40 protein-coding genes (2 of these 40 running past the window's edge) are annotated in these 57,671 nt (G+C 68.1%); 22 read left to right on the top strand and 18 right to left on the bottom strand.

The features are described 5' to 3' along the window. A protein-coding gene (locus tag ACEN8G_RS11575; protein ID WP_413417689.1) for a glycosyl hydrolase family 28-related protein crosses the window boundary here: on the top strand, positions 1-2,180 show its 3' portion. It extends 811 nt beyond the left edge of the window; only the last 2,180 of its 2,991 coding nucleotides appear in the window; the start codon falls outside the window, past its left edge; the stop codon is at positions 2,178-2,180. 17 nt (positions 2,181-2,197) lie between these two features. On the opposite strand, the gene ACEN8G_RS11570 is transcribed toward ACEN8G_RS11575, so the two are convergent. The 3 genes from ACEN8G_RS11570 to ACEN8G_RS11560 all read right to left on the bottom strand — a co-directional run bounded on the left by ACEN8G_RS11570 (position 2,198) and on the right by ACEN8G_RS11560 (position 6,461). Next, positions 2,198-2,980 (bottom strand): DeoR/GlpR family DNA-binding transcription regulator, encoded by a 783-nt coding sequence (locus ACEN8G_RS11570; RefSeq protein ID WP_307120660.1) that lies wholly within the window; start codon positions 2,978-2,980, stop codon positions 2,198-2,200. Positions 2,981-3,048: 68 nt separating this feature from the next. Continuing rightward, complete coding sequence (gene rhaI / locus ACEN8G_RS11565) at positions 3,049-4,344, bottom strand: L-rhamnose catabolism isomerase (RefSeq protein ID WP_413417691.1); 1,296 nt, start codon at positions 4,342-4,344, stop codon at positions 3,049-3,051. 20 nt (positions 4,345-4,364) lie between these two features. Further along, complete coding sequence (locus tag ACEN8G_RS11560) at positions 4,365-6,461, bottom strand: bifunctional rhamnulose-1-phosphate aldolase/short-chain dehydrogenase (RefSeq protein ID WP_413417693.1); 2,097 nt, start codon at positions 6,459-6,461, stop codon at positions 4,365-4,367. A 136-nt stretch (positions 6,462-6,597) separates the two neighbouring features. On the opposite strand from ACEN8G_RS11560, the gene ACEN8G_RS11555 reads away from it, so the two are divergent. From ACEN8G_RS11555 to ACEN8G_RS11540, 4 genes are read left to right on the top strand one after another with little or no spacing between them, the layout of a single operon-like run. Further along, positions 6,598-8,031 (top strand): FGGY-family carbohydrate kinase, encoded by a 1,434-nt coding sequence (locus ACEN8G_RS11555; RefSeq protein ID WP_413417695.1) that lies wholly within the window; start codon positions 6,598-6,600, stop codon positions 8,029-8,031. Further along, entirely contained in the window at positions 8,028-9,176 is a 1,149-nt protein-coding gene (gene lldD, locus ACEN8G_RS11550; protein WP_413740791.1) for an FMN-dependent L-lactate dehydrogenase LldD, read from the top strand. The genes ACEN8G_RS11555 and lldD overlap by 4 nt, the downstream gene beginning before the upstream one ends. Before the next feature lies 1 nt (position 9,177). Then, positions 9,178-10,233, top strand: coding sequence for an L-rhamnose/proton symporter RhaT (gene rhaT, locus ACEN8G_RS11545; protein ID WP_413740790.1), 1,056 nt, complete (start codon positions 9,178-9,180; stop codon positions 10,231-10,233). Further along, positions 10,230-10,931, top strand: a complete 702-nt coding sequence (locus tag ACEN8G_RS11540; protein WP_413419077.1) for a triose-phosphate isomerase — start codon at positions 10,230-10,232, stop codon at positions 10,929-10,931. The genes rhaT and ACEN8G_RS11540 overlap by 4 nt, the downstream gene beginning before the upstream one ends. Before the next feature lie 398 nt (positions 10,932-11,329). On the opposite strand, the gene ACEN8G_RS11535 is transcribed toward ACEN8G_RS11540, so the two are convergent. From ACEN8G_RS11535 to ACEN8G_RS11500, 8 genes are all read right to left on the bottom strand, one after another. Further along, positions 11,330-13,879, bottom strand: a complete 2,550-nt coding sequence (locus ACEN8G_RS11535; protein ID WP_413419075.1) for a beta-glucosidase H — start codon at positions 13,877-13,879, stop codon at positions 11,330-11,332. Beyond that, the gene (locus tag ACEN8G_RS11530) at positions 13,879-14,190 is read right to left on the bottom strand and encodes a hypothetical protein (protein ID WP_307120668.1); all 312 of its coding nucleotides are present in this window, start codon (positions 14,188-14,190) and stop codon (positions 13,879-13,881) included. The genes ACEN8G_RS11535 and ACEN8G_RS11530 overlap by 1 nt, the downstream gene beginning before the upstream one ends. 5 nt (positions 14,191-14,195) lie before the next feature. Then, positions 14,196-15,845 (bottom strand): AMP-binding protein, encoded by a 1,650-nt coding sequence (locus ACEN8G_RS11525; protein ID WP_413416750.1) that lies wholly within the window; start codon positions 15,843-15,845, stop codon positions 14,196-14,198. Then, positions 15,842-17,452, bottom strand: coding sequence for a tannase/feruloyl esterase family alpha/beta hydrolase (locus tag ACEN8G_RS11520; RefSeq protein WP_413416748.1), 1,611 nt, complete (start codon positions 17,450-17,452; stop codon positions 15,842-15,844). The genes ACEN8G_RS11525 and ACEN8G_RS11520 overlap by 4 nt, the downstream gene beginning before the upstream one ends. Then, positions 17,449-18,324, bottom strand: coding sequence for an alpha/beta hydrolase (locus ACEN8G_RS11515; RefSeq protein WP_413416746.1), 876 nt, complete (start codon positions 18,322-18,324; stop codon positions 17,449-17,451). Before ACEN8G_RS11515 ends, ACEN8G_RS11520 begins: the two co-directional genes overlap by 4 nt. Positions 18,325-18,332: 8 nt before the next feature. Further along, a complete protein-coding gene (locus tag ACEN8G_RS11510; RefSeq protein WP_413416744.1) occupies positions 18,333-19,811 on the bottom strand; it encodes a carboxylesterase/lipase family protein in 1,479 nt (492 codons plus the stop codon). Further along, positions 19,808-23,014 (bottom strand): family 78 glycoside hydrolase catalytic domain, encoded by a 3,207-nt coding sequence (locus ACEN8G_RS11505; RefSeq protein ID WP_413416742.1) that lies wholly within the window; start codon positions 23,012-23,014, stop codon positions 19,808-19,810. Before ACEN8G_RS11505 ends, ACEN8G_RS11510 begins: the two co-directional genes overlap by 4 nt. 101 nt (positions 23,015-23,115) lie before the next feature. Continuing rightward, positions 23,116-25,800, bottom strand: a complete 2,685-nt coding sequence (locus ACEN8G_RS11500; protein ID WP_413416740.1) for a TonB-dependent receptor domain-containing protein — start codon at positions 25,798-25,800, stop codon at positions 23,116-23,118. A 313-nt stretch (positions 25,801-26,113) separates the two neighbouring features. Here ACEN8G_RS11500 and ACEN8G_RS11495 point away from each other — a divergent pair, with 313 nt between their 5' ends. Further along, positions 26,114-28,225, top strand: coding sequence for a beta-glucosidase (locus tag ACEN8G_RS11495; protein WP_413416738.1), 2,112 nt, complete (start codon positions 26,114-26,116; stop codon positions 28,223-28,225). Here the strand turns inward: ACEN8G_RS11495 and ACEN8G_RS11490 are convergent. Together ACEN8G_RS11490 and ACEN8G_RS11485 are read right to left on the bottom strand one after the other, a co-directional pair. Next, entirely contained in the window at positions 28,215-29,237 is a 1,023-nt protein-coding gene (locus tag ACEN8G_RS11490) for a Gfo/Idh/MocA family protein (RefSeq protein ID WP_413416736.1), read from the bottom strand. The genes ACEN8G_RS11495 and ACEN8G_RS11490 overlap by 11 nt on opposite strands. Then, complete coding sequence (locus ACEN8G_RS11485) at positions 29,234-29,704, bottom strand: heme-degrading domain-containing protein (protein ID WP_413416734.1); 471 nt, start codon at positions 29,702-29,704, stop codon at positions 29,234-29,236. Before ACEN8G_RS11485 ends, ACEN8G_RS11490 begins: the two co-directional genes overlap by 4 nt. 84 nt (positions 29,705-29,788) lie before the next feature. Here ACEN8G_RS11485 and ACEN8G_RS11480 point away from each other — a divergent pair, with 84 nt between their 5' ends. Next, a complete protein-coding gene (locus ACEN8G_RS11480) occupies positions 29,789-30,697 on the top strand; it encodes a hypothetical protein (protein WP_413416732.1) in 909 nt (302 codons plus the stop codon). Here the strand turns inward: ACEN8G_RS11480 and ACEN8G_RS11475 are convergent. Genes ACEN8G_RS11475 through ACEN8G_RS11465 form a run of 3 tightly spaced genes read right to left on the bottom strand, consistent with a single transcriptional unit; the run spans position 30,694 to position 33,592 of the window. Beyond that, positions 30,694-31,440, bottom strand: coding sequence for a hypothetical protein (locus ACEN8G_RS11475; RefSeq protein ID WP_413416730.1), 747 nt, complete (start codon positions 31,438-31,440; stop codon positions 30,694-30,696). The two genes, ACEN8G_RS11480 and ACEN8G_RS11475, sit on opposite strands and share 4 nt — an antisense overlap. Next, a complete protein-coding gene (locus ACEN8G_RS11470; RefSeq protein ID WP_413740789.1) occupies positions 31,437-32,477 on the bottom strand; it encodes a Gfo/Idh/MocA family protein in 1,041 nt (346 codons plus the stop codon). Before ACEN8G_RS11470 ends, ACEN8G_RS11475 begins: the two co-directional genes overlap by 4 nt. Then, entirely contained in the window at positions 32,474-33,592 is a 1,119-nt protein-coding gene (locus ACEN8G_RS11465) for a Gfo/Idh/MocA family protein (protein WP_413418457.1), read from the bottom strand. Before ACEN8G_RS11465 ends, ACEN8G_RS11470 begins: the two co-directional genes overlap by 4 nt. A gap of 147 nt (positions 33,593-33,739) precedes the next feature. Here ACEN8G_RS11465 and ACEN8G_RS11460 point away from each other — a divergent pair, with 147 nt between their 5' ends. The 12 genes from ACEN8G_RS11460 (at position 33,740) to ACEN8G_RS11405 (ending at position 49,558) form a co-directional block, all read left to right on the top strand. Continuing rightward, complete coding sequence (locus ACEN8G_RS11460) at positions 33,740-34,786, top strand: LacI family DNA-binding transcriptional regulator (RefSeq protein WP_413418461.1); 1,047 nt, start codon at positions 33,740-33,742, stop codon at positions 34,784-34,786. 250 nt (positions 34,787-35,036) lie between these two features. Continuing rightward, positions 35,037-37,475: a TonB-dependent receptor gene (locus tag ACEN8G_RS11455; protein WP_413418463.1), complete on the top strand. Its 2,439-nt coding sequence runs from the start codon at positions 35,037-35,039 to the stop codon at positions 37,473-37,475. Between the two features lie 78 nt (positions 37,476-37,553). Continuing rightward, entirely contained in the window at positions 37,554-38,909 is a 1,356-nt protein-coding gene (locus tag ACEN8G_RS11450; protein WP_413418465.1) for a nucleoside hydrolase-like domain-containing protein, read from the top strand. Continuing rightward, on the top strand, positions 38,906-40,618 hold the full coding sequence (locus ACEN8G_RS11445) for an arylsulfatase (RefSeq protein WP_413740788.1): 1,713 nt from the start codon (positions 38,906-38,908) through the stop codon (positions 40,616-40,618). The genes ACEN8G_RS11450 and ACEN8G_RS11445 overlap by 4 nt, the downstream gene beginning before the upstream one ends. Before the next feature lie 5 nt (positions 40,619-40,623). Beyond that, positions 40,624-42,300 (top strand): sulfatase, encoded by a 1,677-nt coding sequence (locus ACEN8G_RS11440; protein ID WP_413416466.1) that lies wholly within the window; start codon positions 40,624-40,626, stop codon positions 42,298-42,300. Next, complete coding sequence (locus ACEN8G_RS11435; RefSeq protein ID WP_413416467.1) at positions 42,297-43,637, top strand: MFS transporter; 1,341 nt, start codon at positions 42,297-42,299, stop codon at positions 43,635-43,637. The genes ACEN8G_RS11440 and ACEN8G_RS11435 overlap by 4 nt, the downstream gene beginning before the upstream one ends. 18 nt (positions 43,638-43,655) lie before the next feature. Next, complete coding sequence (locus ACEN8G_RS11430; RefSeq protein WP_413416468.1) at positions 43,656-44,696, top strand: LacI family DNA-binding transcriptional regulator; 1,041 nt, start codon at positions 43,656-43,658, stop codon at positions 44,694-44,696. A 22-nt stretch (positions 44,697-44,718) separates the two neighbouring features. Beyond that, positions 44,719-45,495 carry an IclR family transcriptional regulator gene (locus ACEN8G_RS11425; RefSeq protein ID WP_413416469.1) on the top strand — a complete coding sequence of 259 codons (777 nt, stop codon included), beginning with the start codon at positions 44,719-44,721 and terminating at the stop codon, positions 45,493-45,495. A 90-nt stretch (positions 45,496-45,585) separates the two neighbouring features. After that, positions 45,586-46,632 (top strand): gentisate 1,2-dioxygenase, encoded by a 1,047-nt coding sequence (gene gtdA, locus ACEN8G_RS11420; RefSeq protein WP_413416470.1) that lies wholly within the window; start codon positions 45,586-45,588, stop codon positions 46,630-46,632. After that, the gene (locus tag ACEN8G_RS11415; RefSeq protein ID WP_413416471.1) at positions 46,629-47,327 is read left to right on the top strand and encodes a fumarylacetoacetate hydrolase family protein; all 699 of its coding nucleotides are present in this window, start codon (positions 46,629-46,631) and stop codon (positions 47,325-47,327) included. Before gtdA ends, ACEN8G_RS11415 begins: the two co-directional genes overlap by 4 nt. Then, entirely contained in the window at positions 47,320-47,961 is a 642-nt protein-coding gene (gene maiA, locus ACEN8G_RS11410; RefSeq protein WP_413416472.1) for a maleylacetoacetate isomerase, read from the top strand. The genes ACEN8G_RS11415 and maiA overlap by 8 nt, the downstream gene beginning before the upstream one ends. A gap of 19 nt (positions 47,962-47,980) precedes the next feature. After that, the gene (locus tag ACEN8G_RS11405) at positions 47,981-49,558 is read left to right on the top strand and encodes a sulfatase-like hydrolase/transferase (RefSeq protein WP_413416473.1); all 1,578 of its coding nucleotides are present in this window, start codon (positions 47,981-47,983) and stop codon (positions 49,556-49,558) included. Positions 49,559-49,561: 3 nt separating this feature from the next. Here ACEN8G_RS11405 and ACEN8G_RS11400 read toward each other — a convergent pair whose 3' ends face one another. Continuing rightward, on the bottom strand, positions 49,562-50,437 hold the full coding sequence (locus ACEN8G_RS11400) for a metallophosphoesterase (RefSeq protein ID WP_413416474.1): 876 nt from the start codon (positions 50,435-50,437) through the stop codon (positions 49,562-49,564). A 136-nt stretch (positions 50,438-50,573) separates the two neighbouring features. On the opposite strand from ACEN8G_RS11400, the gene ACEN8G_RS11395 reads away from it, so the two are divergent. The 3 genes from ACEN8G_RS11395 (at position 50,574) to ACEN8G_RS11385 (ending at position 55,165) form a co-directional block, all read left to right on the top strand. Continuing rightward, positions 50,574-51,110: an RNA polymerase sigma factor gene (locus ACEN8G_RS11395; protein ID WP_413416475.1), complete on the top strand. Its 537-nt coding sequence runs from the start codon at positions 50,574-50,576 to the stop codon at positions 51,108-51,110. Then, positions 51,107-52,063: a FecR family protein gene (locus tag ACEN8G_RS11390; protein ID WP_413740787.1), complete on the top strand. Its 957-nt coding sequence runs from the start codon at positions 51,107-51,109 to the stop codon at positions 52,061-52,063. Before ACEN8G_RS11395 ends, ACEN8G_RS11390 begins: the two co-directional genes overlap by 4 nt. Before the next feature lie 90 nt (positions 52,064-52,153). Further along, complete coding sequence (locus ACEN8G_RS11385; protein WP_413740786.1) at positions 52,154-55,165, top strand: TonB-dependent receptor; 3,012 nt, start codon at positions 52,154-52,156, stop codon at positions 55,163-55,165. A gap of 88 nt (positions 55,166-55,253) precedes the next feature. Here the strand turns inward: ACEN8G_RS11385 and ACEN8G_RS11380 are convergent, their stop codons facing one another. Continuing rightward, positions 55,254-57,671, bottom strand: partial view of a TonB-dependent receptor domain-containing protein gene (locus ACEN8G_RS11380; RefSeq protein WP_413416478.1) — the 3' portion only. 462 nt of this gene lie beyond the right edge of the window; 2,418 of the gene's 2,880 nt are visible here — the last part of the coding sequence; the start codon falls outside the window, past its right edge — the gene reads right to left on this strand; it ends in the stop codon at positions 55,254-55,256.

Raw genomic sequence — 57,671 nt, 5'->3', positions numbered from 1 at the left:
CGCTCTGGGGCAAGGATGTCCGCTTCGAGAATGTCTCGAACGCGGGCGTGCTGATCTCCAACGAGGACAGCGTCTTCACCCAGGTCGGCTTCATGAATGCGCTGGCGCAGAACACGCCGGTGTTCGCCCGCTTCCGCGACAGCGGCAAGACGGTGGCAGGGCAGGGGCGTCAGTATCGCGTCACCGACTTCTCGCACGGCCTCAAGCTCGGCGCGGTCGGAGAGATCGGCGCCTTCGCCACCGACGTCTCGATCGCGCCGCTGTCCAAGCTCCCGGCACGGCGCAAGCCTGCCATCGCGGCGCTGCCCCCGGTCAGCGAATGGGCCAATGTCCGCGATCTCGGGGTGAAGGGCGACGACGAGACCGACGATACCGCCGCGCTCCAGCGCGCGATCGATACGCACCGCGTCCTCTATCTGCCGCTCGGCCGCTACCGGGTGACCGACTCGCTCAGGCTGCGGCCGGACACGGTGATCATCTCGCTGCACCCGAGCCTAACCCACCTGTACCTGCCCGATTCGACGCCCGCCTATGCCGGCGTCGGCAGCGCCAAGGCGCTGATCGAGAGCGCGAAGGGCGGCAACGCGATCGTCTCGGGGCTCGGCCTGTGGACCGGCGGGGTGAACCCGCGCGCCACTGCGCTGCTGTGGCGGGCCGGTGAGGCCTCGATGGTCAATGACGTGAAGATTCAGGGCGGCGGCGGCACACTGCTTACAAAGGGAAGTCCCATCGGCTTCGGCGATCCGCGCGCCCGCTTCGACGGCCAGCATCCGAGCATCTGGGTCACCGATGGCGGCGGCGGCACCTTCGCGGCGGTCTGGTCGCCCAATACCCTGGCCTCGGCGGGCTTCTACGTCTCGGACACCAAGACGCCCGGCTATGTCTATGAGCTCTCGGCCGAGCATCACTATCGTACCGAGATCGTGCTCGACCGGGTCGAGAACTGGGAATTCCACGCGCCGCAGACCGAGCAGGAAGTGCGCGACGGCGTCAACGCGGTGTCGACCGAGTTCCGCAACTCGCGCAACATCCTGTTCGCCAATTATCACGGCTACCGCGTCACCCGCTCGGCCAAGCCGATGGACGTGGCGGTGCGGCTCTACAACTCCAGCGACATCCATTTCCGCAACGTCCATGTGAACGCCGAGAGCGCCTTTGCCAGCTGCGACGACAAGGGCTGCGGCACCTATGTCCGTGCCAGCAAATATCCGTTCGAAAATGCGATCAAGGACATGACCGGCGGGCTAGAGGTGCGCGAGCGCGAGTTCGCCCGGCTCGACGTCGGGGCGGTGGCCACGGCCAAGTCGGCGGTGCCGGTGACGCCGGGCGTCGAGAAGCTGGCCGATGGCTTCTACTCGATCGCCGGCGCGGCGGTGGACGCGAAGGGCAAGCTGTATTTCGTCGACCGCCAGTTCCAGCGCATCCATGGCTGGTCCGAGAAGGAAGGCCTGTCGGTGCTTGCCGATGCGCCGCTCGACCCGGTGAGTGTGGCGGTCGACCGTTCGGGCCGGCTGATGGTGCTGTCCTCGGCCGGGCATGACGCGAGCGTCTACAGCATCGATCCCGCCGCGCCTGCGGACGTGAAGCTGATCGCGCCCACGCCGGTGCAGGCTCGCGCCGGTGCGCTGACCGCGCTGCCCGGCAATATGTGGGCAAATGGCGAGTTCGCCGACCGGATCGATCCCAAGACCTATCAGTTCCCGCCGATCGCCGACTTCTTCACCGGCGCGATGGGCACGCCCAAGCCGCGCGAATATGTCTCGCCCGACGGGTCGCTCGTCCTCCCTGCCTTCCGCGTCTGGAACCAGGGGCCGGACGATCACCAGGGCTGGCGCTGGTCGGACACGCTCGACGCCTATGCGCTGGTCACTGCGAAGCCGGGCGAGCGGGTGTTCCTGACCAATGGCTCCGAGAACCGCACCTATAGCGGGCTGGTCGGCGCGGGCGGGGCAGTCACGGACCTCAGGATCGTCGCGGATCGTGGCGGTGAGAGCGTGGCGCGCGATGCCGCGGGCAACCTCTATGTCGCGAACGGCCAGGTGTTCGTCTACGATCCGGCGGGCAAGCCGCTCCGCCGCATCGACGTGCCCGAGCGTCCGCTGCAGCTGATCCTGGGCGGTGCGGACGGGCGGACGCTGTTCATCCTCACCCACCACACGCTGTACAGCATGAAGATCTAGGGAGCTGATCCCGTCGCTCAGGCGATGATCAGCTTCACCCCGGCGGCCTCGATCATCCGGACATGAGCATCGCTGATGTCCGGATCGGTCACGATCACGTCGAGCTCGTCGAGCCCGCAGACCACCGAGCCCGAGGGTGCGGCGAACTTCGAGCTGTCGACCAGCAACGCCACCCATTCGGCACGGTCGATCATCTGGCGCTCGGCGGCGGCGAGCACGACATCGGCCTGCATCACGCCCTGCGCGCCGACGAACGCCGCGCCCATGAACAGCCGCGGGGCGTGGACGCGCGGCATGCACTCCTCGCCGCCGATGCCCAGGATGATGTTCTGCTCGCGGAACACCGAACCGCCGGGCACGGCGATGCGGGTGCCCGGCTGGGGCAGCAGCGCGCTGACGACGTGCAGCGAGTTGGTCAGCACCTGCAGGTTGAGGCCGGCCAGATGGCGGCACATCTGCAACGTGGTCGATCCGCCGTCGATGATGATCGACTCGCCCGGCTGGCAGAGCGCGGCGGCGGCGCGGCCGATCGCTTCCTTCTGCTTGCGGTTGCGGTCGATATTCTCGTGGAAGGGCACGCCGGCCAGCGACTGGACGTCGCCGCGCTCGCCCGCCTCGTCGTCCACCAGTCGCGCGCCGCCGCGCACGCGCTGGATCACGCCCTTGCCCTCGAGCCGGTCGAGATCGCGGCGCAGCGTGGCGGGCGAGGCCGAGATGCTCGCCTCCAGGCTCTTGAACGACACGAAGCCCGTTTTCCCGATCAGATCGAGGATCAGGCTATCGCGCTCTTCGACATGCATTTGCGTTGAGGCCCCAATATTTCTGAGGCCTTGTGCCGGGCAAATCCGCCGAAATCAATCTTTTCCGCTCAAACGATGCCAGCGCCTAGCCCCACTATGGTGCGTTCCTGCGCCTTGCGCGCCCGCCAGCCGCTGTCCCTGTAAGCGATGATCGCATCGATCGCGCCGCCGGCCTCCATCCGCGCCATGGCGAGGATCGGCGACACGTCGGTGCGATAGGCCTTTCGCAGGGTGAGGAACGCCAGCATCGTGTCGTTCGCCGCCTGCGCCGCACCCAGCGCCTCGCGATCGACCAGGCTCGCCTTGGCAAAGGCGCCTGCGATCGCCTCCGCGGACGAGATCATGCTCTCGATCGGATCGGTGACGTTGTGCGACTGGTCGATCATGTAGGCCGGATCGAACCCGTCGCGCGGGTTCAGCTCGGCCTCGATCAGCTCGTTGAAGACGAGGAAGAGCTGGTGCGGATTGATCGATCCGCTATCGAGATCGTCGTCGCCATATTTGCTGTCGTTGAAGTGGAAGCCGCCCAGCTTGCCGAAGCGGTGGAGGCGGGCGACGATCTGTTCGATGTTCACATTGGGGGCGTGGTGGCCGAGATCGACCAGGCACTTCGCCTTCGGACCAAGCTCCTGCGCGGCGAGGATCGACGAGCCCCAGTCCGAAATCACGGTCGAATAGAAGGCCGGCTCGAACATCTTGTGCTCGAGCAGCATGCGCCAGTCGCCGGGCAGCGCGGCATAGACCTGCGCCGCCGCCTCCAGATAGCGGTCGAGCGAACGGGCAAGGTCCTGCTGGCCGGGGAAGTTCGTGCCGTCGCCCACCCAGACGGTGAGCGCGGTCGAGCCGAGCTGTCGCCCGATCTCGATGCACTCGATATTATGCTCCACCGCCTGGGCGCGGACCCCGGCATCGCCCGCCGAAAGGCTGCCGTCGCGGTAGCTCAGCTTCTGGCCGGGCTGGTCCTGGAAGGTGTTCGAATTGACTGCGTCGAAGCCGAGACCGAGCGCCGCCGCTTCCTCGCGCAGCGCCGCATAGTCGCTGACCTTGTCCCAGGGGAAATGCGGGCTGACGCGCGGCGTGACGGTGGAGAGCTGGTGGATCACCGCGCAATCCGCCAGCTTCTCGTGGATGCTGGTCGGCTCGCCGGGGATCGGGAACTTGGCGAAACGGGTGCCGCCGCGGCCGGCGCCCCAGCTGGGCACCGCGACCGAGAAGCCGGCGACGCGCGACTTCACCGCATCGATATCGATCCCGCGGCGGCCGAGCGCGCGGCCCAGGCTGTCATACTCGTCCTGCAGCGCTTCCACGCGCGCGGCATTGTGGCTTTCGATCTGGTCGACCGAAAGCGGCAGTTCCTTCGCCATTGCACCCCTCTTTTCTGTTCTTATCGCGTGAACGCCTGTGCGTTCCCGGCATCCACATTGACGATGTTGCCCGTCGATTTGGAAGAGGCTTCGGAGGCGAAGAAATGCACCGCCTCCGCGATATCCTCCGGCAGCACGTCGCGCTTGAGCAGCGATCGGTTGCGGTAATGCTCTTCCAGCGCCGATCCGGGATCGATCCCGTGCGCACCGGCGCGCTCCTTGCGCCAGTCGCCGTCCCAGATCCGCGAGCCCTTGATCACCGCATCGGGATTGACCGTGTTGACGCGGATGCCGTGCGGGGCGCCTTCCAGCGCCAGGCAGCGGGCGAGGTGGAGCGAAGCGGCCTTGGCGGACGCATAGGCCGAGGCGTTGACCGCGGCGGCCAGTGCGTTCTTCGAGCCGATGAACACGATCGATCCGCCACCCACCGCGCGCATCAACGGGAAGGCTGCGCGGGCGCTGAGGAAATAGCCCTCGGTCAGCACGTCGTAGTTGCGCCGCCACAGCTCGACGCTGGTCTCCTCCAGCGAGGCGGAGGAGGCGATGCCGGCATTGGCGACGAGGATGTCGAGCCCGCCAAATTCGCGGGCGCACGCCTCGAACGCGGCGGCGACCTGGCCCTCGTTGGTGACGTCGCAGGTTGCGGCGCGGACGACATCCTTGCCGAACGTCTGGGCGAGCTCGGCGCGGACACGCTCGGCCGCATCGGTGTCGCGGTCGACCAGCATCACGCAGGCGCCGTCGGCGAGCAGGCGCCGCACCGTCGCCGCGCCGATTCCGCCGGCACCGCCGCTGACCAGCGCGATGCGGCCGACCAACGGCCTGGGCTTGGGCATGCGCTGGAGCTTGGCTTCCTCGAGCGCCCAATATTCGATGCCGTACGCTTCCTTCTCGGGCAGGCCGACATAGTCGCCGATCGCCTCCGCGCCGCGCATCACGTTGATCGCATTGCCGTAGAATTCGCCGGCGAGTCGCGCGGTGGTCTTGTCGGCGGCGAAGGTGATGCGGCCGATGCCGGGGACGAGCACCACCACCGGATTGGGATCGCGCATCGCCGGATCGCCGGGCTCGACGCAGCGCTGGTAATAGGCTGCATAACCCTGGCGATAGGTCTCCAGCGCATCGGCCAGATAGGCTTCGTCCTCGATCCGGGCGGGATCGAGCGGCAGGGGGGCGATCTTGGTGCGCAGGAAATGATCGGGGCAGGAGGTGCCGATCGGCACGAGCCGGGCGAAATCCTGGCTGCCGATGAACTCGAGCGTCTCGGCATCGTCGGAGAAATGGCCGATCTTGCCGCGCGCACCCTGCATCAGGCCGCGCAGTCGGGGCATCAGCTTGGCGACGGCGGCGGCGCGGTCTTGGGCGGGCAGGGGGGCGACGACCTCGCCGCCAAAGGCTGGTCCCTTGGCAAGGCGGGCGTTGAGATATTCCGCTGCGTCGGCGATCAGCGCGATCGTGTTGTCGTAGCAGTCCTTCGAGGTCTCGGCCCAGCAGATGATGCCGTGGCCCTCGAGCATAACGCCGCGCAGATTGGGCTGCTCGGCGGCCAGCTTGCGGAGCTGGAGGCCGAGCTCGAAGCCCGGGCGCTTCCAGGGCAGCCAGCCGATTGCGCCGCCCCAAATCTCCTGGGTCGCTGCCTTGCCGGCGCTGGAGGCCGCCAACGCGATGATCGAGTCCGGGTGGACATGATCGACATGGGCGTAGGGGAGATAGCCGTGCAGGGGCGTGTCGATCGACGCGGCGCGCGCGTTCAAGTTGAACGTGCAGTGCGGCAGATAACCGACCATCTCGTCCTCGAACGCGACACCGCGATAGCGGGTCTCGAGCGCGATCAGCTTCTCCATGTAGAGCGTCGCGAAGCCGTCCAGCTTCATCGAGCCGATGTCGCCACCCGAGCCTTTCACCCACAGCACCGTCGCCGGCGCGCCGGTGAGCGGATCGGCCATGGCGATCTTGGCCGAGGTGTTGCCGCCCCCGAAATTGGTGACGGTCAGATCGGAGCCGAGCAGGTTCGAGCGGTAGAGAAGCAGCTCCTCGGGGGATTTCCCTGCGGCCTCGGCATCGGACCAGCGGTTACGCGGCACGGCGAACGGAATGGCGGACGTGGCGCGGCGCACCCTTGTCTCCTCTTCAAGCATCCGGAATCACTCTCCCCCAGCGCCCGGTTCGGCGCGAAGTCTGTCTATCAAGGTGGCTAGCCAGATACAATCAACTTCGCTAAATATCAATCATAAACAAAAAGGGGAGGAAGCATTGGGTGAGGGGCTGAGCGTCGTGCTCGATCTGGGCAAGACCTTGTCGAAGCTCAGTCTGTGGGACGAATCGGGTGCCATGCTCGCGCGGCGGACGCGGCCCAATCGGCCAATCGAGGCCGTGCTTGGCGGCGCGACGATACGGGTGCTCGATGCCGCGGGAATCGAAGCGTGGGCGCAGGGGGTGCTGCGCGAATTTGCCGGGCTTGGCCGGGTCGCGCGGATCATTCCGGTGGGGCATGGCGCGGCGGCGGCGATCGTGCGGGACGGGGCGTTGGCGGCACCGCCGCTCGATTATGAGCAGGCGATCCCGGCGGACCTGGTCACCAGCTATCTCGGCCAGCGCGATCCCTTTGCCCGCACCGGCTCGCCGGCGCTGCCCGACGGGCTCAACCTGGGGCTGCAGCTCCATTTCCTCGACTCGCTCGATCCCGAACTGCTGCGCGGCGACGCGACGATCCTGCCCTGGCCGCAATATTGGGCCTGGCGTTTCTCCGGCGTGGCGGCGTCCGAAGTGACCAGCCTCGGTTGCCATAGCGATCTCTGGTGCCCGGCCTCGGGCACGCCTTCCGCACTGGCCGAGCGGCGGGGCTGGGCCGCGCGGCTGGCGCCGCTCCGCCATGCCGGAAGGGCGATCGGCACGATCAGCGCCGAATGGGCGGAGCGGACCGGGCTTCCTGTCGATGTCGCGGTGCATTGCGGACTGCACGATTCTAACGCGGCGCTGCTGGCGGCGCGGGGCTTTGGCGACATTGCCGATCATGAGGCGACCGTGCTTTCCACGGGCACCTGGTTCGTCGCGATGCGGACGCCGGGCAAGGGCGCCCGTGTCGACCTGGCCGGGCTGCCCGAGGCGCGGGACTGCTTGGTCAATGTCGACGTCCACGGCACCCCGATCCCCTCGGCCCGGTTCATGGGCGGCCGCGAGATCGAGCTGCTGACCGGGATCGACACAAGGCGAGTCGACATCAACCCGGACCAGCCGGCGATCATCGCGGCGCTGCCCGGCGTGGTCGCGGCGGGGGCGATGGTGCTGCCGACGCTGACCCCTGGGGTAGGACCGTTCCCCGGCGGGGCGACCCGGTGGATCAACCGGCCGAGCGAGTCGATCGCGCTGCGCGCCGCGGTGTGCCTCTATGCCGCGATGGTCGCCGATGCGATGCTCGGGCTGATCGGGACGCGGGAGCGGGTGCTGGTCGAGGGGCGGTTCGGCGAGGCGCAGGCATTTGTCCGCACGCTCGCCACGCTGCGGCCGGACCTGCGCGTGCTCGTCTCGAACCAGCATAACGACGTGTCCTATGGCGCGCTGCGGCTGATCGACCCGGCACTCGCGCCGCCTTCGGAGCTGATCCAGGTGCAGCCGCTCGATTGCGACCTGGCCGGCTACGCCGCGCGCTGGCGCGCTCTGGCGGCGGGGAACAGCGAAGCAGCATGAAGGCGGCATCGATCCTGGACTATCGCGAACTGGCGCGGCGGCGGCTACCGCGCTTCCTGTTCGAATATATCGACGGCGGCTCCTATGCCGAGGTGACGCTCGGCCGGAACGTCGCCGATCTCGAGGCCGTCGCACTGCGCCAGCGGGTGCTGCGGGACATTTCCGACATAGACCTTTCAACCAGCCTGTTCGGGCAGAAGCTGGCGATGCCGGTGGCGCTGGGGCCGGTCGGGCTGGCCGGGCTCAATGCGCGGCGCGGCGAGGTGCAGGCGGCGCGGGCGGCGGAAGCAGCGGGGGTGCCCTTCACGCTATCGACTGTCTCGGCCTGTCCGCTCAGCGAAGTGGCGGGCGCGGTCGCTACGCCGCCCTGGTTCCAGCTCTACATGATCCGCGACCGCGGCTTCATGATCGACCTGATGCAGCAGGCGAGCGCGGCGCGCTGCCCGGTGCTGGTGTTCACGGTCGACATGCCGGTGCCCGGCACGCGCTACCGCGACTATCGCTCGGGACTCACCGGGGCTCCTGGGTTGGGCGGATCGCTGCGCCGGCTGAGCCAGGCGACGGCCCGCCCGCGCTGGGCATGGGACGTCGGGCTGTGGGGGCGGCCGCACCATCTCGGCAATGTCGCCCCGGTGCTGAAGGGCAAGACCGGGCTCAACGACTTCTTCGCCTGGATGCGCGACAATTTCGATCCGGCGATATGCTGGGACGACCTGGATTTCATCCGCCAGCACTGGAAGGGGCCGATCGTGCTCAAGGGCGTGCTCGACGCCGAGGACGCCCGCGAAGCTGCGGCGCGGGGCGTGGAGGGGGTGATCGTCTCCAACCATGGCGGGCGCCAGCTCGACGGGGTGCCGTCCACCGCCCGCGCCTTGCCGGCGATCGCCGATGCAGTGGGCGACCGGCTGACGCTGCTGGCGGATGGCGGGATCCGTTCGGGGCTCGACGTGGTGCGGATGCTCGCGCTGGGGGCGCAGGGCGTGCTGCTCGGCCGGGCCTGGGCCTGGGCGCTGGGCGGGGCGGGGCAGGCGGGGGTGGCGCATGTGCTCCAGCTACTGGCGGCCGAGATGCGCGTCGCGATGGGGCTGACCGGCGTGACGCGGGTCGAACAGATCAACGAGAAGATACTCGCGGGAGGGGAATAAGATGGGCGGAAATCCGCTGATTGGCGTATTGTTTCATTGGCTTGGCGGGCTTTCCTCCGCCAGCTTCTATGTCCCGTACCGGCGCATCCGGGGCTGGTCCTGGGAGATATTCTGGCTGGTCGGCGGGGTCTTCTCCTGGCTGATCGCGCCCTGGCTGTTCGCATCGATCCAGACGCACGACCTGCTCGGCGTGCTTGCCCGCACCCCGCAATCGACCCTGCTCTGGTGCTGGTTCTGGGGCGCGATGTGGGGCTTTGGCGGGCTCACCTTCGGGCTGACCATGCGCTATCTCGGCCTGTCGCTCGGCATGGCGGTGGCGCTGGGGCTGACCACCGTGATCGGCACGATGGGGCCGCCGATCTTCCGCGGCACGCTGGGCGAGCTGGCCGGTACGCCGAGCGGACAGATGACCTTCGTCGGCATCGTCATCACCCTGGCCGGCATCCTGGCCGTCGCCGCCGCCGGGCGCCGCAAGGAGCGCGAGGTGACCGGCGGTGCGCAGCAGCAGAGCGTCAGCGAGTTCAACCTGCCCAAGGGCCTGGCGATCGCGGTCTTTTCCGGCATCATGTCGGGCTGCTTCGCCTGGGGACTCGATGCCGGCGCGCCGATCCGCGCCGCCACCGTCGCGGCGGGGACCGACCCGCTGTGGCAGGGGCTGCCAGTGCTGTGCGTCGTGCTGCTCGGCGGCTTCACCACCAACTTCCTGTGGTGCGGCTGGCTGATCCTCAAGAACCGTTCGGCGCCGCAGCTTGCCGGTGCCGGTAGCAGCGAGAAGCCGCCGCTGCTGCGCAACTATGCGCTGGCTGCGCTGGGCGGCACTTTGTGGTACTTCCAGTTCTTCTTCTACACGATGGGCGAGAGCCAGATGGGGAAATACGGCTTCTCCTCCTGGACGCTACACATGGCGAGCATCATCCTGTTCTCCACGCTCTGGGGCTTCGCGCTCAAGGAATGGGCGGGGGTGAAGCTGGGCACCAAATCGCTGGTCTGGCTCGGCATCGGCGCGCTGCTGCTCTCCACCGTGGTGATCGGCGTCGGCAACTACCTCGCGGCATGAGCAGGGCGAGGCGCCCGCTGATCCTGGGCAACTGGAAGCTGCACGGGCTGGGCGCCGACCTGGCCGAGATCGCACGGATCGACGCCGCGGTGGCGGAGCTCGGCGTCGATGCCGGGCTGATGCTGCCGGCGACGCTGATCGAGCGGGCGGCACGGCAAGTGCGGGCGCTGGCGATCGGCGGGCAGGATTGCCACCCGGCGGCCGAGGGCGCGCATACCGGCGGCGTCTCTGCGGCGATGCTGCGCGATGCCGGTGCGACGGTCACGCTGGCCGGGCATAGCGAGACGCGCGAGGACGGGCTGAGCGTGGCGGCCAAGGCGCGCTCGGCGCAGGCGGCCGGGCTGTCGGTGGTGGTCTGCGTCGGCGAATGGGAGCGTTCGGCCGACGCGCGGGGCCTCGTGGCCGCGCAGCTGCGCGCGTCGCTGCCGCCCGAGCTGGACTGGTCGCGGGCCGCCATTGCCTATGAGCCGGTATGGTGCATCGGCGGGGACGCGGTGCCCGACGAAGCGCATCTTGCCCGGATCTTCGAGATGCTGCGGGCCGAGGCGGGTACGGCGCGGCTGCTCTATGGCGGCGCGGTCGATGGCGGCAATGCCGGGGCGCTGCTGGCGCTGCCCGAAGTCGATGGGCTGCTGGTCGGGCGGGCGAGCCGCTGCGCTGCGGACTTGGTGTCGGTGCTCGAGGCAGCGGCGGGTTAGGCCGTTCCTACAGGCGGATTTCCGGCGACTCGGCAAAGTACACGAAGTACACCCCAAAGCCGGGTTTCCGACGGCGGAAGTTCACTAAGTTCGTACTAGTGGCGGCGGCGCCATGCGTGCCGCGCAACGGAATTGCGCGAACGGGATCCTATCTTTCCTACAGGTCAAAGAGCGGTCGGGGCATGCGCCCTGACCGCGTCAGCCAAGCAGGCGAAATCCTACATTGCAAGGCGCCTGCTTTTCCCCGGCGAAGGCAGGGGCCCAGACTAAGCAGTGCGCGGCGAAGACGCTTTCAAGACTGGGCCCCGGCCTTCGCCGGGGAAAGAAGAGGGGAGCGCCGACAGCAAATGACCGTCACCCTGGCACAAGGCCGGAGTGACGGAGTTGGTGGGTTATCCCTATTCGATCGGCCTGGTCGCGGTGACGCGGATGGCCGCCTTCAGCCGGATATCGTCCGAGGCGGCGCCGGCCAGGAGCTGATAGCTGCCGGCACGCGCGACCCAGTGGTGGTTTGCCGTGTCCCAATAGCCGAAGGCGCGGGGGTTCACTGCGATCTCCACCACCCGGCTCTCGCCCGGCTTGAGCGCGACCTTGGCGAAGCCGGCGAGCTGCTTGATCGGCTCGTCCGCCGTACGGTCGGCGCGGGCGACATAGAGCTGGACGACTTCCTTGCCGGTCCGCCTGCCGGTGTTACGCACCGACAGCCGCACCTTCACCGGCGCGCCCGGCGCGACGCTGGCCGGGGCGGTGAGCCCGGCATAGGCGAAGCTGGTGTAGGACAGGCCATGGCCGAAGGCGAAGAGCGGGGCCACGCCGCGCGCCTCATAGCCGCGATAGCCGACCAGCAGCCCGTCGCTGTACTTCGCCTTCATCTCGGTCAGCACCGTGGGATCGTCGCTGCTCTTCGCCGGGAAGGTGACCGGCAGCTTGCCCGAGGGATTGACCTTGCCGGTGAGGATGCCGGCCAGCGCGGCGGCGCCTTCCTGGCCGGGCAGCCACATGTCGAGGATGCCGGGAACTTCCTGCACCCAGGGCATGGTCATCGCCGCACCGGCATTGACCACCACCACGGTGGCGGGATTGGCCGCGGCCACCGCGGAGATCAGCCGGTCCTGGTCGCCCGGCAGGTCGAAATTCGCGCGGTCATAGCCTTCGCCCTCGGTCAGCGACGACGAGCCGGCGAGGACGATCGCGGCATCGGCGCGCTTCGCGGCGGCGATGGCGGCATCGAAATCGGGCCGGGGCGTGCGCACGCCGAACTTGAGCGCCTCATAGGGCGTTTGGCCGGTCACATAGTCGAGGCGGATCGGATACGCCTTGCCGCCCTCGAGCTGGACCGAGACGGTGCGCTGCGGGACCGGGAAGCCGATCACGTCGCGATTGTCGGCCTTGGCTGGGGTCGCCTTGTCGAGGATCGTCTTTCCGTCGAGCACCAGCACGCCGGTGCCGGTGCCGCGGATGCTGAACTCATAGGTGCCGGTGGCCGGCGCGCGCAGCACGCCCGACCAGCGCATCGCGGCATAGCCGATCACCTTGGCACTCGCGATGTTGGCGCTGATCCGTTTGGTGAAATCGGTGGCGCGCTGGCTCTTCACCGGCGTGCCGCTGAAATCCGCATTGGCGAAATAGTCCGCCTGGAGCCCGGTCTCCTTGCTGTCCGCCGAGGGGCTGAACAGCGTGGGATCGCCGGTGGGCGGGGTTTCCTCGCTGTCGACGCCCTTCTCGTAGACCACTTCCACGCCGGGCAGCGCCGCGCGGATCGCCTCGAGCGGGGTGACCAGCTTGTCGAAGGGCGTGACGGCCGAGCTGCCGCCGCCCTGGATACGGGCGATGGCGGCGTTGGGGCCGATCACGGCGAGCGTCCTGATGCCCGGCTTGAGCGGCAGCACGCCGGCATTCTTGAGCAGGACGATCGCTTCCTCGGCGGCGGTCAGCGCGGTGGCGCGGTGACGCTCGCCGCCGATCTCGCCCTTGGGCAAGAGGCCGTCGAGCGCGCCGCTGCGGAGGATCAGCCGGACGATGCGCCGGGCATTGTCGTCGAGCTGCGCCTTGCTGACCTCGCCGGCCTGCACCGCGGCGAGCAGCTTGGCGCCGAAATGCTGGGCGGGGCCGGGCATCTCGAGGTCGAGCCCGGCATTGACCGCCGCGGCGGTGCTGTGGGTCGCACCCCAATCGGAGACGACGAAGCCCCTGTATCCCCATTCCTTCTTGAGCAGGTCGGTCAGCAGCCAGGGGTTCTCGCTGGCATAGGTGCCGTTGACCTTGTTGTACGAGGCCATGACCGACCAGGGGTCGGCCTGCTTCACCACCGTCTCGAAGGCGGGAAGGTAGATCTCGCGCAATGTCCGCTCGTCGACGATCGAGTCGACGAAGAAGCGGTTGGTCTCGTGGTTGTTCGCGGCGAAATGCTTGATCGAGACGCCGATGCCCTTGCCCTGGACGCCCGCGACATAGCCGAGGCCGAGCTTGCCGGCGAGCAGCGGGTCTTCCGAATAGGTCTCGAAATTGCGGCCCCAGCGCGGGGTGCGGACGATGTTCACCGTCGGCGCGAGGAGGACCGCGGCGCCATAGCCCCGGGTCTCCTCGGCGATCGCGGCGCCGACGGCCTTCGCCACCTCCGGGTTCCACGTCGCGGCGATGGCGACGCCGACCGGGAAGACGGTGGCGGGCTTGCCCTCGGGCGAGCGGACCCCGGTGGGGCCGTCGGTCACCTTGATGCCGGGGATTCCCAGGCGCGGGATCGCGTGGAGCGTCATCGAGCTCTCGCCGGCCAGCAGCGAGACCTTCTCCTCCAGCGTCAGCCGGCCCATCAGGTCGTCGACCCGCTTCTCCAGCGGCGCGCTCTTCTCACGATAGGTCATGCGGTCGTTCTGGGCCTGTGCGAGTGCCGGGGCACTCGCAATCAACGCCGCTACGGCGACGCAGGCAAGGATATGCGACCTGCTCATTATTTGATGGCGGCGAGATCGGTGGCGGTCTTGGCGAGGATCTCGTCGGTGAGCTTGCCGTCCGAATAGGCCTTGAGCTGGTTGAGGCTGAGGCCCTTGAACATGTCGTACTGCGGCAGGCCGATCATGCCGGGCAGGTTCTTGTCGATCACCGCCTTGCCCTGCGCATCGGCGACGATCTCCTGGATCGGCGTGTCGAGGGTGAATTTCGGGGCGGGGGCCGGCGTCGCGGCAGGCGCGGGGGCCGGGGCGGTCTGGGCCAGTGCGGTGCCCGGCAGCGCGAGCAGGGCGGCGATCAGCAGCTTGTTCATGTTCCTCATCCTTGGCTTGTGGTTGCGAGACCCAGCTCGGCGATCATCGCCTCGCGGATCAGAAATTTCTGGACCTTGCCGGTCACGGTGGTGGGGAAGGCGTCGACGAAGCGGACGTAGCGAGGCACCTTGTAATGGGCGATGCGGCCGCGGCAGAAGGCGCGGACCTCCTCCTCGTCGCCGGTCGAGCCGGCGCGCAGGCGGATCCAGACGCAGAGCTCCTCACCCATCCGCGCGTCGGGCACGCCGACCACGGCGACGTCCTCGACCGCCGGATGGCCGTAGAGGAACTCCTCGATCTCGCGCGGATAGATGTTCTCGCCGCCGCGGATCACCATGTCCTTCAGCCGGCCGACGATATTGCCATAGCCGGCATCGTCGATCACCGCGAGATCGCCCGAGTGCATCCAGCCCTCGCCGTCGATCACCGCGGCGGTCTTCTCCGGCTCGTCCCAATAGCCGAGCATCACCGAATAGCCGCGCGTGCACAGCTCGCCCGGGGTGCCGGGGGGAACGATGTCGCCAGCCTCGTCGACGATCTTGCATTCGAGGTGCGGCTGGACCCGGCCGATCGAGCCGATGCGGCGCTCGAAGGGATCGTCCGCCGCGGTCTGGAAGCTGACCGGGCTGGTCTCGGTCATCCCGTATGCAATCGTGACCTGGGGCATGTGCAGCCGGTCGATCACCGCGCGCATCAGCGGCTCGGGGCAGACGGCGCCGGCCATCACGCCGGTGCGCAGCGAGGCGATGTCGAACCGGTCGAACTCGGGATGGGCGAGGACGGCGATGAACATGGTCGGCACGCCGTAGAGCGACGTGCAGCGCTCGCGCTCGATGGCGGCGAGGGTCGCGCCGGGATCGAAGCCGGCGGCGGGGTAGACCATCGTCGCGCCGTGGGTGAGGCTGGCGAGATTGCCCATCACCATGCCGAAGCAGTGGTAGAGCGGTACGGGCACGCAGATGCGGTCGCCGGGCTGGAGGCGCTGGGCTAGGCCGACGAAATAGCCGTTGTTGAGGATGTTGCGGTGGCTGAGCGTCGCGCCCTTGGGCTGGCCGGTGGTGCCACTGGTGAACTGGATGTTGATCGCGTCGGTGGCCCGCAGTTCCGCGCCGATCACCGCGAGCATCTGGCGGTCGGTATCGCGGGCATGGCCGGCGACCTGGTCGAACGGGATCCAGCCGGGCTGGGCGGCTCCGCCGATGCAGATGATGCGGCGGAGCGCCGGGAGATCGGGGGCGATCTCGGCGACCATCGCGGCATAGTCGCTGGTCTTGAAGCGATCCATGAAGACCAGCGCGGCCAGCCCGACCTTGGCCATGGTGAACGCCGCCTCGCTGGTGCGATAGGCGGGGTTGATCGTCACCAGGATCAGGCCGGCACGGGCGGCGGCGAACTGGGTGAGCGTCCATTCCACGCAATTGGGCGCCCAGATGCCGATCCGCTCGCCCGGCTCGAGCCCGAGCGCGAGCAGCCCGGCGGCGAGCGCGTCGGCCTTTTCCAGCAGCTCGGCGAAGGTCCAGCGTATGTCCTGCTCGACCGAGACCAGCGCCTCGCGCTCGCCCCAGCGGGTGGCGGCCCGCGCCAGCGCCTCGCCGATCGTATGCTCGATCAGCGGCGGCGCGGTGGCGCCTTTGACCAGGCTGAGTGCGGTCATCGCGGCGCGACGCAGGTGAAGTTCGCGGCGTCGTCGGTCGAGCCCGTGCCGGTCCAGCGCGCGACCTTGGGGAAGGCGCACAAGGGGCGGGTGCGGACCGGCTTGGCTGGGAAGCCGAGATAGCCGAACAGGTCGTTGTCGTACTTGGTGGCGATCATCGCCTCGGGCGCGGGGCCGCCCTGGCGCCATTTGTCGAGCGTGCCGAGCGCGTCGATCACATTGGCCCCGGGGCCGGCGAGGCAGTGCGACATGCCCGGCGCCATGAACAGGCGGACCGAGCTCTCGGCGGTCTTGCCGACGCGCTTCCGCACGGCCTGGTAATAGTCGATCGTGTTCTCGGGCGCGATCGCGGCGTCGTTCCAGCCATGATAGAGGATCAGCTTGCCGCCGCGCTTGAGGAACGGCGTGATGTCCGGATTGTCGCTGTCGAGCACCGGGGCGAGGCGGCGGGCTGCGGCATAGTCGCGCGCGAGATCGAACGACGCGTTCTGCCAGTCCGGGTTGGAATGGACCATGTTCCGGAAGAACTCGCCCGAGAAGATGCCGTGCTGCGCCTTGGGGCCGGTGAGCCAGACGTCCCAGGTGCCGGGCACCGCCTCGGCACCGGGCATGGTGCCGGGGAAGAACTTGCGGCCCCTGGCATCGAAGGTGCCGCGATAGAGGGTGCGCGCGGCGGCCACCTGCGGCGCGGTGAGGCAGGCGGCGCCATCGCCTTCGCCTGGCTTGCACTGGAGCATAGCGGGATCGAAGCCGCACTGGCGCGGATCGTCGAGTACGCCGTCCTTCACCCCGTCCTTCGCGTCGCACTGGGCGAGCGCGGCGTCCTGGAGCAGCTTGAGCTTGGCGTTGGGGATCGCGCTTTCGGGCCGGGCGAATACCGCGCGGTCATTGGCCATGAACGAGGTCATCAGCCGGATCCAGGCATTGGCCGGCGCGCCCGCGATGATCGCGTCATAGTCGTCCGGGTAACGCTGTGCCTCCATCAGCGCCTCGCGGCCGCCGTCCGAACAGCCCTGGAAATAGGCCGCCTTGGGCGCGCTGCCGTAATAGGCATTGATCACCGCCTTGCCGACGCCCGAGGCGAGATGGTTGGCGCGGTGGCCGAAATCGGTGATGCGATCGGGCTCGTTCAGCGCCCATTTGCCGTCGGTATCGGCAGTGCCGACATGGCCCATGTCGGTGCCGACCGTGGCATAACCCTTGGCGAGCGCCCCCTGCATGGTGAGCTGCGGCAGCAGCATCGAGCCGCCATAGCCGCCATTGCCGGCGCCGAGCAGCTTGCCGTTCCAGGCACCGGCGAGCGGCAGCCACACCTCGACCTTGATCTTCGAGCGCGGTGTCGGGCTCAGCTCGGCATAGACGCGGCAGAAGCCGGCCTGGGCGGGCAGGCCGGGCGTGCCCTCCTTGGTGTTGACCATGCCGCCCTTGGCGACCTGCTCGGCCTTGACCACCTTGCCGTCGGCCAGTGCGAGGCCGGTGAGCGCGGTGCAGCTGTCGGCCACCGGATCGGCGGGAGCGAAGGCGGCGACGGGCTCGGGGCTGGTGCCCGAGACGAGCAGCGCGGTGGCGACGGCGCCAAGCGCGCTGAGGTGGGCTATCCGGTTCATTTGTTGAGCAACCCCTTGGCCTGGAACCATTTCTGCGCATGCTCGGGCCAGGCGTCCGATGCCTTGCCGCTCTTGGTGATGCCGAAGCCGTGACCGCCCTTGGGGAAGGTCACCAAGGTCGCATCGGAGCCCGCCGCCTTCCAGGCATCGACCAGCCGGCCGGCTTCGGGACGGACGATCGGATCGTCCTCGGCGACCATGGCGAGCAGCGGCGGGGCCTTGGCGGGCACGGTCAGCGGATTGCCGACTAGGCCGGGATACATGGCGACGATAAAGTCCGGGCGGCTGGCGGGCTTGGCGCCGAGCACGGTCCACATCGTCACCGCGCCGCCGGCGGAGAAGCCCATCATGCCGATGCGGTTCTGCTTCACCCCGAACTTGCCCGCATTGGCGCGGACATAGCGCATCGCTTCCTCGCCATCGGCGGTGGCGAGCGGGCGCAGCGGTACGATCGCCGCCTCGAGCGACTTGAAGTTCATCAGCCGGCGGATCAGCACCATGCCGAAATCGTCGCCGGTCGGGAGCAGACGGTAGCGCAGCACGAAGGCGGTGATGCCCATGCTGTTCAGCCATTTGGCGACGCCGTCGCCCTCATTGCCGATCGAGAGCAAATGGAAGCCGCCGCCTGGCGCGATGATCACCGCGGTGCCGTTGGCGATCTTCGGATCGGGGCGGAACAAGGTGAGCGTCGGCTCGGAGACGTTGCGGGTGATGACCCCGTACGGCTTCTTGTCGGCGGTGGTCTCCGCCGCCATCGGACCCATCGACCCCGGCGCGCCGTTCGGCCACAGCCGGATCACGTCCTGGGCATGGGCGGTGACGCTGCCGGTGAGCAGCGCGAGCAGCGCCAGGATCCGGAAGAGGCAACGCATGGACTTCCTCATTTGTGCTTGGCCGCATCGCGGGCGGCGGCGATCGCCTTGATCTCGGGTGCGCCGGCCGGGGCGGGCGCGGCGCCGTTATTGCTAATCACTAGCATCTGGCCGTTCGCCCCAAAGCGTGGCCAGCCGGGATCGCCCGTCTTGGCGAAGCGGACCCAGTGATCGGCGACCAGCTTGGCCGCCGCCATGTCGGCGGGCGTCGGCGTGCCGCCGGCGGCGGCGAGATTGTCGAACTGATAGGGCACGTCGGTGGCGTGCGAGGCGCCGGCCAGCGTGGCGCGCTTTGCCTCGGCGACATAGCCGAACCGGTAGAGCCAGGTCGGCGCGACCGCCGCCTGGCGGCTGGCGAGCGACCAGGCAGGTTCGGTGAAGGTGAAGTCGCTCGGGATGTGCCGCTCATAGGCTTCGGCCGAGCCATAGGCGGCGCGCACCGTCTCGGCGGCGGCGCCCAGCTTCTCGGTCGCCTTGGCGACGAAACCCTTGAGGAAGGGCGCGGGGATGAAGCCGAGCTCGTCGCTGTTCGATCCGATCACCATGCGGATGCCGCGCGCCTTGCCGGCGGCGAGCAGCGCGTCGGTGTCGCCGGTGACGATCCGGCCGTCGGTCATCGGGCCCGAATATTTGGCCTCGTCCGGATTGAGCAGGCCGATGCCGCCCTGGACCTTGTCAGCGGGCAGCGCACGCAGCGCGGCGAGGTCTTCGGCGCCCGTGCTCTTCGCGAAGGCCAGGCCCTTGGCCTCGCCCGTGGCGATGTCCGGCCAGCCATCGCGGCCACCGCCCGAGGCGGCGATCGCCTTGGCGAACAGCCCCTTCGCGGCGGGCGAGACCATCAGCCGGTTGACCGACTCCCCGCCGGCGGACTCGCCGAAGATCGTGACATTGGCCGGATCGCCGCCGAACGCAGCGATGTTGCGCTTCACCCATTGCAGCGCGGCGATCTGGTCCATCAGGCCCCAATTGCCATTGGCGCCGGTGCCGGCCTCCTTGGTCAATGCGGGATGCGCGAAGAAACCGAAGCGGCCCAGGCGATAGTTCAGCGTGACGACCACCACGCCGCGCGCGGCGAGCCGACTGCCGTCGAGGATCGCCGAGCTGCCCGATCCGGTTGAGAAGCCGCCGCCATGGATGTAGACCATCACCGCCAGCTTCGCCCCGGCGCGCGGCTGCGGGGTCCAGACGTTGAGGAACAGGCAATCCTCGGACATCGGCAGCGTCGTGTTGGCGAGGTCGCCCGGCATGCGCGCCTGGACGCAGTCATTGCCATAGCCGGTCGCGTCGCGCGTGCCGGTCCAGACAGGCGCGGGCAGCGGCGCATGCCAGCGCAGCGGGCCGACCGGCGCGGCGGCATAGGGAATGCCCTTGAAGCTGGTGACGCCCGAGGCCGTGGCACCGCTCAGCGTGCCGGCGGGCGCGCGGACCTCCTGCGCCTGGGCGGTGCCGGCGAGCAGCAGGGATAGGGCGATCAGGGAGGACTTCATCGATTGCCCCTGGTGACGAAGGTGAAGCTGCCGGGGCCGGTGGCGTAGACGGTCGCGGCATCGGTGGTGCGGAGCAGCGTGGCGCCGGCCGGTACGGTTTCGACCGCGCCGAAGCGATTGGGCACCCAGATCTCGCCGCTGGCGTTCATCGGTACGGTGGCGGTGAGGGTCAGGCGGCCATTCTCGACCGTCCAGCCGGCCCTGGCCTCGCCCTGCGGCGTCGCCATCGTCGCAGCCGCCGAGGCCAGACCCTGCGGGATCTCGGGACGGACCAGCACTTGCCGATAGCCGGGCGTACCGGGACGCAGGCCGGCAAGGCGCCGGCGCATCCAGTCGGCGATCGAGCCGAAATAATGATGGTCGCGCGAGCGAGCGTTGAGGCCCCAGGACTCGAATAGCGTGCCGTTGCCGCTGGTCAGCCAGAAGCCCCAGCTCGGCTCGTCGGTGCGCGTCGCCAGCCGATAGGCGATATCGGCATGGCCATAGTCGCTGAGCAGATCGAGCAGGTAGCGTGTGCCGAACACCCCGGCGCGCAGGCCGCGTGCCTCGACATCCTTGGCCAGCGTGTCGGCGACCTTCTGCTCCTGGCCATCGGGCACCATGCCGAAGGCGAGCGGCAGGATGTTCTGCGACTGGGTGGCCCCCTTGGTCGCGCCCTTGTCGTCGAGCGTGCGGTACCAGCCGTTCGCACCGTCCCAGTAGCGGGCGTTATAGGCACGACGGATATCGGCGGCGAGCGCACCATAGCGCTCGGCATCGGCCGTGTTGCCGATCACTGCCGAGGATTTGGCCAGCAGATCCGCTTCATGGAAGAAATAGGCGGTGGTGATCGCATCGATCCCGCCATTGCTGGTGGCGAAGATGTCGAGCGGGCCGGGGGCGCTCCATTCGCTCAGCCCCTTGTCGTGGCGATAGTCGGGCGCCTTGAAGACGGTGGCGGTATAGTCGACCAGCCGCTTCTGCATGTCGTGCATCCGCGCGAGGATGCGGGTGTCGCCCTGCGCCTGGTAGAGCTCCCAGGGCAGGATCATCGCGGCGACGTCCCAGGGCGTCGAGGGTCCCCAGACGAACGACCAGCCGGGGGTGTTCTCATAGCCGTAGAAAGGCGTGGCGGGGACGATCTCGGGCAGCTCGCCGCTCGGCGCCTGGGCATCGGGATAGTCGTTCAGCCACTTGGTCCAGACGCGGGCGATGTCGAGGCTGCGCGCGGCGGCGCCGGCGGAGGCCTGGGCGTCGCCGGTCCAGCCATTCTTCTCATAGGTCGGCGTATCGGTCTGATAGCCGTGCATGTTGTTCAGGATCGTGCGAATCGATGCCTGGTCGATCGCCTCGAGCAGCTTGTTGGCGCTGGTGAAGCTGCCGATACGGGCGACGGCGCTGTGCGCGATCTTGCCGGTGAGCGTCGCCAGTGTCGGCGTGCCGGGGAAGCCCCGCAGCTCGACATAGCGGAAGCCGCGATAGCCGAAGCTCGGCGCCCAGCGCTCGCGGCCCTTGCCTGCCAGCGTATAGCGATCCGTCTGCAGCTGCGCATCGATCAGGCCCGAGGCGGGGACGACCATGCCGGCATCGTTGATCCGCTCGCTGGCGACGAGCGAGACGGTGGTGCCGCGCGGTCCGCTGACGTCGAGGCTGGTCCAGCCCGAGAAGATGCGACCGAAATCATAGACCCAGACGCCGGGCTTGACCTGGGTGAGCGACACCGGCGCGATCTGCTCGACCGGGGCGATCGGCTCGACATTGGCGGCCTGAAGCACGCCCTTGGGCCCTTCGACCACCTGCGCGGCGGTCCAGCCCTTGGGCGCGAAGCCGGCCTTGTCCCAGCCGGCCGGAAGCAGGCGCGCATCGTAGCGCTCGCCGCGATGGACGGAATCGTTGCGAGTGGGCCCGGAGATCGTTTGCCAGCTCCTGTCGCTGGCGATTGTCTGGCGCGATCCGTCGGCGAAGGTCACTTCGAGCTGCGCCTTGAGCGCGGGCTCGCCGTGCCAGGGCGCCTGGTTGAAATACCATTCGTTGGGATCGGTGAGGCCGTACCAGCCGCGGCCGAGCTCGGCGCCGAGGACGTTCTGCCCGGCGCGGACGCGGGCGGTGACGTCGTAGCTCTGGTAGAGCACGCGCTTGTCGTACGCGGTGAAGCCGCTTGCCATCGCGCTTTCGCCGACGGTGGTGCCGTTCAGCACCATGCGCGGCCAGCCGGCACCGGCGACATAGAGGCGCGCGGCGGCGATCTTCTTCGCCGGCAGGGTGAAGGCCTTGCGGACGAGCGGGGCGGGAGCCTCGATCGGCAGGACGATGTCGATATTGGGCACGCCGGCGGCGACCGTTAGGCCATCGCTCTCGACCGTGCCGCCGACGAACGGGTTGTCATTGGCCGGGAAGCGGGTGGCGAAGGCCGGGCTGCCGGTGCCGGTCACGCTGACGGCGTGGATCGTCGCGGCACCGGCCTCGCGCGAGGAGAAGCCGATCGTGCCGTGCGGCTGGCCGCTGTCGGTGAGCAGGTCGACCTGCTTGCCGTCGATCGCGGTGGCGATGCTCGATCCGGTGGCGGTGATCGTCACCTTGTGGCGCACGCCCTTCAGCGTGATGCCGGTGAGCGGGACGCGCTTGAGCTCGGTGGTCTTCACGCCGGAGCTGCTGCCGCCCGGATAGCGGCGGACGCGGGCGATGAGGACGGGACCGGTCTTCTCCTCGGCAAGCGTCCAGACATAGGCCTCGCCATAGGTCTTGCCGGCGGCGCGGGCGCGGAAGAGCAGGTCGACGGAACTGCCCGTGAGCGTCAGGTCGCTTTCGAAGCGCAGGTCGCTCCAGTCATGGTCGCGGCGCGCCGGGCCGGCGATCCAGCCGCCCGACCAGTCGGCGGGGGCGAGCAGGCCCATCTCCCACCAGGCGGGGGCGCTCCAGCCGCTCTCGCGTCCGTCCGCGTCCCAGGTCCTGACCTGCCAGGCATAGCGGGTGCGGGCCTTCAGGGCGGGACCGGCATAGGCGATCTGGGCATTCTCGCTCGAGACGATCTTGCCGCTGTCCCATACCGGCTTGCCCCCGGCGGTGACGCGGACCTGATACGCCGCCTGGCGCTTCGCGGGCGAGTGCCAGCCGAGACGTGGTGCCGGCTCGTCGATGCCGAGCGCCGCATCGGTATATTCCACCGTCAGCCTGGTGGGCACGCCGTCCTGCGCCCAGGCGGCCATGGCGGTGAGGAGAGCCATGGCCGCGGCGCCCGAGACCAACAGGGTACGGACCGCCCTGGACGAAGGAGTACGCATCGCCAGAGCGGATAACGGGAAAGACACCTGGGGGACCCCTTTCCTTAGAATTTGGTCCGGATGCCGAAGGTGACGAGCCGTCCCAGCGTGCTGCCATTGGTATAGGCGGCGGCGCTGTTCAGCCAGGGCGGATCCCGGTCGAAGATGTTGTCGACGTTCAGCGTCAGCATCGCGTTCTTGAGGAAGCCATGCGTGCCCAGGTCATAGGCGAGGAAGGCATCGACGGTCTGGAACGCGCCCACCCGGGTCTGCGGCGTGACGCCGAGGATCGGGAAGCCGCCCTTGTAGTTGTACGAGGCCGAGGCGATGAACCCGCCCGACTTGCCGCCCAGGGTGGCGACGAAGGCGGTGCGGCCGACGCCGTTCTTCAGGTCGTCGGCAAAGGCCCCGCCCGAGACTGCCTGCGACTTGCGGTTGAGCGTGTAGGTGCCGGCAATGCTGGCGTTGATCGCGCCGAAGCCGGTCAGGCGGGTATAGGCCAGGTTGAAGTCGAGCCCGTCGGTGTTGACCGCGCCCAGATTGTTGCGGCGTGCATCGATGATCACATAGGGGCCGAGCGGGCCGGCATAGAGGCTGGCGATGCTCGGCGCGCCGACCACGGCAAGGCTGCCCACCCGTGCCTGGGCCTGTGCCAGGGTCGGGCTCAGCGTGTAGAAGCTGGCATAGTTCGGATTGGTGAACAGCGTCGGCGACAGGAAGGGCGCGAGCCCGATCGCCTCCTTGAACTTCACGTTATAATAAGTGAGGTTCGCCACCAGCCCCGGCACCGCCCTGGGCGTCCAGTCGAACCCGGCGGACCAGGTATCGGCGCGCTCGGGCTTCAGGTTGGGGTTGCCGCCCGCCAGCACGATGGTCGAGCGCAGCGGATCGGTGGGCAGGGCGCCCGGCGCGAGGAACGGGCTGAACGGCAGCACCGTCGCGCGCGAGTCCGAGGTGTTGGTCGTGTCGGCCAGGCTCGGCGCGTGGAACGAGGTGCCCCAGTTGCCGCGGATCGTCAGGTCGGTGAACGGCTTGTAGTTCACCCCGATCTTCGGGTTGGTGGTGCCGCCCTGGTCGCTGTAATCGTCATAGCGGACCGAGGCCGAGAGCTGCAGCCCGCGCAGGCCGGCGCTGCCATTGCCGGCGCCGACGATCGGGACCAGCAGCTCGCCGAACGCCGAGCGGACGTCGCGCGAGGCGCGCGAGGTCTTGACGTTGGCAAAGGCCCCCACCGCGCCCTGCGAGATGCGCGACGAGATGTTCTCGGCATGATATTCCGCGCCGACCGCGAGGCGGATGTCGCCGCCGGCGAGATGCGCGAGGCTGCCGTCGAGGATCAACCGTCCCTCGGCCAGTTCCTGGGTGGCGTCGCCGTAATTCTCATAGTTGCGGATCGCGGCGAGTGCGGCCGGGCTGCTGGCGGCGAGGTTGTAGAGGTTGAGCGCCATGCCCGGGATCAGGCCGGCCAGCGCGAGCGTCGCGGTGGTGGTGTCGAGCGCCGCCTGGCGGACGAGGTTCTGGCTTCGCCCGAAATTGCTCTCCGCGCGCAGCTGCCAGCCCTTGCCGAGCGCGAAGGAGAAGCCCGGCGTCACGCCATAGGAGTCGAAGCGCTGGTGGCTGGTGAGGCTGTTTCCGAAGACATCGGCGAAGGAAATGCTGACATTGTGCTGCAATTCGCCGGCGACGGTGCGGAAATTGGGGTTGAGTACGCTGATCGTGCCCGAGAGCATCCCCTGCGCCTCGCGGCTGGTCGTGTCGCGGCGCGACCAATAGGCGGTGGCCGAGAAGGTGACGGCGTCGTCGAGATGCTGGGTCAGCGACGCGAAGACCGAGTGCCGCTCCTCGCGCGGGAAGATGCTGGCATAGGCATTCTGGTCGCACTTGTTGACCGTGCCGGCGGTGCGGGCGGGCAGGGCATAGCTGGTCGCGCCGATCTGGATGTTGCCCGGCGCGCAGGTGGTGACCCGGAAGTCGCCGCCGCCCTTCGAGCGCCGGTCGGCCGAGGTATAGTCGCGATCGATACCGAGAATATCGTCGTGCTTCGCATAGGCATAGGCGACGAACAGCGATCCGCTGCCCCAGTCCTTGCCGGCGGTCAGGCTGCCGTCGACCGAGTGATAGTCGTCGGCGAAGCCGTAGCGCAGATTGGCCGAGACGCCGTCGAAACGCTTGCGGGTGATGAAGTTGACCACGCCGCCGATCGCGTCCGAGCCGTAGATGGCCGAGCCGCCGTCCGGCACCACCTCGACGCGCTCGAGGATGTCGGGCGGCAGGATCGAGGGGTCGACCGTGGTCTGCAGGATGCCTGCGCCGACGCCGCGATGGCCGTTGATCAGCACCAGCGTGGTGCTGCCGCCCGAGGCGCCGAGGTTGCGGATATTGGGGCGGATCACCGGGAGGCCGAACGAGGGCGTGCCCGTCGGCACCGTGCCGAAATTGCCGATCTGCGGGATCTTGGCGAGCAGGTCGTTCGACGAGGTGACGCCGCGCGCGGTGATCGTGTCGCGGTTGATGCCGATCACGTTGGTGCCGGTCGGCGCGACGCCGCGCAGCAAGGTGCCGGTGACGATGATCTCTTCTTCCACCGCCTGCGCGTCGGACGGCGCCTGCGCAGCCTCGGGAGCTGCCGGCGCGGTCTGCTGCGCATGGGCCGTGCCGGCCGCGGCCAGCATGGTGGCGAGGGCCAGCATCGAGAGCCCTGCCTGCTTCGCGAATCCGCGCGCACGCGGTTCCATAATCTCGCTGTTCATATTCCCTCCCCAATTGGTCCTTCGGACTCTCATTTCCGCGGAGCGCTTTGCCCTCCGCCGGTGGGATCGCTCATCCGGCGACTTTTTCCACAATCATTCAATCTCGCTCTTTTTCGCTCATGTCAATGATCAAAATAGATTGAGCGCGCTGTGCGTGGCGGGCCCGTAGGGAGGGCCGCCCGCCGCACGGCAGCCGGGTCTCGCAGCAAGGCCCGTTCTTTTCGGCTACCCAAGCGTCGCAAGGTGTGCTTTAGCGCTAATTCTAATGCGAGCGCCTCGAGTTTGGCGTGCGGGCGCAAGGGAGAGGCAGAGCGTGGCAACCATATCGGGCGCAGTGGAGAGGGAAGCGGGCTGGATGCCGGCCAAGGGCGCGAGCCCGCGGGAAATCGATGCGCTGGTGACCCACGTGCTCGCCGAGCTGCGCCTGGAAGAGAAGGTCGCGATGATGTCCGGCAAGGGCTTCTTCGACGCGCTGGCCGAGGATGACCGGATCTGGGGCGCGCGGCCCTATCGCGCCGGCGGCGGCGCCGAGAGGCTGGGCATTCCGCCGCTGATGTTCACCGACGGCCCGCGTGGCGTCACCCGGGTCGGATCGACCTGCTTCCCCTGCACCATGGCGCGCGGCGCCACGTTCGACGTCGCGCTGGAGCGGCGCGTCGGCGAGGTGATGGGCGTCGAAGCGCGCGCGCAGGATTGCAGCTTCTCGGGCGCAGTCTGCATCAACCTGCTGCGCCACCCGGCCTGGGGGCGCGCGCAGGAGACCTATGGCGAGGATCCCTGGCACCTGGGCGTGATGGGGGCCGCGATGGGCACCGGCATCCAGGCGCACAATGTGATCGCCACGGTGAAGCATTTCGCGCTGAACTCCATGGAAAACGCCCGCTTCAAGGTGAACGTCACCGCCGACGAGCGCGCGATGCACGAAGTCTATCTGCCGCACTTCAAGCATTGCCTCGATGCCGGCGTGGCGACAGTGATGACCGCCTACAACAAGGTGAATGGCGAGTTCTGCGGCCAGAGCCGCGCGCTGCTCACCGATGTGCTGCGCGGCGAATGGGGCTTCCAGGGCTTCGTCCATTCGGACTGGGTGCGCGGAGTGCACAAGGTGTACGGCGCCGCCGCCGGCCTCGATGTCGAGAATCCCGAGCCGCTGATCTTCGGCGAGAAGCTCAGCGCCGCGGTCGAGGCGGGTACGGTCGAGCCCGAAGTGATCGACCAGGCCTGCCGCCGCATCCTCACCACCCAGTTCCGTTTCGCCGCGCAGGAAGATCCGCTGGAGGATTATTCCAAGGACCTGATCGCGCAGGACAGCCACCGCGCGCTCGCCCGCGAAGTCGCCGAGAAATGCGCGGTGCTGCTGGAGAATGACGGGACGCTGCCTTTCAGCCGTGAAAAGGTGGGCAGGCTCGCGGTGCTGGGGGCGCTCGCCGATATGGAGAATACCGGCGACAATGGCTCGAGCCGGGTGCGCGCGCCCTATGTGGTGACGCCGCTCCAGGGCCTGCGTGCCCGTCTGGGCGAGGATGCCGTTACCTATGCCAGTGGCGAGGACCTCGATGTCGCGCAGCAGGCGGCGGCCGCTGCCGATGCCGTGGTGGTCGTTGCCGGCTTCACTGCCAAGGAAGAGGGCGAGTACATCATCGGCGACATCGCGCTCGGCGCCGATGGCAAGCCGGGCCGCCCGAGCATCTCGAAGGAGCCGATAGGCGGTGATCGCCTGTCGCTCGGCCTGCCCGAGGCGCAGGTCGCGCTGATCCGGGCCGCCGCCGCGGGCGGCAAGCCGGTGGTGGTGGTGCTGGTCGCCGGCTCGGCGGTGCTGGTCGAGGAATGGCGCGGAGAGGCCGGCGCGATCCTGATGAGCTTCTACGCCGGCATGGAAGGCGGCCACGCGCTGGCCAGCCTGTTGTTCGGCGAGGTCAGTCCCTCGGGCAAGCTGCCCTTCACCGTAGCGCGTGACGCCGCCGACTATCCGTTCTTCGATCGCGATGCCGAAGCGATCGAATATGACCGCTGGCACGGCTACACCAAGTTCGACCGCGACCAGACCGAGCCGCGCTACGCCTTTGGCCATGGCTTGTCCTATGCCCGCTTCACCTATCGCGGGCTGAAGGCGCGGGTGCAGGACGGAGCGATCCTGGTCTCTGTCGCGGTGCGCAACACCGGCACCGTGGCGGCCGAGGAAGTCGTGCAATGCTATGTCGGCGCGCCGGGCGTCGAGGCCGAACAGCCGGTCAAGCTGCTCCGCGCCTTCGATCGTGTCGCGCTGGCACCGGGCGAGACGAAGATCGTCCAGATGGTCGTGGCGCTGGACAGCCTGCGCTGGCGCGATCCGGCGACCCATGGCTGGCGACTGGAGGGTGGCGACTATCGCGTGCTGGTCGGCGGTGCCTCAGACGCGCTGATCGAGACGCGCGTCAGGCTCTGATCTCCTCCAGCCATCGGTCGACGATGCGGGCGGTGGCGATGCTGTCCGCCGCGTCGAGGCCGGGATGGGCGAATTCGGTCGCGCCGGAAAGGATCGCGCGGTTCGCCGCTTCGAACTGGAAGCTGTAGAGGTGGCGCGGTTCCTCGACCGCGATCTCCTCGTGCGTGCCGTCGGGGCGGATCAGGCGCATGATGTTGGTGCCGCCGGTCTTGCCGCCGGCGAACCAGAACTGGTCGACCTCGATCCGGCCGGTGGTGCCCATCACGTGCAGCACATTGTCCTGCCGCACGGTGACCGAGCAGGAGAGATCGGCGGTGATCCCGCCGGGGAAGCGGAGCAGCGCCGAGGTCCATTCCTCGACGCCGCTCGGCCCGAAATGGGCGACCGCTTTGACCGCGCAGGGCATCGGGATCACGCCGCCGGTGCGGGCGCCGGCGATCAGCCCGGCCATCGAGGCCGGATAGCCGGCCAGGTCGAGGATCGCGCCGCCGCCCAGCTCGGGCTGGAACAGCCGGTGGCCGGTGCGTGCCGCCTCGGGCACCGCGAAGCCGAAGCTCGACCGGATCATCCGCACCGCGCCGATTGCGTCGGCACGCACCAGCTCGGCGATGCGCGCGGCGAGCGGGTGGAAGCGGTACATGAACGCCTCGCCCAGGAAGGTGCCCGCGGCGCGCGCGGCGGCGAACATCGCCTCGGTCTCGGCGGCGCAGACGCCCATCGGCTTCTCGCACAGCACATGCTTGCCGGCCCGGGCCGCCGCGATCGCCCAATGCGCGTGGTGGGTGTGCGGGGTGGCGATGTAGATCGCGTCGACCTCGGGATCGGCGATCAGCGCCTCATAGCCGGTGACCACGCGGATGCCGGGGAAATGCTCGGCGAGATCGGGCCGGTTCGGGTTGCGGGTGCCTAGCGCGGCAATCGTCCCGGTCGCGGAGCCGGCGGCACCGGCGAGGAAGTCGCGGGCGATGGCGCCGGGGCCGAGTATGCCCCAGCGGACGGGTGCGGTGCTCATGCCCGGGCCTCCTGGTGCGCCTTCAATGCGGCGAGCGCCTCGACAACGTAGCGATGGTCCTCTTCCTGGACGAGGCCGCTGACCGCGACTGCGCCGACCACCCCGGTGCCGGCGATCCGGATCGGCACCGCGCCGCCGGCGGCGACATGGGTGCGCAGGTCGAGGCCGAAGCGCTCGAACGCGCCTGGCGGGGCGGCGTCGAACTTGAGGCGTATCGCGTAGCTGGCGCGCTCGAAGCGCATGACGAGGGCAATCTTGCGGTCGATCCAGCCGAGATTGTCCCGGGTGGCGCCTGGCAGGAGCGCGCTGAACAGTCGCGTGTCGGCGCGACGTATCTCGATCGCGATCGGCGCATTTGCCGTCGCGCCACGGGCACGCAGATGGCAGCCGAGCCACCAGGCGTCCTCGGCATCGAAATGGGCGAGCGCCAGCGCCTGCTCCTCGCGGTCGATCTCTTCCGGCTGCATCCGCTCGCTCCCCCGATCTTGGTTGAATTTAGCGCTAAATCATCTAGGCATGAGCCTGTCAAACGGCCAGGAGCCATGTGCACGATGATTACAACGAATGCACCGCCCGGCGCCAATCCCGCCCATGGCCCGTTCCGCCCGCTGCTGCCCGGCCAGGTCGCGCAGGTCCGCATCGTCAGCCGCGACGGCAGCGAGGATCGGCTCGTGCTGCAGGCCGACCGGCTGCTCGAGGCGCCGAACTGGACGCCCGACGGCAGCGCGCTGATCGTCAATGGCGGCGGCCATCTGTTCCGCTTGCCGCTCGATGGCGCGCCGGTGCTTGCGCCGATCCCGATCGCGGGGATCGACGATGCGAACAACGATCATCTGCTCTCGCCCGATGGCCGGACGCTCTACATCACCGCCGCGCGCAAGGTGCATGCGGTGCCGGTCGCGGGCGGCACGCCGCGCCGGGTGAGCCCGGAGGATGGGCTCGCTTATTATCTCCACGGCATCTCGCCCGATGGCAGCGAACTTGCCTGCGCGACGATCCGGCCGGGCGAGCCGCTGCGCTGGGGCATCGCGATCGTGCCCGAGGCGGGCGGCCCGGCGCGGCAGCTGTTCGAGGGGCTTGCGCCGGTCGACGGGCCCGAATGGACGCCGGATGGCGGCTGGATCTGGTTCAACGGCGAGCTGGAAGCGCGCGTACCCGGCGACGCCAGCCTGTTCCGCATGCGGCCCGACGGCAGCGGGATCGAACGGATGCGCGCGGGCAGCCGCGTCGACTGGTTCCCGCATCCCGATCCCACCGGCGAGATCATCGCCTATCTCAGCTATCCCGAGGGCACGACCGGGCACCCGCCCAACCTGCCCGTCGAGCTGCGGACGATGCCGATCGGTGGCGGGGAGCCGCGGGCGATCGCGAGCTTCTTCGGCGGGCAGGGATCGATCAACGTCAACAACTGGTCGCCCGACGGGCGCCATCTCGCCTATGTCGCCTATCCGATAGGCTAGGCGATTCCGCTGGCATCGAGCAGGCCGAGCAGGCGGATCGCGGTCCCGATCTGGCCATCGTCGCCGGCGCCTTCGGTGAGGCGGGCATGGAGCGCCTTCCACGCAGCGCGCAGACCGCCCTCGTAGCGGGGCAGCGCGGTGCGGGTGCCGCCGGCATCGAGCAGGCGGACCTCGGCGGGCGTGGAAATGGCGGTGCCGTCGATGGCGATCTCGCGGCGGAGCGTGCGCGAGACGGTTTCCAGCGCGAAGCGGATGCGGAAGCTGCGCCGGGCGCTGACCCGGGCGCCGTTCCAGCTGTCGGCGCTCTTGACCGCCAGGACGATCTCGTGCGGCGTGTCGGCGAGGACGCGCAGGCCGTTTGCTTGGCAGCCGAGCGTGTCGAGCAGCATCAGCAGCTCGAACAGAGCGGCGCGCAGCGGCCCGCTGGTCTCGGCGGCGGCATCGACGATCAGCGGGACGTCTTCGTTGAGGGCACGCGAGACGGCGATCGTAGCGTCGGGCAATGCCGGTGCGGCGATGAGCGCGAGGCCGATCGTCGCGCCGGTGTCCGCCAGCGCGCGCAGGGCTCCGGCGGAGGCGAGGCCCGGATCGGCGATCATCACCGCGCCCTTGCCGATGCCCGCGAGCGCATCGCCGGAGGCGATGTGGACGTCGCTACCGGCCTCGTCGATGGCGAAGCGGTTGGGCAGGCTGGCCAGCACCGGCCGCTGCCCCTGTGCGGGCTTTACGTGCAGCCGGGTCATTCGACGATCTCCATCACCCGGGCGGCGGCATCGGCAAGATCGAGCGCGAAAGCGAGATCCTCGACCGCGACGTCGAACGGCGTGTCGAGCGGCACGCCGCGCGTCACCACGTCGTGCAGGTGCCGCCACTGCGCGGCATAGCCATTGTCGGCATGGCTGAAACCGCGGCTGCCGCGCGCATCGCTCAGCGTCGCGCGGCCCGAGCCGGCGGAAATGTAGGACGGACCGAAATCGACATTGAGCCGGCGCTCGGCGTTCGCGGCTTCGAAGCTCCAGGAGGGCGGCCATTGGCCCGGCATCACCGCGAGCAACTCGGCAATCTGGTCGCCGCGGCGCATCAGCACCGAATAGCCGAAGGGCGGATGACGCCGTGCCTCCACGACTTCGCCGAGCTCCGGATAGAAGCGGCGGAGCAGCGGGACATGGTGGATGGCGAGGCCGAGGATCGTCTGGCGGAGGCGCTCGCGCTGGAATTCGGGCGGCTGCTCGGCGGGGGGCGCCGCCGGCGGCGGCGGGGAGGGGAAGGCCTCCTCGGTCGCGGCGTTCACGAACTGGGCGTTGGGCGGCACGAAGATTGCCGAGCGGATGCGGGTCGCAGGAGCGCCCTCTGCCTCCCAGGCAGCGAGGCCGGCGCGGAAGCCGGGATCGTACCAGTGCATCGTGCCGACCAGCACGGTCATGCCGCTCTCGGCGACGATGCGGCCGACTTCCTCTGCCTGCGCGCGGCTGACCGCGAGCGGCTTCTCGACGAGCGCGGCGCGCTTGCCGGCGCGGGCGGCGGCGATCAGCTGCTCGGCATGGAAGACGTGCGGGCTGCAGATCGCGACCGCGTCGATCGACGGATCCTCGATCACCGCGGCGGCATCGGTGACACCCTCGGCGCCGCAGCGCGCGGCGACGATGTCCGCCACTTGCGGATTGACGTCCATCACTTTCCCGACCCGCCACAGCTCGGGCATCTGCGCGAGCGTCGGCAGATGGATCGCCTGGGTCACCGGGCCGGCGCCGAGGATGCCGATGGTCAGCGGCGTGCTCATGCGAGCGCGGTCCAGCCGGCGCGCTCGGCGCTGGCTCGAACAGCGGTCTCGACGAAGCGCATCGTGCGTACCCCGTCGTCGATGCCGGGCAATGTCGAGCCGATCAGCGTGGTGTCACCATCGATCGCCCTGGCGAAGTCACGATACTGGACCGCGAAGCCGGCGAGGATTGATCCGCCGAAGCCGGGCGGCAGCGGCTCGCGGACGAGCAGGCCCGGCGACATTGGGCTCAGCAGCGAGACGGCGCCGTCAGCCGCGACGAGCCGCAGCGTCTCGGGTGCCTCGGCTTGCCAGTGCAGTGCGCCCTTCTCCCCGAAGACCTGGAGGGTGAAGCCGAGGCGTTCGCCGACGGCAACCTGTGACGAGGCCAGCACGCCCGAGGCGCCGCCGGCGAAGTGCATCAGGATGTTTGCGTCATCGTCGAGCGCGCGGCCGGGGACATGCGTGCGCACATCGGCGACGATCTCGCTGACCGTGTCGCCGGTCACATATTCGGCAAGGTGAAAGGCATGGGTGCCGATATCGGAGATGCAGCCGCCCACGCCAGAGCGTGCCGGGTCCATCCGCCAGGCGGCGCGGGGATTGCCGGCCTGTTCGAGTGCATTGGCGAGCCAGCCCTGGTTAAAGCTGACGACCACCTTGCGCACCGCACCGATCATGCCAGTGGCGATGCGGGCGCGGGCCTCGCGGATGATCGGGAAGCCCGAATAGGTGAAGGTGAGCGCGTAGAGGCTGGTGCCGCCGGCCAGCGCGTCGCGGAGCTGCTCGGCCTCGGCGAGCGTCGCGGTGGCGGGCTTGTCCGACATCACGTGCAGCCCGGCTTCGATCGCGGCGAGCGCGGCGGGCAGATGGAGATGGTTGGGGGTGGCGATCGCGAGTGCCTGGATGCCGTCGGGACGGGCGCGTTCGGCGGCGATCATTGTGGCGTGATCGGCATAGCAGCGATCGGGGGCGACACCGTAGCTCGCTCCCGCGGCGCGCGCGCGCTCGGGATCGCTGGAGAACGCCCCGGCGACCAGCTCGAACCGGCCGCTGAGATGCGCGCCCAGATGGTGCATCGGGCCGATGAAGGAGCCGATGCCGCCGCCTGTCATGCCCAGCCTGATCCTTGCCATCACGCGACCCTCCAATTTCCGATTATGATTTAGTTTAGCGCTAAACTTAAACGAGAAGCGGTGTCAAGCGTGGAGGGCCTGGCTTGCTGTGGTATGCATTCCGGCAATAGAGTCGCGGGACGAACCGGGAATCAGGATCTGAGCAGGATGGCGCGGCGGCGCGGCAGTTCGGGAGTGACGATCCAGGCGGTGGCAGAGCATGCCGGCACCTCGACGATGACAGTGTCGAACTTCCTCAACGGCACCGGCAAGATGGGCGAGGCGACCCGGGCGCGGGTGCGCGAGGCGATCGAGACGCTGGGCTACAAGCCCAATGCGGCGGCGCGGGCGCTGGCCAGTTCGGGTGCCGCGCGGATCGGGCTGGTCTATATCAATCCGCAGAACGCGTTCCTCAGCGCGATGCTGGTCGGCACCCTGCAGGCGGCAGCGACGCGCGGCGCGCAGCTGATGGTCGAGCATAGCGGCGAGCCGGACTATGACAGGCTGGCGGAATCGCTGCGCGGACTGGTGCGCAGCGGCGCCAATGCGCTGCTGCTGCCGCCGCCCTATTCGGAGCTGATCGCGGGCAGCCCGATCGTCGAGGAACTGGGCGTGCCGATCGCGGTGGTGGGGGCGGGGCAGGCGATACCGGGCATCGTGACGGTGCGCGTCGATGATCACGCCGCGGCCGGGGCGATGACCGACCTGCTGATCAGCCTGGGGCATCGCCGGATCGGGTTCATCGGTGGCCCGGAAGGCCATGGCGCTACCGGAGCGCGGCGCGAGGGATATCGCCATTCGCTGCGAGCGCATCGGCTGCCAGACGCGCCCGAGTTGATCGATGCGGGCGACTTCTCCTTCGACTCGGGCCTTCTGGCAGCCAGGCGGCTGCTCGATCTCCCCGAGCCACCCAGCGCGATCTTTGCCGCGAACGACGACATGGCCGCGGCGGTACTCTCGGTCGCGCACCGCAAGGGGATTGCCATTCCCGACGCGCTCGCCGTTGCCGGGTTCGACGATACGCCGATCGCAGTGAAGACCTGGCCGTCGCTCACCACCATCCGGCAACCGATCGCCGAGATGGCGGAGCGGGCGACGCTGGCCCTGATCGCGCGGCTCGCTGAGAGCGAATCGGAAGCGGGGGCAGAGGATATGCACGTCGATTTCAAGCTGATCGAACGGGCATCGACGGGGATCGGCCGGTTCCGGCGATAAGGCTGGCTCCCTGCGCTTTGCCGGGGGATGCGACCAAAATGGCACAATTCCGCAGCAGAATTGTCGATCCGCATTAGGCAATGCATTCCACTATTGACAATGCATCTGGAAAGTTTCAGCAGGAGATAGATTTAGCGCTAAGGCAAGCAATGCCAACGCGACTGAACGGGAGCCGGGTCGCGTGGGTCGTGCCGCTCCAACGGAGAACAAGGGCGGGCTGCCATGCGGCCGTCGATGTGGGAGGAAACTGATGAGCGTCTCGATCATGAAGCTTAAGTGCGGCATCAGCGCTACTGCGCTGCTTGCGGTGGCCATGGCTCTGCCGGGCGCCGCCTTTGCACAGAGCGCCGACGCTGCCGCCACGCCGACTACGGCCGGGCAGGAGGCGCCGGCTCCGGCGGCCGAGCCAACTTCCGAAGGCGAGATCATCGTCACTGCGCAGAAGCGTTCCGAGCGTCTCGTCGAAGTGCCGCTCGCGGTCACCGCGGTGAGCGCCAACACGCTGGCGAGCGCGCAGATCAACGACACCTCCAGCCTCACCCGCGCGGTGCCGTCGCTCCAGTATCAGCAGGGCAACAACCCCGGCAACAGCGGCTTCCGTATCCGCGGCGTAGGCACCCAGCTGTTCAGCCTGGGCGTCGAATCCGCCGTTGCCGTGGTGGTCGACGGCGTGGTCGCGCCGCGCCAGGCCCAGGGCTTCAGCGACCTCGCCGATCTGGAGCGCGTCGAAGTGCTGCGCGGCCCGCAGGGCACGCTTTTCGGCAAGAACGCGACCGCCGGCGTGATCAACATCGTCACCGCGCGCCCGTCCAAGACCTTTGGCGGCAATGTCGAGGCGACAATCGCCGAGCATAACGAATATCGCGTCAAGGGATCGCTCACGGGCCCGATCAGCGACACGCTGAGCGCCCGGGTCAGCGGCTTCTACAACCATGTCGGCGGCTACATCTACAATGTCGCCAAGGACAAGATGGTCAACGGCAATGAGAGCTGGGGCGTTCGTGGCAAGCTCGAATGGGATGCCGCCTCGAACCTCACCTTCCTGCTGACCGGCGACTATCGCGAGAACAATGCTGATTGCTGCTCACGCGTGCCGGTCTCGATCGTCACTCCGGCGATGCAGACGCTGCTCGGGCCGCAGGTGGTCGCCAGTCCCAAGAACCGCACCATCTCCAACGATGATCTGAGCTACTATCGCACCAAGTCGTCGGTGGTGTCGCTGCAGGGCGACTGGGATCTCGGGCCGGCCACGCTGACCTCGATCACCGCCTGGCAATATTATCGCCAGAATGACCAGTTCGAGCCCGACCAGATCGCATCCGACCCGGTCCGCTATGTCGGCGCTTTCCCCTATTCGCAGTGGAACAGCAACTCCTCGCACCTGGGGTACAACAACTATTCGCAGGAAATCCGCCTCGCCTCGAACGGCAAGAGCGACTTCACCTATGTCGTCGGCGGGTTCTACAATCACCTCGACCTCGAGCGGAACCTGAACCGTCGCCGCCAGCGCTGCGCCGCCGGCACGCTGGGCCAGGCCTGCACGGTGACGAGCGCGGACTCCTCGGGCTTCGAGGGCAATTTCAAGAGCGACAACTACGCGCTGTTCGGCCAGATCGACTGGCGCGTGGTGGGCGGGCTGCACGTCATCGCCGGCCTGCGCGGCCAGTATGAGAAGCAGACGGTTACCGGCCGCGTCTATGGTCCGCTGGTCACCGGCGATGCGCTGTTCCCGGGCATCACGCTGAACAGCGGCACCCGCTCGCGCGACGACAGCGCGATCACCGGCAAGGCCGGCCTGCGCTACGAGTTCAACCGCAACCTGCAGGTCTATGGCAGCTACACGCGCGGCTATAAGGCGTTCGCGCTCGACATCGACGCGAGCACCAACTTCGCCACGCAGAACGGCATCGCGCCCGAGCATGTCGATGCGTACGAGCTGGGTGCCAAGTGGATCGCGCCGGGCGGCAAGTTCGACGTCAGCGCCGCGCTGTTCCGCTCGGACTTCACCAACCTGCAGGTGCAGGCGCTGGTGACCGATCCGGCGGCGGGCACCTTCATCACCGTGCTCGGCAATGCCGGCAAGTCGCGCTCGCAGGGCTTCGAGGTCGAGGCGAATTTCCGTCCCACGGACGGGCTGTCGATCGCGGCGAACTTCACACTGGTCGATGCGACGATCGACGTACCGGGGCAGAGCTGCCCGCTCCAGACGGCATCGACGGGCACCTTCTCGTCGAACTTCCCGGTCAACCAATGCTATGTCCGCAGCACCACGGTGAACGGCGTAACCACCCTGTCGGGCGCGATCATCGACGTGGTCGGCGGCAATCTGCCTGCCACCCCGCGTTATCGTGTCGGCGTCTCGCCGCGCTACGAGCATGACTTCGGCCCGGTCGCCGGCTTTGCCCAGATCAGCCTGAACTATCAGAGCAAGACCGGCTTCGCGCTGAACCAGGATCCGCTGCTCACCCAGAAGGGCTATGCGATCGTCGATGCGAGCGTGGGCGTGCACACCAGCGACAACAAATATGGGGTGACGGTCTTCGTCCGTAACCTGTTCGACCAGACCTACTACACCCAGCTCAACCACGGTACGCTGCTGGCCAATGGCGCGAACCCCTATGACCTCTGGGCCAATGTCAGCAAGGACGCGGATCGTTACTTCGGCGCCACCTTCAGCGCTCGCTTCTAGAAGTCCCTCCTGCAGGGCGGATCGATCCCCGGTCCGCCCTCCCTTTTGTTTTCGCACAGCGTGACTGAGGACTGGCCGATGCTTCCTTTCGCCCTCCTCCTGCTTTCCGCCCAAGCGGTGCCGGTGCCCCCGCCCGAACGCCCACGCGTGATCGTGCTCAGCGATATCGGCAACGAGCCCGATGACTCGGAATCGCTGGTCCGCTTCCTGCTCTATTCGGATTGCTTCGACGTCGAGGGGCTGGTCGCGAGCACCTCGGTCTGGCAGCGCGACAAGGCCCAGCCGCAGCTGATGCGCGTGCGGATCGACGCGTATGAAAAGGTGCGGCCGAAACTGCTGCGCCACTCGCCGACCTATCCCACCGCCGATGCCCTGCGCGCGGTGCTGCGCTCGGGCCAGCCGAGCTATGGCATGGCCGGTGTCGGCAAGGGCAAGGATAGCGAAGCCTCGAAGCTGATCGTGCGGGCGGTGGACCGTGCCGACAAGCGCCCGGTCTGGGTGCTGCTCTGGGGCGGGGCGGTCGATCTGGCGCAGGCGCTCTGGCATGTCCGCGCCACCCGCAGCCCGGCGCAGGTGCAGGCGTTCCTGACCAAGCTGCGCGTCTACTCGATCTCCGATCAGGACGATGCCGGGCCCTGGGCGCGACGGAATTTCCCGTCCTTGTTCTGGATCGCCAGCATCCATGGCTGGGGCCAGTACAACATGGCGACCTGGGCCGGCATCTCGGGCGACCGGCGCAATGCCGAGCAATGGCCCGATCGCGAGACGGTCGGCGATGCCTGGCTTGAGGCGAATATTCGCCGCGGGCCGCTCGGCGCGCTCTATCCGCTGCCCGAATTCATCATGGAAGGGGATACGCCCTCCTTCCTCTATCTGATCCCCAACGGGTTGAACGACCCCGAACGCCCGGACTTTGGCGGCTGGGGCGGCCGCTACATGCATGCGGCGCCGAGCGGCGGGCTGTTCGCGGACGTGAAGGACAGCTTCGCGCGCGACGGGCGGACCTGGTCGGGCAACCAGGCCTCGGTCTATCGCTGGCGCGCCGCCTTCCAGAACGACTTTGCCGCGCGGATGGCGTGGAGCGTCGACGGCAGGGCCAATCACGCGCCGGTCGTGGTGGCGCAGGGTGTCGCCGGGCTCGCGCCGGTGCGGATCAGGGCGAAGGCGGGCGAAACGGTGACGCTTGATGCTGCCGGTACCCGCGATCCCGATGGCGACGCGCTCGACTATCGCTGGTGGCAGTATCGCGAGGTCGGCGGCATTCCAGGACAGTCGGCAGTGGAGATCGCCGATGCCGGGGCGCCGCGCGCCAGTTTTGTCGCGCCTTCGGTCAAGGCGCAGACCGCGCTGCACCTGATCCTTGAGGTGCGTGACCGGGGCGCCCCGCCGATCACTCGCTATCGCCGCGTCATCGTGGAGGTTTCGCCGCAATGAACCCGTCCCGTCGCCAGTTGATCGGCGCCTTGCTCGCGACCAGCGCGCTCGCCGCCGGCACGCCGGGCCGGGCCAGCAAGCGCAAGCCGCCGAACATCGTGCTGATCGTGCTCGACGATACGGGCTATTCCGATTTCGGCTGCTTCGGATCGGAGATCAAAACCCCGAACATCGATGCGCTCGCCGCCGACGGCCAGCGCTTCAACCATTTCGAGAGCAAGGCGATCTGCACCGCGACGCGGGCGGCGCTGCTGACCGGGCGCAACAACCATAGCCTCGGCCTGGCGGACCTGCCCTCGGGCAAGTTCCAGCCGCCGGGCACCGGCAAGGACGCCGGCGACCTCGCCCCCAATGTCCAGCTGCTGCCCGAAGCGCTGCGCGCGCGCGGCTATGCGACACTGGCGATCGGCAAATGGCATCTCGCCACCGAATTCCAGGACGGCGGCCCGGGCAACAACGCCTCCTGGCCGCGCCAGCGCGGGTTCGACTATTATTACGGCTTCGTCAGCGGCTGGGCCGACCAGCTTCGCCCCGATCTGGTCGAGAACAACGCGAAGATCGGCAAGCCGAGCGCACCGGATTATCACTTCTCCGTCGACATCACCGACCGCGCGATCGCGAAGCTGGCCGAGAGCAAGGCAGCGGCGCCCGACAAGCCGCGCTTCCTCTATCTGGCCTATGGCGCCACCCATGCGCCGATCCAGGTGCCCAAGCCCTATATCGACGCCTATGCCGGCCAGTATGAAAAGGGCTGGGACGCGATCCGCGCCGATCGCTTCGCCCGGCAAAAGGCAATGGCGATCGTGCCGCCGGGCACCGTGCTGCCGCCGCCCAATGCCGGCGACGATGCCTGGGCGCCGCTCGATCCCGTGAAGAAGCGGGTCTATGCGCGGTTCATGGAAGCCTATGCCGGCTTCCTGACGCACACCGATGAGCAGATCGGCCGGCTGATCGCGGCGCTCAAAGCGAGCGGCGACTATGAGAATACCCTGTTCGTGCTGCTCTCCGACAATGGTGCCAGCGCCGAGCATGGCCAGACCGGCTCGATCGGCCAGCTTTATCCGCCGGTCCATCTCGATGCCGCCGAGCTCGCAACGCATATGCAGGATATCGGCACCGCGCAGATCGGCATGCAGCGGCCCTGGGGCATGGCGAGCAACACGCCGTTCCGCCGCTACAAGTCCTGGCCCAATGCCGGCGGGGTGCGCACGCCGCTGATCGTCGCCTGGCCCGGCTACCTGCCGAACAAGGGCGCGATCCGCCGCCAGCGTATCGATGCCGTCGACATCGCTCCGACTTTGGTCGAACTCGCCGGCGCGCGCTTCGATGCGGTGGTGGACGGCAAGGCGATGATCCCGGTCGCCGGCGCCTCGTTCCGCACAGCCTTGTTCTCCGCGAGTGCACCCGATCCGCGACCGGTCCAGTTTTTCGAGCTGCGCGGCAATCGGGCGGTGCGCGCGGGCAAGTGGCGCGCGGTGGCGATCCACAAGCTCGGCACGCCGTTCGAGCAGGATCACTGGGCGCTGTTCGATACCGACGCTGATTTTGCCGAAGCAGAAGACCTCTCGGGTCGCAATCCGAACAAGGTCTCGGAGCTCAAGGCGATATGGCAGCGGGAGGCGCGCCGATACGGCGCCCTCCCGCTGTCCGAGGGGCCGGACTATGTCCGCAAGCTCGACCGGTATCGCGACGCGTTCCTGGGGGATTGAGAGACATGGGCCGCCTACGCCGCATCATCCTGTCGGGCTGCGCCGCCATGGCGAGCGTGGCGCTGGCGGCGCCTGCCGTCTCGGGACCGACCGGCGCGTCACCAGTGCAGGCGCAGGAAACGCAGCAGCCCAACATCATCTTCGTGCTGGTCGATGATCTGCGCTTCGACATGATGGGCTTTCTCAATCCGGGCCTGAAGACACCGAACATCGATTTCCTTGCGAAGAACGGCACCTATTTCCCCAATGCCGTGGTCACCTCCTCGCTGTGCAGCCCGAGCCGGGCGACGATCCTCACCGGCCAGACCGCGCGCAACCACGGCGTGGTCGACAACAACAACAGCTCGGAAGACGGGCTGATCTTCTTCCCCTCCTATCTGCAAAAGGCCGGCTACCAGACCGCGTTCTTCGGCAAATGGCATATGGGCTTCGACACCGATGCTCCGCGCCCGGGCTTCGACAAATGGGTGAGCTTCAAGGGGCAGGGGACCTATTTCCCGACCGAGCGGCTGAGCCCGGCGCAGCTTGCCGCAGGCGAGCGCCAGATGCTCAATGTCGACGGCCGCGAAGTGAAGCGCACCGGCTATATCACCGACGAGCTGACCGATTACACGATGGACTGGCTGGAGAAGGGCCGGGACAAGTCCAGGCCCTTCTTCGTCTATCTCAGCCACAAGGCGGTGCATTCCGATGCGATGCCGCCCGATCGCTACAAGAACCAGTACAGCGATCTCGACATCAAGCTGCCCGACACGATGGCGAACACGCCGGAGAATAATGCCGGCAAGCCGCTCTGGGTGCAGAACCAGCGCAACAGCTGGCACGGCGCCGACAATCCCTATACCGGCAAGCCCGATCTCAAGGAGCGGGTGCGCGACATCTACCGCACGCTCTCGCCGGTGGACGACAGCCTCGGGCGGATCCTCGGCTATCTGAAGAAGAACAAGCTCGAGAAGAACACGATGATCGTGTTCTATTCGGACAATGGCTTCCTGATCGGCGACCATGGCCTGATCGACAAGCGCAACGCCTATGAGCCGTCGGTGCGCGTGCCGATGGTGGTCTATGCACCGGGGATGGGCGTGGCGAAGGGAGCGACCAACCCCGCTTTGGTGCGCAATCTCGACCTGGCGCCGACCTTCCTCGACGCCGCGCATCTCGCGAAGCCGACGCAGATGGAGGGATCGAGCTTTCTCGGCCTCGCCGAGGGCAAGGTGAAGCTGGCCGACTGGAACCCCGGCGACTTCATCTACGAATATTATTGGGAATGGACCTTCCCCCAGACGCCGACGACCTTCGCGATCGAGCGCAACCGGGTGAAGTACATCCAGTATCACGGCGTATGGGACACCGAGGAGCTGTACGACCTCGGCAAGGATCCCGACGAGCGCCACAATCTGATCGACGATCCGGCCTATTTCGATGCCAGGGTCACGCTGCGCAAGGCGCTGTTCGCCCAGCTGGCGAACAACAAGGGCCAGCATGCCGTGCCCTATACCGAGAAGACCAGCCCCGGCGTGGTCTACCGTGTCGACACCGGCACCCATGCGGCGGACTTCCCGGCCGGCTGGTACAAGCCCGCCGACCTGCCGACCAAGATGAACGATATCTTCCCCGACAGCCCCGCCAAGACCAAGGCGACGGAAGCGGGCAAGCCCTATTTCCCCCAGAAGCCGGAATGACCATGACCGCAGCCACCGCCGCCGACACCACGCCCTGGCCGGCCAGGACCACTGCCTGGTATGTCGCGATCCTGCTGATGCTGGCGAACACGCTGGCGTTCGTCGATCGCCAAGCGATGGCGCTGCTGGTGCAGCCGATCAAGGCGGACCTGCAGATCAACGATACTGCGATCAGCCTGCTCTACGGCCTCAGCTTCACGCTCTTCTATGTCGCGGTGGGCATCCCGATCGCGCGGATCGCCGATCGCTCGAACCGGCGCAACATCATCGCCGGCGCGATCTTCGTGTGGAGCGTGGCGACCAGCCTGTGCGGCCTCGCGCGCTCCTTTGCGGGGCTGTTCGCGGCGCGCGTCATGGTCGGGGCGGGGGAGGGCGGGCTGACGCCGGCGGCCTATTCGCTGCTCTCCGACTATTTCCCCAAGGAGAAGCTGCCCACGGCGATGGGCGTCTATCAGATCGGCCTGTATCTTGGCGGCGCCTCGGCGTTGATCATCGGCGGCATGATCTCCACCGTGATCCCGCCGTCCTCGACCGTGATCGTGCCGCTGCTCGGCGCGCTCAAGGGCTGGCAGATCGTGTTCCTGCTGCTCGGCCTGCCGGGTCTGGTGCTGACCGGCCTGATGCTGACCGTCCGCGAGCCGCTGCGCCGCGGCGTGCCCGCCGCGCAGGAGAGCGTGCCGCTGTCGGAGCTGTTCGCGCATATCGGCCAGCGGAGCGGCGCCTATATCGGCATCACCCTGGGCTTCGCGCTGATGATCTTCATCGGCAACGGCACTTCGGTGTGGATCCCGGCCTTCCTCCAGCGGACCTTCGGCTGGACCACCGCGCAGGTCGGCAGCCATTACGGGCCGATCGTGTTCCTCTGCGGCACCAGCGGCGCGCTGGTCGGCGGGATCATCGCCTCGAAGCTGCGCGCGGCGGGGCGTTCGGGCGCGAGCCTCAAGGCCTCGCTGTTCGGTTTCGTTGCGCTGGTGCCGATCACCATCGCCTTCCCGCTGATGCCGACCGCCACCGGCGCGCTCGTGCTGATCGGCCTCATGAACTTCTTCGCCGGCTTCAACTTCGGCGGCGGCCTCGCCACCCTGCTCGAGATGACGCCCAACCGGATGCGCGCTTTGGTCTCGGCCTTCTATATGCTGACGATCAATCTGATCGGCGCGGCGCTTGGCCCGACGGCGATTGCGCTTTGCACCGATTACTGGTTCGCCGATCCGCAGAAGCTGCCGGAGGCGATCGCGCTGGTCGCCGGTATCGCTTCGCCGCTTTCCGTGCTTGCTCTATGGCTTGGCATGCGTAGCTATCACCAGCAGACAGCAAGGGCGCCTGTACTGGCGTAACGGTAGAAAAGGGGGCGCATGGCAAGGGCACGACGCAAGGGAACGGGCGTCACCATCCAGACGGTGGCCGAGCGCGCGGGCGTTTCGGCGATGACGGTATCCTATGTCGTCAACGGCACCGGCCGGGTGAGCGCCGCAACGCGCGAGAGCGTGCTCGCCGCCGTGCGCGAGCTTGGCTATCAGCCCAATACCGCCGCACGCTCGCTGGCCAGCGCCGCCACCTGCCGGATCGGCATCGTCTATCAGAATTCGCAGAATGCGTTCCTGAGCGCGATGCTCGTCGGTGCGCTCAACGCGACGTCGCGGCTCGGCGCCGAGCTGATGATCGGCAAGGTCGAGGGGCCGGTGATGGCCGATACCGAGCGGGCGATGCGCCTGCTGGTGCGCGGCGGCGCCAATGCGATCCTGCTGGCGCCGCCCTATGGCGAGCTGGTCAGCGGCTCCGGGCTGATCGCCGAGCTGGGCGTGCCGGTTGCCGCGGTCGCGCATGGCGGCGAGCTGCCCGACATGGCGACGATCGGCGTCGACGACCGTGCCGCCACAAGGGCGATGGCCGAGCGGCTGATCGCGCGCGGGCATCACCGCATCGGCTTCGTCTCCGGGCCGCCCAGCCATGATTCCAGCCCGTTGCGGCTGGCCGGCTTCCGGGATGCGCTGGTCGCGGCGGGGCTGCCCTGGGACGAAGCGCTGGTCCAGCCGGGGCGCTTCACCTTCGAATCCGGACTTGAGGCAGGGGAGGCGCTGCTCGCTCTGCCCAATCCGCCGACCGCGATCTTCGCCTCGAACGACGACATGGCCTCGGGCGTCTCCGCTGTCGCCCATCGCCGCCGCCTCCATATTCCCGAGGACATTGCCGTCGCGGGCTTCGACGATGCGCCGATCGCGGTGAAGATCTGGCCGTCGCTGACCACGGTGCGCCAGCCGGTCGAGCAGATCGGCGAACGTGCCACCGAATTGCTCGTCGCGCGCGTCACCGGCCGCGACGATTTCGGCGGCGCGCAGTCGCTGCGCATGCCGTTCGAAGTGATCGAGCGCGAATCCACCGCTTTCGATCGCTAGATCGCCTGCCTAAGGTGCTGGAATGACGGAAGAGACAGAGGGCGAGACCGAGAAGCGCCGGCGCGGCATTCAATCGGTCGAGATCGGGTTGAGCGTGCTCGAGGCGCTCGCCGCCTTGGGCGAGGCCTCGACGCTGGGCGCGATCGCCCAGGCGAGTGGGTTGTCGGGCCCGCAGACGCATCGCTACCTCGCCAGCCTGACCGCGGCGGGGATGACGCAGCAGGACCGCGCCTCGGGCCGCTACGATCTCGGGCCCGCAGCGCTAAAGCTCGGGCTGAGCGCGCTCGCCCGCACCGATGCCTTCCGCGTCGCCGATACCGCGATCGAGGCATTCGTTCGCGAGACCGGGCGCACGGTGCAGGTCGCGGCGCTGGGGCCGCAGGGACCGACCGTGGTGCGCTGGCACATGGGCCGGCCGGCGGTGATGACCTCGTTCGGTGTCGGTGCGGTGCTGCCGCTGCTCTACTCGGCGACGGGGCACATCTTCCTGAGCTTCGTGCCGGAGGTCGAGATCGATCCGCTGCTCGCCCGCGAGCTGCCCGAGAGCGGGATGAGCAGGGCGGAGGTCGAGGCGATCAAGACGCGCGTTCGTGACGAAGGTCGCGCACATGTCGAAGGCACGATGATTCCCGGCTTGCGCGCCGCGGCCTTCCCGATCTTCGACCTGCAGGGCCGCGCGATCCTGAGCGCGACCGCGCTGGTGCCGGGCGCGTTCAAGGCGGACGACAGCGGCGCAGTGCTCGACAAGCTTGCCGCGGCGTGCCGCGACGTCAGCGAAAAGCTCGGCTGGAGCGGATAAATCGTTTGACATAGGGTAATAGATTGCACGATGGGTAATATGTGCGGCGAGCCCCTCCTCGCCGCACACCCTATTTCGTGAGTATCGGGCATGACTCTCGCCAATGATCAGCGATCCCAGCTTGAAGCGCTGTACGAGGAGATGGCGCCGGCGCATTTGACCCCGCTGTGGGAGTCGCTAGCCGACTTGGTCCGTCCGCAGCCCAGATCGCCGGCGCAGGTGCACCGCTGGTCCTATGCCGAGGCGCGCGACTATCTGCTGCGCGCCGGCGACCTGATCTCCGCCGAGCAGGCCGAGCGCCGCGTGCTGATCCTCGAGAACCCCGGCCTCGAAGGCCAGTCGGCGATCGTGCCGAGCCTCTATGCCGGGCTCCAGCTGATCCTGCCGGGCGAAGTCGCCCCGGCGCACCGCCATGCCCAGTCGGCACTCCGCTTCGTGATGGAAGGCGATGGCGCCTTCACCGCGGTGGACGGCGAGAAGGCGATCATGCGCCCATTCGACCTGGTGCTGACGCCGGGCTGGCAATGGCACGACCATGGCAACCCCACCGACAAGCCGATGATCTGGCTCGACGGGCTCGACATCCCGACCGTCCGCCATTTCGATGCGAGCTTCGCCGAGAAGGGCGAGGACAAGGTCTATCCCGAGACGGTGAAGCCCGGCGATACGCTGGCGCGCTATGGCCACAACATGCGGCCGATGCGCGGCTCGCTCGCTGATCGCCGTCCGTCGCACCAGCCGCTGTTCCACTATCCCTATGCCGAATGGCGCCCGGCGCTCGATGCCATGGCCGCCTCGGCCGAGATCGATCCGCATCTCGGCCACGCATTGGAGTTCCTCAATCCGGCCAATGGCGGCCCGGTGATGGCGACGATCGCCGCGCATGTCCGCCTGCTGCCCGCCGGATTCGAAACGCGCTCGCGGCGCAGCACCGACGGCACTGTTTTCGTCGTGGTCGAAGGCAGCGGCACCGCGGTGATCGAGGGGCAGGAAATCGCGCTCAATCCGCGTGACATCTTCATCGTGCCCTCATGGCACGAGCTTCGCCTGCGGGCAGACAGCACGCTGGTGCTGTTCGGCTATTCGGACAAGGCGGCGCAGGAAAAGCTGAACCTCTACAAGGAGCAGAATTCGTGACGATCCTTTTTGCACCCCTGGATACGGTTCTCGCCGCGACGAGCGACGGAAACCAGTTTCCGGTGCGCCGATTGTTCTGCATCGGCCGCAACTATGCCGCGCATGCCCGCGAGATGGGCCGCGACCCGGACCGTGAGGCCCCGTTCTTCTTCACCAAATGGGCCGAGACGGTGGTGCCGAGCGGCACGACCATCGCCTATCCGAGCGAGACGGCGAACTTCCACTATGAGGCCGAGCTGGTCCTCGCGATCGGCAAGGGCGGGCGCAACATCGCCGCCGCCGACGCGCTGGGCCATGTCTATGGCTATGCCACCGGCCTCGACATGACCCGCCGCGACCTGCAGCTCGAGGCGCGCGAGAAGGGGCGTCCGTGGAGCACCGGCAAGAATGTCGAGCAATCCTCGCCGCTCGGCCTGATCCACCCGGCCGGCGAGACCGGCCCGTTCGACAGCGGCAGCATCAAGCTGACCGTGAACGGTGTGGTGAAGCAGGATGCCGACCTCAACGAGTTGATCTGGGACGTGCCCGAGGTGGTCGCCTATGTCTCGCGCTTCTACCGGCTGGAGCCGGGCGACCTGATCTATACCGGCACCCCGGCGGGCGTCGGCGCAGTGGTCGAGGGCGACGAGGTCGTGGTGTCGATCGCCGGCCTCAGCGACTGCGTGATCAAGGTCGGCGCGCCCGCCCGTGACTGACGCAGTCACGCTGCACGGCTATTTCCGGTCGGGCGCATCCTACCGGGTGCGCATCGCGCTCAACCTGAAAGGCATCGCCTATGCCGATGCCTTTCACCACCTGCGCAAGGGCGAGCAGAACGCACCGGGATATCGCGCGCTGAACCCGCAAGGGCTGCTGCCGACGCTGGAGATCGACGGCGCGGTGCTGACCCAGAGCCTGGCGATCTGCGAATATCTGGACGAGGTGCATCCCGAGCCGGCGCTGCTCCCCGCCGAGCCGGTGGCGCGTGCCAAGGTCCGCGCCTTTGCCCAGATCATCGCTTGCGACACCCATCCGGTGCAGAACCTCAAGGTGCTGGCCAGGTTGCGGGCGCTGGGGCTCGACGAGGCGCAGGTCAATGGCTGGGCGGCGCGAGTGATCGAGGAGGGGCTCGATGCGTGCGACAAGCTGATCGAGGGCCAGTCAGGCACCTATTGTTTCGGGGACAGCGTGACGCTGGCCGACCTGTTCCTGGTGCCGCAGCTGGTCAATGCGCGGCGCTTCGGCGTCGATGTGGGGCGCTGGCCGAAGCTGCTCGCGATCGAGCGCGCCTGCCTGGCGCTCGATGCCTTTGCCAGGGCGGCGCCGGAGAACCAGCCCGACGCGGAATAGAAGATCGGAAGGGAAGAGGATGACCGGATTTCCGCTGAACCGCCGCGCCCTGATCGGAGCGGCCGGATCGACCTTCCTGGCGAGCCTCGCCGCCCGCGCGCGGGTGCCGGGCGGGTCGCGGCCGAACCTGGTCCTGTTCTTCCCCGACGAGATGCGGGCGGACTCGCTGGCCTGTTACGGCAATCCGGTCACGCGCACTCCGGCGTTCGACCTTCTGGCGAAGCAGGGGACGCGCTTCGCCAATTGTCATGTCCAGACGCCGATCTGCGCGGCCTCGCGCTGCTCGATGCTCACCGGGCTGCCGACCAGCGCCACCGGGCATCGGGGCTTCGGCTATCTGCTCCAGCCCGACGAGCCCAACCTGTTCCGCACGCTGCGCGAGGGCGGCTACGACACTTATTTCTTCGGCAAGAACGATGTGCTCGCGCCCGAGACCTTTGCGCGCAGCCTGACCGACTGGGCCGATCCGCCCGCGCCGGGCGCGGCGGCAGGCGATCATGCGCCGGGCGCGCGGCGCGGCAAGGTGGACGGGCCGACGACGATGCTGTTGCCGGCAACCGGTGACCGGCGCGCGACCAGCGATTACGGCATCCTCAAGAGCGCGATCGAGGTGATCGAGCGGCGTGAGCAGGACCGGCCCTTCTGCCTGTTCCTTCCCGTCTTCCAGCCGCATCCGCCCTATCACGCGCCCGACGGCTTCCAGGACATGTACAAGCCTGGCGACCTGCCGCCGCTGATCCCGCCGGGGACCAAGGGCCGGCCGGCCTATCATGCTGCGATCCGCGAGAAGTACCGTCTGAACGAAGTCGATGATGCGGTGCTGCGTCAGGTCCGCGCGACCTATTATGGCCAGGTTTCCTATACCGACTGGCTGCTCGGCGAGCTGATGGAAGCGCTGGAGCGCACCGGCCGCGACAAGGATACCGCGCTGCTCGTCAGCTCCGATCATGGCGATTATGCCGGCGATTACGGGCTGGTCGAGAAATGGCATGGCGGGCTGGAAACCTGCCTGACGCATGTGCCGATGATCGGGCGCGTCCCCGGCGGCGTCGCCGGCAATGTCGCGATGGGGATGACCGAGCTGTATGACGTGCTGCCGACCTTCCTCGATCTCGCGGGGCTGGCTTCCACCCACACCAATTTCGCCCGCTCGATGATGCCGCAGCTGCGCGGCGGGCAGGGCGATCCGAACCGCGCCGCCTTCACCGAGGCGGGGATGAATATCTACGAGCCCCAGGCATTCGATACGCCCTCGGGCGGGCTCTATGCGCGCAAGTCCGAACTGGCCGCGGAGCAGCCGGTCCTGGTCGGCCGCGCGGCATCGGTCCGCACCCGGCGCTACACCTTCGTCCAGCGGCCGCAGGGGTTGAGCGAGCTCTATGATCGCCAGGCCGATCCGCAGGAGCTCGACAACCTGATCGGCCAGCGCAGCCATGCGAAGGTGCAGGACGCGCTCGAGCGGCGGCTGCTCGACTGGTACATCAACACCACCGGCGTCCCCGCCGACACGCGCAACAGCCGCGACGTGCCCAATTTCACCGCACCGCTCGCCCCCAAGGCGGATGGCGCTGCGGCGACGGCGATACTGGACAGATAGGGATCAGCGCAGCGGCAGGACCATGTCCTGCTGGCGCCCGGTGCCGCGCAGCTCGATGCGGTCGGCGAAGAAGTCGAGCCGGGCATAGGAAGTGCTCTCGGTATCGAGCATCGCCTTCAGGTTCACATAATGGACGCCGGCATGGCGGCCGTAATTGCCGTCGTGATTGTGCCCGTCGAGCCAGAGCTTGGCCGAAGGGTGGCGCTCGACCACGGCCATCACCGCCGCGGCGTTCCACAGATTGTGCGGGTTCTCGGGATAGACCGGGAAGTGGGAGAGCAGGGCGACCTTGAGCCCGCGCTTGTCGGCGCCGGCGAGCTGGGCGTCGATCCAGGCGAGCTGGGTGTCGCCGATGCCGCCGTCCCATAGCGGCTTGTCGGCATAGAGCCGGGCATGGGCTTCCATGCTCGCCTTGTGCTGCGGGCTGCCCTCGGGCCAGCCATAGCTGCTCAGGTCGTTGCCGTCGGTCACCACGAACAGCCAGCCCTTGCGCTCGAAGCTGTAATAGCGCGCCGGCATGCCGAGCTTGGCGGGCAGCTGCGGCTTGTAGGCGTCGGGGATCGAGAATTCGTGATTGCCGAGCGCGAAGTGCCAGGGATGGCGCGAGCGCTTCACGATCGGCAGCATCGCGTCGAAGCTCGCCCAGTCCTTGTCGATGAAGTCGCCGAGATGGACGACGAAATCGAGCTTCTGGCGGTTGAAGTCGGCAACCGCGGCGGCGAGCTTGCCCGGGGCGGTATGATAGAGCCGCTGGCCGTTATCGGCTTCCTCGGCATATTGCGCGTCGGCGATCGCGCCGATGCTGAACTGCGGGCGTTCGGGCGCGGGCCCGCTCGCGGTCAGGCCCAGCAGTGCAAGCGACAACAGCAGGACGCGCATCTCATTCCCCAAAATAGAGTCGCCGGTCGCTTAAGGGCGAAGTGTGTCATCCGCGCTTCACGGACTCGGCCTAGGCGGGTCCCGAGAATCGCAACGATCCAGGGTCCGGGGACGGCAAGATGCGCAGGTTCGCGTCATGAACGAGATGACCGCGGTGGCCGATCGGCGGGCAAGCGCCGCCGAGGACATGGCACTGCGCCAGGCACTGCATCGCTTCGTCACCGGGCGGATGCGCGACGGGGTGGAGGGCGAGGACATCGTCCAGGAAACCTATGTCCGGCTCTATGACTATCGCCGCAAGCGGCACATCGCCGATGCCGGGGCCTTCTGCTTCGCCGTGGCGCGCAACCTGGTGCACGATCATTTCCGCCGGCTGCGGGCACTGCCGCCGGCGGCCGAGCTGGCCGAGGACATTGCCTGCCCGCAGCCGCGCGCCGACGAGGTGCTCGATTATCGCCAGCGCGTCGACATATTGGTGCGGGCGCTGAAGGCGATGCCGCCGCTGCGCCGCGAGATCTTCATGCGGCGCCGGCTGGACGGGGTGCCCGGCGTGGTGGTCGCCGCCGATCTCGACATGACCCAGGCGGCGGTGGACAAGCATTGCACCCGCGCGCTCGCCGACCTCCGCCATGCGCTCGAGCGCCGCGGCCTGCCGGCGGGAGGCCGGGCATGACCCGCCGCGCCGCGCTGCGCGAAGCCGCGCACTGGGCGATGCGCGAGGACGAGGCGGTGCTCGCCGAGCGGCCGCCCCAGGCCGCAGGCGACATCCAGGCGGTGCTCGACGATCCGGCGCTGGGCGAGGCGCTGCACGCGGTCGCCGCGATCGGCCGGCTTTCCGACGACGAGGTCCGCGCGATGCGCGACAGGCGCCGGCGCGCGCTCGGCACCGGCGTCGCGGCGGTGCTGGTCGGCGCGGTCGGCATCGGGGCCTGGCAGAGCGGCCTGTTCGAGCCCGCGATGCCGACCGTCCAGCATATCGAGACCAAGCGCGGCGAGCAGCGCACCGTCGAGCTTGCCGACGGCTCGAAGGTCCAGCTCGACGGGGCGACCAGCATCGACGTGACGATGGACGGGCGTTCGCGCTCCGTCGCGCTGCAGCGGGGCGAGGCCTATTTCGACATCGCGCACGAGGAGCAGCGCCCGTTCACGGTGCGCGCGGGGGCGGCGACGACGCGGGTGCTCGGCACCGCCTTCTCGATCGACCTCAGCCAGCGCTCGGTGAAGCTCGCCGTCTATCGCGGCAAGGTGCGCTTCGGCGGGGCGGATGGCGGCAAGGACGGGGTGGTCGTGCCGGCCGGCTGGCGCTCGAGCTATTCGGGCGGGACGGTGGTGCCGCCGGTGCGCTTCGACACGCGCCAGCAGGACTGGCGCCAGGCCTGGGTCGATACCGACGACATGGTGCTGGGCGAGCTGGTCGAGGCGCTCAACCGGCGCGGCGGCAGGCTGATCGCGCCGCCGCCGCCGAGCCTGGCGCGGCTGCCGCTTTCGGGCCGGTTCAAGCTCGACGATGCCGAGGAACTGCTCGGCGCGATGGGCGAAGTCTATGGCTTCCGCGTCGCCCGCGAGCGCGACCGGCTGCGCCTGATCGCGGGCGGCGAGGGTGACGCAAAACCGTCATCCGAGTGACGCTGCACTGCAACAAAATTCTTTTGTCCTGATGGCCCCGCGCACCCGTCTTCCGCTCGGAGGCGCAATCGCGCCGGAGCGGAGGAAGACATGACTACCAAGGGGATTTCACTGTTCTCGCTGGCGATCGCGCTGGCGACGCCGGCCATCGCGCAGGCCCAGCCGACGGGGGCGGCGGCCAATGGGGCGATGCGGTTCGATATCGCGGCGTCCGACCTGCGCGGCGCGCTCACCGAATTCTCGCGCGTCACCGGCCTGCAGGTCGTGGTCGCGCCGTCGGCGGTCGCCGGCCGCCGAACCGCCGGGGTGCGCGGCGCCCTGACCACGCGCGCGGCGCTCGACCAGTGGCTGCGCGGCACCAGCCTGGTCGCCTCGATGCGCGGCAGCGTCGTGGTGCTGAAGCCGGCCGCCAAGGCGCCGGCGCCGCGCCCGACCACGGTGGCGACGGCTCCGCGTCCGGTCGCGGTGGCCGAGGCCGCACCCGCCTATGTCCAGGAGCAGCAGGCCGAGGAGCCCGCGACCGACATCGTCGTCACCGGCTTTCGCCAGAGCCTGACTGAGGCGCAGCGCCTCAAGCGGGGCGCGGTCGGTGCAGAGGACGACATCGTCGCCACCGATATCGCTGCCTTTCCCGACCTGAACCTGGCGGAATCGCTGCAGCGCGTCCCCGGCATCACCATCACCCGCGACAGCGGCGAAGGCCGCCAGATCGCGCTGCGCGGCCTGGGCGCCGACTTCACCCGCACCCAGCTCAACGGCATGGAAGTGCTGGGCAACACCGCATCGGGCATGGACAACCGGGGTGGCGTGAGCCGCTCGCGCTCGTTCGACTACAGCCTGTTCGCCTCGGAGCTGTTCAACCGCGTCGCCGTGCAGAAGTCGTACGCGGCGGAGCAGGACGAGGGGGGCATCGCCGGCACCGTGCAGCTGACCACCGCGCGTCCGTTCGACTATGCCGGCTCGAAGTTCGTCGTCTCGGCCAAGGGCCAGACCAACACCAACACCAGCGGCGTGACTCCGCGTATCGTCGCGCTCGCCTCGACCCATTCCGACACGTTCGGCGCGCTCGTCTCGGTCGCCTACAGCCAGATCCGCAGCAACGAATATGGCTATCGCAACTGGGGCTGGGGCCTGACCAAGTACGCCGCGGCGAACATCGGCCCGAACATCGACGCCGATACGCGCACCAAGCTGCTGAACGGCGTTTGGCAGTCGACCGCCCAGTCGCCCTCGAGCTGGTACACCGATCGCAAGCGCCTGGGCATCACCGGCGCGCTGCAATATCGCCCCAGCGACAAGTTCAAGATCGACGTCGACCTGCTCTACGGGCGGCTGTGGGACTATCGTGACGATTATGCGCTCGCCACCGCCGGCGCCAACCCGCTGACCGGCAGCTCGATCGGCGGCACGCAGATCATCCAGAGCGCGGTGATCGACGGCACCAACACGCTGCGCGCGGCGAGCTTCACCGGCATCGATCTGCGCTCCGAGCACCACATCGTGAAGAACCACACCGATTTCTATCAGGGCGTGGCCAATGCCCAGTGGAACCCGACGGAGAATCTGACCATCCACGCGCTGGGCGGCTATGAGCAGTCGGACTTCGGCCAGCCGGTGTTCGACAAGGTGTTCATGGAAGCGAAGAACACCGCCTTCAGCTTCGACATGCGCCCGACGATCCCGGTCAACACCTATGGCATCAGCCTGACCGATCCGAACAACTGGCAGCTCCAGCGCCTCGACGTGCAGGAGAACAAGATCACCAACAGCTATGCCAATGGCAAGCTGGATGCCGCCTACAAGCTCAACGACGCGCTGACCTTCAAGGCCGGCGGCGAGTACAAGCACTTCATCAACAGCGGCTATACCTGGGTGAACAAGGTGTTCCACAACACCCCGACGCTCACCACCGTCCCGAACGACCTGAAGAACACAGTGGGTGTCGACACGCTGCTCCAGTACATCGTCGGCAATGTCGATGGCATCTATGCGCTGATCGGCGACAAGCGGAACCTGACCGCGGCCAATTTGCAGGCGGGCAGCGACTACCGGGTCGACGAGCAGACCTGGGCCGGCTTCGCCCAGGTCGATCTCGACACGACGGTGGGCGGCATGCGGCTGCGTGCCAATGCGGGCCTGCGTTACTACTCGACCGACCTGACCTCGTCGGGCCATCTCGCGACCGGCGCGGGCTTCGTGCCGGTGTCGATCGAGACCAACAGCAGCGGCTGGCTGCCGGCGGCGAATGTCGCGCTGGACGTGGCCAAGGACGTGGTCGTGCGCCTCAGCGCGAGCCGCAACGTCAACCGTCCGGGCCTGGGCGACCTCGCCGCTGCCGGCTCGATCACCACGCGTCCGAACGGCGGCTCGCTGAGCCTCGGCAACCCGTTCCTCAAGCCGTACAAGGCGACTTCGGTCGAAGGTTCGGTGGAATGGTACATGGACGCGCACGGCTTCGCGTCGGTGGGCTTCTTCTACAAGAACATGGACAGCTTCATCACCACCGCGACGACGACCATGCCCTATGGGCAGACCGGCCTGCCGCTGTCGCTGCTGATCCAGGGCCAGGACGCCAGCACGCCCTATGACGTCTCGCAGCCGGTCAACGGCCCGGGCGCCAAGATCAAGGGCATCGAAGTCGCGTTCCAGCACGACTTCACCTTCCTGCCCGGTCCGCTGAAGCATCTCGGCGTCGTCGCCAACGGCACCTGGTTCGATGGCGAGCGCACCGCCATCTACGGCACCGGCGCCAGCCGGGCCACGCGCATCCTGCCGCTCGACGCGCTCTCGAAATGGGCATTCAACGCGACGCTCTATTATGAGAACAAGCTGTGGGGCGTGCGCGTCTCGGATGCCTATCGCAGCGAGTATCTGACCGGCATCGGCACCGCGATCACCAATTCGGGCAGCGGCATCCGCGGCACGAACAATGTCGATTTCCAGGCGCATGTGAACATCCGTCCCGGCATTCGCCTGATCGCCGAGGGCATCAACCTGACGAACGAGCCGATCCGCCAGTTCGACAGCATCGATGCCTATCGCCCGGACGTCTACACGACGAGCGGCCGTACCTTCACCTTCGGCTTCAGCGCCGAATTCTGATCATGGCGCGCGGATCGCCGGCCGGTGCGCATTCCGGCCGGCGATCCTGCCAGGCCCCGGGCGGTTCGCCGCCCGGGGCTTTTTTTCGTCAGAAGCGGAAATCCACGCCCGCATAGAACAGGCGGCCATAGAGGTCATAGGTGTTGGCGGAGGTCTGGGTTCCCGGGAAGGTGACCAGGCTGGTGTCCCCGAACACCGGCGGCGTCTTGTCGAAGATGTTGTCGATGCCGAGATAGAAGGAATAGCGGCTCTTCGCGCCCGCGTTGAAGCGCAGTTGGGCGTCGTGATACCAGAAGGCGCCGGTGCGGATCGGACTGGTCGCGGTCAGATCGTCCACCACCGACGACAGATAATTGGCCCGCCAGTTGAGCGAGGCGCCCGGCAGGGCGAAGGTCGCCGAGACATTGACCTTGTCGCGGAAGCCCGTGCCCAGGCGGCCACAGGCATAGCAATCAAGCTGGCCCAGCTCGTCCTGGGTCGGGCCGCCCGGATAGGACGTCTGCTGCTGCTTCAGCAGATGCGTCCAGCGGACATTGAGGTCGAGCTTCGCCTCGCCCGAGAAGCGCACCGCGTAGCGCGCCTGGGTGTCGATCCCGGAGACTTGGAACGAGCCGGTGTTGAGGTTGATCGCGTTGACGCTCTCGAGATGCCCGGTCGCGTCGCGGACGATGTTGTTGCAGAAGATCGCCTGGCCGCCGCCGTTGATGCACTCGTTGAGCGAGGTCTGCTGGCCGATGATGCCGATCGCGTTCTCGACCTTGATATCATAATAGTCGACCGTGAGGCTGAAGCCGCGCAGGAAGCGCGGCTCGAACACGCCGCCCAGCGTCAGCGTCTTGGCCGTTTCCTGCTTCAGGTTCGGGTTGCCGCCGGTGAAGCCGTTGATGTTCTGGATCTGCGCGGTGGAATAGACGAACCCGCCAGCCCCGGCGGCGCTGGCGATCGCCGCATTGGCGAGGCAGGCGGCCGGCAGGCTGGTCAGCGAGATCGGGGCACCGTCGCCCGCGCCGCGACGCTGGTCGCAAGGATCGATGACCGCGGGGAAGGTCTCGTTCTGCGCCGAATAGAGTTCCGAGATGTTCGGCGCACGGGTGGCGCGGGAATAGACGCCGCGGAAGCGCAGGTCGCGCACCGGCGCCCATTCGCCACCGACCTTCCAGCTCCACACCCCGCCGACGGTGGAGTAATCGGCATAGCGCGCCGCACCCTCGAAGCTCAGCCGGTGGATGAAGGGCAGGTCGGCGAGGACCGGCGCGCTGACTTCGACGAAGCCTTCCTTCACATTATATGCGCCGCGCGTGTCGCTCAGCTGGTTGCCGAGCGTCAGGCCGAGATTGGTGGCCTCGTCGAAATCCTCGGTGCTCTTCTCGTGGCGATATTCGCCGCCGACCGCGAAGCCCAGCGGGCCACCCGGCAGCTTGAACAGGTCGCCCGACAGCGTGGCCGAGACCACGTCCTGCTTCACCCGCGCCTCGTAGCGGCTCTGCTCGCCGTTCCGCGTGACATAGGCGGCCGCGGCGGCGGAGACCGTGTTGAAGCCGAAGATGTTGAGCGGCACGCAGGCCGCGTCGTTGTTGTTGGGATTGGCATCGGCGTTGATCGCGCAGACCGGGCCATTGGGCCCGGCGACCACGTTGAGCGCATTGGCATAGTTCGGGCCATAGACCGTGCCCGAGTGGGTGACGTCGCGCGTCTCGCCATGCGTATAATAGATGTCGTAGTTCAGCGAGGGCGCCAGCTCGCCGCGCACGCCGGCCACCGCGCGCCAGGTCTCGCGGTCGTTCCGGTTGCTGCGGTCGAAGATGTCGTTCGAGCGCCGGCGGAAGGGCAGGGCAGTGACCCCGGCGCTCACCATCGCGTTGCGGATCGCCGTCGGGATCAGCGGATTGGTGATCGGGATGCCGCCGAACGCCGATCCGTCCGCATAGACGAGGTCGGTCGACGCCACCGCCTGCGGCTCCAGGCTGCTGTTGGACTTCGACTTGGCATAGGTGAACTCGCCATAGACCGTCGCCGCCGGCGAGAAGCTGAACTTGGCGAGGCTCGAGGCGAGATAGCGCTCGACGGGAAGCCCCAGATAGCGATCGGCATTGCGGTTGTAGCCGTCGATGTTGGCACTCTGATAGTTCTTCACATTGTTATATGCGTCGAAGGTCAGCGTGCCGGCGCCGGGAGCGAAGCTGCCGTTCGGGCTAAACAGTCCCTGCGCGCTGTACGAGCTGCGGTTGGGATTGTCGGTCGCGGAGAAGCCACGGTCGCGCGAGCGCAGGCCGTTGTCCTTGTCATAGCTGCCCGCCACCACGATGTGACCGCGTCCGTCGGCGAAGCTGGTACCGGCGGTCGCCGAGACGAGCTGGCGTCCCGCATCGCCCTTGTCGGACAGGCCCGCCTGGGCGTGCAGCCTCAGGCCCTGGAACTCGTCGTCGAGGATGAAGTTGACGACGCCCGCGATCGCTTCCGAGCCATAGACCGCCGAGGCGCCGCCGGTGACGACATCGACCTGCTT

Origin of the sequence: Sphingomonas sp. Sphisp66 (assembly GCF_047324325.1) — a bacterium.
GTDB lineage: Bacteria > Pseudomonadota > Alphaproteobacteria > Sphingomonadales > Sphingomonadaceae > Sphingomonas.
Note: the sequence above shows the minus strand (reverse complement) of the source record. Positions and strands in the feature narration are given on the sequence as shown.

Coding starts and splice junctions, on each gene's coding strand:
- ACEN8G_RS11570 (WP_307120660.1), bottom strand. CDS start 2,980: ATGCATGTCGAAGAGCGCGATAGCCTGATCCTCGATCTGATCGGGAAA.
- ACEN8G_RS11515 (WP_413416746.1), bottom strand. CDS start 18,324: ATGCGTTGCCTCTTCCGGATCCTGGCGCTGCTCGCGCTGCTCACCGGC.
- ACEN8G_RS11530 (WP_307120668.1), bottom strand. CDS start 14,190: ATGAACAAGCTGCTGATCGCCGCCCTGCTCGCGCTGCCGGGCACCGCA.
- ACEN8G_RS11475 (WP_413416730.1), bottom strand. CDS start 31,440: ATGACCCGGCTGCACGTAAAGCCCGCACAGGGGCAGCGGCCGGTGCTG.
- ACEN8G_RS11460 (WP_413418461.1), top strand. CDS start 33,740: ATGGCGCGGCGGCGCGGCAGTTCGGGAGTGACGATCCAGGCGGTGGCA.
- ACEN8G_RS11505 (WP_413416742.1), bottom strand. CDS start 23,014: ATGGCTCTCCTCACCGCCATGGCCGCCTGGGCGCAGGACGGCGTGCCC.
- ACEN8G_RS11445 (WP_413740788.1), top strand. CDS start 38,906: ATGAACCCGTCCCGTCGCCAGTTGATCGGCGCCTTGCTCGCGACCAGC.
- ACEN8G_RS11450 (WP_413418465.1), top strand. CDS start 37,554: ATGCTTCCTTTCGCCCTCCTCCTGCTTTCCGCCCAAGCGGTGCCGGTG.
- ACEN8G_RS11425 (WP_413416469.1), top strand. CDS start 44,719: ATGACGGAAGAGACAGAGGGCGAGACCGAGAAGCGCCGGCGCGGCATT.
- ACEN8G_RS11465 (WP_413418457.1), bottom strand. CDS start 33,592: ATGGCAAGGATCAGGCTGGGCATGACAGGCGGCGGCATCGGCTCCTTC.
- ACEN8G_RS11520 (WP_413416748.1), bottom strand. CDS start 17,452: ATGAACCGGATAGCCCACCTCAGCGCGCTTGGCGCCGTCGCCACCGCG.
- ACEN8G_RS11500 (WP_413416740.1), bottom strand. CDS start 25,800: ATGAACAGCGAGATTATGGAACCGCGTGCGCGCGGATTCGCGAAGCAG.
- ACEN8G_RS11510 (WP_413416744.1), bottom strand. CDS start 19,811: ATGAAGTCCTCCCTGATCGCCCTATCCCTGCTGCTCGCCGGCACCGCC.
- ACEN8G_RS11480 (WP_413416732.1), top strand. CDS start 29,789: ATGATTACAACGAATGCACCGCCCGGCGCCAATCCCGCCCATGGCCCG.
- ACEN8G_RS11470 (WP_413740789.1), bottom strand. CDS start 32,477: ATGAGCACGCCGCTGACCATCGGCATCCTCGGCGCCGGCCCGGTGACC.
- gtdA (WP_413416470.1), top strand. CDS start 45,586: ATGACTCTCGCCAATGATCAGCGATCCCAGCTTGAAGCGCTGTACGAG.
- ACEN8G_RS11485 (WP_413416734.1), bottom strand. CDS start 29,704: ATGCAGCCGGAAGAGATCGACCGCGAGGAGCAGGCGCTGGCGCTCGCC.
- ACEN8G_RS11455 (WP_413418463.1), top strand. CDS start 35,037: ATGAGCGTCTCGATCATGAAGCTTAAGTGCGGCATCAGCGCTACTGCG.
- ACEN8G_RS11430 (WP_413416468.1), top strand. CDS start 43,656: ATGGCAAGGGCACGACGCAAGGGAACGGGCGTCACCATCCAGACGGTG.
- ACEN8G_RS11490 (WP_413416736.1), bottom strand. CDS start 29,237: ATGAGCACCGCACCCGTCCGCTGGGGCATACTCGGCCCCGGCGCCATC.
- lldD (WP_413740791.1), top strand. CDS start 8,028: ATGAAGGCGGCATCGATCCTGGACTATCGCGAACTGGCGCGGCGGCGG.
- ACEN8G_RS11540 (WP_413419077.1), top strand. CDS start 10,230: ATGAGCAGGGCGAGGCGCCCGCTGATCCTGGGCAACTGGAAGCTGCAC.
- ACEN8G_RS11405 (WP_413416473.1), top strand. CDS start 47,981: ATGACCGGATTTCCGCTGAACCGCCGCGCCCTGATCGGAGCGGCCGGA.
- rhaT (WP_413740790.1), top strand. CDS start 9,178: ATGGGCGGAAATCCGCTGATTGGCGTATTGTTTCATTGGCTTGGCGGG.
- ACEN8G_RS11525 (WP_413416750.1), bottom strand. CDS start 15,845: ATGACCGCACTCAGCCTGGTCAAAGGCGCCACCGCGCCGCCGCTGATC.
- ACEN8G_RS11395 (WP_413416475.1), top strand. CDS start 50,574: ATGAACGAGATGACCGCGGTGGCCGATCGGCGGGCAAGCGCCGCCGAG.
- rhaI (WP_413417691.1), bottom strand. CDS start 4,344: ATGGCGAAGGAACTGCCGCTTTCGGTCGACCAGATCGAAAGCCACAAT.
- ACEN8G_RS11390 (WP_413740787.1), top strand. CDS start 51,107: ATGACCCGCCGCGCCGCGCTGCGCGAAGCCGCGCACTGGGCGATGCGC.
- ACEN8G_RS11535 (WP_413419075.1), bottom strand. CDS start 13,879: ATGAGCAGGTCGCATATCCTTGCCTGCGTCGCCGTAGCGGCGTTGATT.
- ACEN8G_RS11385 (WP_413740786.1), top strand. CDS start 52,154: ATGACTACCAAGGGGATTTCACTGTTCTCGCTGGCGATCGCGCTGGCG.
- ACEN8G_RS11435 (WP_413416467.1), top strand. CDS start 42,297: ATGACCATGACCGCAGCCACCGCCGCCGACACCACGCCCTGGCCGGCC.
- ACEN8G_RS11440 (WP_413416466.1), top strand. CDS start 40,624: ATGGGCCGCCTACGCCGCATCATCCTGTCGGGCTGCGCCGCCATGGCG.
- ACEN8G_RS11400 (WP_413416474.1), bottom strand. CDS start 50,437: ATGCGCGTCCTGCTGTTGTCGCTTGCACTGCTGGGCCTGACCGCGAGC.